This is a genomic window from Halocynthiibacter styelae (genome assembly GCF_016123485.1).
Classification (GTDB): Bacteria; Pseudomonadota; Alphaproteobacteria; order Rhodobacterales; family Rhodobacteraceae; genus Halocynthiibacter; species Halocynthiibacter styelae.
The window spans coordinates 1-54,846 of record NZ_JADCKQ010000016.1; the positions used below are offsets into that span (position 1 = coordinate 1).

A 54,846-nucleotide genomic window follows, 5' to 3' on the forward strand; every position below is an offset into this window, starting at 1 on the left:
CCAGATGTAGGATATGTCTCCAGCCCATTTCTGATTGGGTCCAGTGGCTGAGAAATCCTGATCCAGTAGATTAGGCGCAATATTGAAGCGGTGATTGCTGTCAGTCGTGACTTTATTCTTGCGGGTTGGGACGAGGCCTTGGCAGCTTTCGAGGAAGAATTGACCATGCGGGTGGTCCAGACGGCCTTAGAGATGGGGACCGGCAAGTGGGTCCAGTGTTTTGATCCTGAGACGGGTGAACCCGAGTTGGATGATGACTTCGAGCCGGTTTACCGCTTCGAGACGGCGCGCGTCGATCCCCGTGTCCTGAACAAGCTGCTATCCCTGCGGATGAGTTCTGTGGATGGACCTGCCCAGACCAATGTCCAAATCAACAATTCCACGAGCGTTCAAACCGCGTTGCCCGCCAAGCCCAAGCTGGTTCAGCCCGAAGGGGCTGTACAGAGACCCGTGGTGACCGAAGCGATCTCGGATAAACGACACGACATGATCGACGCCGTAGTCATCCAGGGGACGCCACAGGAGACCGGGGGAACATCTGATGACTGAGCATTCGTCGCAAATCACATTCGTTCGCCCTGGTGGCGTTGCTACCCAAGCCTTCGCCGATGGGGCCGCAACCATGCGCATCTGCTTGGGTTATCTGCATGACCCAGATGATGGGGTGCTTGCTGAAATGAAAGCAAAGCACGATCCTGTGCCATGGCAGTCTGCACAAGTGCGTGACGACGCTATCATGGCGGTTGAGACACGGGCGGACCTGAACCATGATACGCGCGCTCGGTTGCTCGAATGGATTGCTGCAACGCCCTATTTTGAAGACACCTGACGGCCAGAATTTTTACCGATTTCCTTTCCTAAACCGCCATTTTCCGCTATTGCCCAATGAATTGAGCAGATTGACGGATTTGGACGGATGGCTTCTATTTTTGGATCAGTTAGGGGTATCTCCGGTTATTCGGCTAGAGACGTAGAAGCGATGAGTTCTGAGGAACAAGTCGCAATGATGATAGATTGGTTTAACCGTCAATTCGAAGACCCACAGAACGAAACACCACGCGATAACGAAGAAGGTCGATATTTTTATCCCTGGGGCGGGCCCTTTGATGCCAGCGACCAAATCCAAGAAGAGTTCTCGGAAGCTGTAGACTTCGATACCATGATGCTTGCCGTCGATCGTATTCAAAACGATGGGACGTTTGAATGGGCCCCACATTCTGGCGGAGACTTCTACGAACACCCGGAAGACGATCCTGTTGAATTGGGCGAAATCGTCGACGGAGACGGAGAGTGGCCTCCCGCAATTGCGGAACCGGCCCCAGTCCCGCCAGAGCCAGAAGCCCGCGCCGACGTGATCCGCCGACTGAACGAATTGGAGGCAATAGTCCTACCGCTTCTGGATACGTTTGAAGCCGAGTCCCAAGCCCCTCCAATGATGGGTCACAACAATCCACCCGAAGAATTGGACCTCGTTCAGGCTATACCAAGAGAGGAGTGGCTTCGGATCAAAGCTGCGATAGATGAAATCCGTCAGCAAACGACAATTGCGCAACCTGATATTGAAAGCGTTGAACGTAGCAATAATCGCCTGTTTGAACGGAAGTATTTGTGCTGTCATGTCGTTTCTCCTCAATGGCTTGTCATGATTGAGTGTGACGCCGGAATGGGGTGGCGTTAACCGTCAGTTCGGAAGAATGGCTGGGAATCCGCCAGCATTTCGCTCAGGGCCAACGCAGACCGGTCACAATGAAGAGCGAGCACGTCCCAATTTGACACCGGTCTGCGTTGGCACCTCCGGAAAAATCGGTACTTAAGGCTGTGCTTGAAATGCGCCCATCAAGGAAAAATCATTTTAGAACCGAAGCTTATACACCAGACACCTATTGATTAAATATCAGTAGGTGTCTGAAAATACCTGATCGAAGTGACGGACCAAATCAATCTTGTCTCGTCATTAGGCCAAGGTCAAAGAAACGCCAAAGGGCTAGGCTAACGATACTTCTGTGAGGTGACCATGCCTCACTAAGGTAATATATTTTGTCCTCGTTTGAATGATCTATACCGTACAGTTTGGCTACTACCTTGTTTAATGTCACATCTCCTTTTGGGAACACGTCCTTTCGTTTGAGGTAAAACAGCAGGAATATTTCTGAACTCCACTCGCCAAAGCCTTTATTGGACCAAATTTCAGCTTTTGCAGCCTGCGTGTCCATCATGGCCAACTGTTCAAAATACCCGGGGTTGCTGTGCAGTCTTTGAGCCAGCAACTTAAGATACTCAGTCTTTCCCTTTGAGACACCACAAGATCGCAGCAATTCACTATCAGCTTCTAAAATGCGCTGAGCATTTAGATCAGGAATGCAATTTTCGATCCTACCAAAAATTGTATCTGCCGCTTTGCCTGAGAGCTGCTGGTTAACGATAATTCGGCATACACTGCGGTACTCTAGGCTCTGATTTGGTACCGAGATTGGTCCGACTGCATCAAAAAGGGCCTCTAGTCGAGGGTCTGTTTCTGATAGGGTTTTGACTGCATGAGCAATGGTTTCGGCGGTGATCAATAACTCAGTCATGTATTTTCCGAAGCGGATTTTTTAATTCGCCTGTCGCCTTTACACTGCCACCTTGCGAGAAAAATCTAAAGGCATTTGCTCTGCATCAATCTCAGGTAGGTCAGCAACCTGCAAAACGTCGATTGCAGTCATTGCAACCGCCTCAGCGAGACCACATGGAACCGCGTTCCCTATCTGCCGATAGATAGCAGATTTGCCCCCTGCGAAGTCATAGTCCAATGGGAATGAGTGCAGGATACGGGCCTCTTCCAAAGTCAGTCTGCGGATAAAATCTGGGGTGTCGTGCATCCCATACGACTCCCCGCCATCCATTAGATGGGCGTGATAGTCTTCGACCCAGCTCTGACCGTTTCCGAAGAATTGACGTTCATCGATGATGGGTGTTTTGTTTCCACCCATTGATGCGGGGAGTGTCGCACAAGGAACATCTGGGTTGAGCGGACGTCCAAGCCCGTTGAACATCATACCTGCGTACGGGCTTCGGCGCAAAACAGGTCTTTCCGCGATCGTCACCACAGCATTACAGGTCTTAGGGTTTTTCTCGGTCCCTTGAGGACCCAAGTGCCGAATTGCTTCCAAAGTAGACACTTCGGGGCGGAAATAGCGTTTCACCCTCATGTCAAAGTCGATTTTTTCCCCGCCGCGGAAACCTACAAAAAACACCCTATCTCTTGATTGAGGAACCCCAAAGTTTCTCGAATTGAAAATCAAAAGTTCAGTCTGATAGCCAAGCTTATCGGCATATGATCGCAATTCATCCCTGACTTGCTTAAATTTGGTCAATGTGCCGAGAGCTTTGACATTTTCCATAACAAAGCATCGCGGCTGAACCACCTCAACAGCGCGCATATATGATTTAACCAACTGACTGCGTGGATCATCAAGCGCCATTTTCCCAGCTACCGAAAAACCCTGGCAGGGTGGGCCACCGAACAGGCAGTCCACGCCTTTGAATTTCGACAATCCGTCAATGTATTCGTTCACATCGCCTAAAGTGATGTGGTCACCGATACTGCGTCGGTATGTTTCTACCGCAGCTTTATCGAAGTCATTTGCCCACTCGATTCTAAAACCAGCTTTACGAAAACCGACGTCCATTCCACCAGCACCAGAAAACAGCGAAACGGCGGAAAAGCTCTCTTGTGAACGGTCCGTCTGACCCTTAGCTTCCTTGATGTTGGTAATTGTATTCATTTCAGGGCTTTCGATGAACGTAAATGTGGATAGTGGGCGTGCGTCCCAGATATTGAAGGATGCGACCCTTGCGGTGCAAGATAGAGCATATCGTGTACCTCGGGATATGGAAACAAAGATTGAACAAATCATTGGCCATACCCACCTGACCTATAAGTACATCCTACTGACTGGTATGCTTGCCAAAGCCACAAATCCGGAGGCCAATCCGCTTGTGCTACAGGCTGGCGCTCCCTTGGAAGGTGCTTTTGATGCACGTTCGCTGTGTCATGGCGTGGTCGTGCCGTTCGAACAGACTGTTCTGGAAAAGAGGTTGGGCGGGTCAAATGAACCGTTTCTCAACAAGCCTGCGCGCTACACCCACCTCAGCCTAGAAAATGCCGTTCGTCGCGGCAAAGACCGACTAACGCTTGAGAGACTCATTGGTGTCTTTGAATTGGTCAATGAAAATTCCAACGGTGATCAAGCGTTGGTATGCGTGCTATCTTACATTCTGGCCATGGAAAGCCGCGTGGTCACCTTCGACGCAACGCGGGCAGAAAAGTTTGTGAGCAAGGCAAGGCTTCTGAATTTGGTCGGTAACCTTTTGTCTAAGTCCTGTGAAGGCGAAACTTTAGCTCTCAGCGTTGCCTTGCTGTTTGAACTGATGGCAAAGGGCGCAGCTGCGGGGTTAGAAGTCCTTTCGCATCCAGCCAACCAAAGTGGAGCCTCTTCAAAGGAGATAGCCGATGTCGATGTTTTTGAGGCTGACGGGAAAACGCCTCGTCACTGTGCAGAAGCCAAGGACAAGCCTTTCACAAGAGCTGATGTTGATCACGCTGCTGGCAAAGTAGCAGAAGCTGGGCATTCTGGTCTGATCTTTATCTATGGGCCAAACGCTAAGACTTCCGAAGACATGTTTGCTTTGGTGAAGGAATACGAGACAAAAGGCTTTGATCTAACGTTCGTGCAGGCTGACACCTTCGCGGATGGCATCGTAGCGCTGGCACCTAGCGTATCAGCCGCCGAAGTGGTTGAACTTTTGAACAAGCACATTGTTATGACCCGCGCAAAGGAGGTGACCATCAAGCACTGTAAGGAAGTCATTGAAAAGATGTGAGATTCGGCAAAGCGCAGCCTGAAAAGTATTTTCTGTATTTATACTGTACTCGACGAGCGCCACAAACCGAGCGGCCGGTCAATTGGCGTATAAGTTATTGTTTTTATTGGATGAAATGGTGCCCCCACACGGACTCGAACCGCGGACCTACTGATTACAAATCAGTTGCTCTACCAGCTGAGCTATAGGGGCACTGCGGTGCATTTACGGAATTTATCGGGTGGGTTCAAGTCACTTTTTGCAAAAAATGTGCTGATTAACAATTTTGGTATTTCGGTACGTGCGTAGCCTGAGTGGTGTTTCAGAAAGTGATGGTCACCGACAGGATATGCAGAGGGCTCGATACATTTCCTGGACTGAAGCGTTATAAGCCGGGCAAGGTATGCCCGGCTAATGTTTGTTGGTTGTTACTGCACAATCAGTTCCGGTCCCATGAGGGAGTTGGGCAGGTAGGTTGAAATCGCAGGCACATATGTGATCAGGATCAGGAAGACGAACAGCACCGCGAGGAACGGCAGAGCCGCCTTCACGACATTCATCATCGGCATGCCCGCCACGCCTGAGGTCACAAACAGGTTCAGGCCTACAGGCGGGGTGATCATCCCGATTTCCATGTTCACGACCATGATGATACCCAGGTGAATCGGATCAATGCCCAGCTCAATCGCAATCGGGAACACCAGGGGGGCCACGATCACGAGCAGGCCGGAAGGTTCCATAAACTGGCCGCCGATCAGCAGGATCACGTTTACAACCACCAGGAACATCACCGGGCCAAAGCCTGCGGACAACATGGCTTCTGCCACATGTTGCGGGATCTGTTCTTCTGTCAGCACATGTTTCAGGATCAGGGCATTGGCGATGACAAACAGCAGGGTCACGGTCAGTTTACCGGCCTCAAACAATGTCTGGCGTGTGTCTTTGTGGAACAGCGCCGTGATCAGTGCCTGTGGTTTCTTCAGAAGGCTTGATTTTGTGCGGCCCTCGCGTTCAGCCAGCGGCCCCATATCGCGGTAGACAAAACTTGCCACGACAAAGGCGTAGACCGAGGCCACGGCTGCTGCTTCGGTTGGGGTGAACCAGGCCTTTACGTAATACCAGCTGTCTGCATCGGCAGGGATGCCGTAGATACCAAACATGATGATGAAGATCAGGAAAAGGCCCCAGAAGGCGTCCCGAAAGCTTTCACCAATTTCACCCCAGCCTGCAAATTCTCCGGCAGGCATATTCTTGATGCGTGCCATCACATAGATCGCAATCATCAGCATAAGACCCGCAAGGATCCCCGGGAAGACACCGGCAAGGAACATCCGGCCCACCGAAACATCCACAGCAGCCGCATAGACCACCATCACAATGGAAGGCGGGATCAGGATGCCCAGCGTGCCTGCGTTACAGATCACGCCTGCGGCGAATTCTTTGGTGTAACCTGCCTGACGCATGGCTGCGATCACGATGGAACCGATGGCCACAACCGTTGCCGGGGAGGACCCGGACAGGGCGGCAAACATCATACAGGCAAACACACCGGCGATCGCAAGACCACCGCGCAGGTGCCCCACACAGGCGATGGAAAACCGGATGATCCGTTGCGCCACACCGCCCGTCGACATGAAGGTCGAAGCCAGGATGAAGAACGGGATCGCAAGCAGCGTGTAATGGCCCTCAAAGGCCTGAAATAGAGTCTGTGCGATGGAGGATAGGGAGCCTTCTGAAAAGAAGATAAGGAACAGGATGGAGGACATGCCAAGGGACACCGCGATTGGCACCCCGATCAGCATAAAGCCGATCACCATTACAAAAAGCAGAAGGACTTCCATTATTTCGCACTCCCTGCGTCTGTTTCGCCATCCATGGCGGCACCAAGGCGTTCGCGGACTTCTTCGATTTCATCTTCGACTTCATGGCTGGCCACCACGCGGTCAATTTTTCCGGCAAACATGGCCAGAGCGGACTGGATAAAGCGAAAAAGCAGCAGCGCCATGGAAGCAGGTAGCACCATATAGGGGATGAAGCGCGGCAGCTTGTCATAAGGATCGCCGTAGTTCATCGCGCCTTCAAGCCAGCCCAGGAACCAGGGATTGGGAACGTCATTCACGATATACCAGGACCGGTAATCCGTTGGCTTCATTTCCTGAAAACCTGTCGGGAAAACGCGGCCTGTGGTCTGCGGCAGGTTGGCAAAGTTTGCCCAGTAATCCCAGGCACCTTTCAACAGCAGAAAGCTGTAAATAATGCAGATCAGAACCGCCACAAGCCCAAGCGCGCGGCGCTTTTGGCCGTGAACCATATTCACCACCACATCAACACCCAGATGCGCGCCCTTCTTCACAGCGTATGAGGCGCCGATCAGTACAAGCCAGGCAAAGAGGAACACCAGCGTTTCCTTTGCCCAGAGGATATTTCCCCCGCTTTTGCGTACGATTACATTCACAAAGGCCAGCACAGTCATCAGACCCAGAATCAGCGCGATCACGCTTTCCTCGATCCGGTCCATGCGGCTTTCTCCTGGTTTCGGATGCATTTCTGCCCCTCCCGAAAATAAAAAGAAAACGGGCGCAGCCTGTGAAAGACTGCGCCCGCCGTCGTCACATTGAATTAGTTGGCAGCGTTGATGGCCTGTGCGGCATCAATGTTTTCCTGACCAACGTCACCAGCGAACTGGGCCCAGACCGGCATCATGACATCAACCCAGGCCTGACGCTGTTCTGCGGTCAGTTCGCGGATCTCACCGCCTGCATCCAGAACAGACTGGCGCGCTTGTTGGTTCACAGCAAAGGATTCAGCATTCCGTACGTCGGTGACTTCTGCCAGAATGGTCAGGAACTGTACACGAACTTCTGGTTCCAGGCTGTCGAGCCATTCGGTGGAAGTCACAACCAGGTAATCAATAATGCCGTGGTTGGTTTCGGTGATGCCGTCCTGAACCTCAAAGAACTTCTTGCCGAAGATGTTGGACCAGGTGTTTTCCTGACCATCCACAACGCCCTGTTGCAGTGCGCCATATACTTCAGAGAACGCCATTTTCTGCGGGGAACCACCGATGGCTTCCATCTGAGCGACCAGAACGTCAGAAGACTGAACGCGGAACTTCAGGCCGTCTGCATCAGTTGGTTCAATCAGCGGAACATTAGCAGACATCTGCTTCATACCATTGTGCCAGAACGCCAGGCCTTGCAGGCCACGGCGCTGCATGCTGTCCATCATGGACTGACCCGCGTCAGAAGCCTGGAATGCGTCTACGGCTTCGATATCTTCAAACATGAAAGGCAGATCAAAGATGCGGAACTGACGTGTGAAAGCTTCGAATTTGGACAGGGACGGTGCTGCAAGTTGCACATCACCCTGAAGCATGGCTTCGAGAACTTTGTTGTCATCATACAATGTGGAGTTCGGGAAGACCTCCATACAGGCAACACCGTTCATTTCCTCGTTCACGCGCTCTTCCAACAGGCTGGCGGCGATGCCTTTCGGGTGACGGTCAGTGTTGGTCACATGGGCGAACTTAATGACGATTTCGCCCTCGTCGCAGGACGCAAATGCACTTTGGCCTGTCACACTCAGCGCAAGCGCTATGGCTGCTGTAGTAAGGAATTTCATTTGGATCTCCTCCCTGGATATATCCGGTTTCTTCAGGACCGATCTGATTAGCCGGTCTTAATGACGATTGCCCACGCAAGGGCAGACCAAAACAGAATGAGGGGCGGGGGGCGGAAAGCAAGGAAAAGGAGGGTTGAGGTATTTTTCCGTCTTATTGAATTAAATCAGTGACTTGCATTTGCAAATCCCTCACGCCAATTTGTTGGTGGCGAGATTTCACACAGGTAAATGAAAATATGTGCGAAAATCCGCACATGTCTGCCGAAGTTTGTCAGGAAGATTCGATCCTGCGATAGTCTTCTGCCCGGATGTCATACCGCGACAGGCGATCATAGAATGTCTTGCGTGGCAACTTCAGCGCTTTTGCCGCCTCTGAAGCATGGCCGTTGTGCCGTTGCAATGCTTCACGCAATAAAGCGGCCTCTACACGCGCGAGCTGTTCATTTAATCCATCATCAGCTGATGGGCTGCTTTCTGCAACGCCCATCACAAAGCGCATCGCTTCATTCATCAGCGCGCGCGCATTTCCCGGCCAATCCTGGGCCATCAGGCGAGAGGTCATTTCGCTGGTAATTTCAGGTTCCGAAAGGTTGGCCTGCTCTGCAGCCTGGGCCACGTAATGTCGAAACAACACGGGAATATCGTCGGGTCGTTCTTTCAGGGATGGAATGCGCACACGCATCAGATCAAGGCGTAAGACAAGATCCGGGTGAAACCTGCCCTCAGCCACCAGAGCAGAAAGATCCTGATATGTCCCTGCGATCAAACAGGTCGTGCGATCTTGTTCCAGGTGATCCAGAAGCCAGAGCTGCAGATCAGGGGATAGTCCGGCTATTTCATCCAGAAACAAAGTGCCACCCTCTGCGGCGGTAAATGCAGTGCGGATCGTTTCGCGCGAAAGCCCGGCTGCGGCCCGTTTTTCAAACGGTGCCCGTGCGCCACGGGCCAGCAAATGGATTACCTCGGCGACTTTCGCCGTGCCCGAACCGGTTTCACCACAGACCAGCACCTGGGTTCCTGCAGCTGCGGCGACGCGCACTTTGTTGCGCAATGCATCTGCTTTGTCTGAGTGCCCAAACAGCATGCGTGCTGCAGCATCCCCCTGGCGCAGCTGTTGCTTCATCCTCCGGTTTTCCAGGACCATGTCACGGGCGCGTCCGGCCCGATCAATCGTGGTTTTAAGTGTCTCTGTTTCGCAGGGTTTTTCGAGAAATCCGAAGGCACCGCCAGACATGCCCCGCACGGCCATGGGGACATCGCCTTCGCCCGTCAAAAGGATGACCGGAAGGTCAGGATCCTGTTTTCGGGCGTATTCCAGCAGGTGAAAACCGTCTTTCCCCGGCATCCTTATATCGCTGATAACAACACCATCAAAAGACATGCTGATGTAATCTTTGGCAACGATAAAGCTGCCTGCCTGAATCACCTGATAACCCGCGATCTCCAGTGTTTGTGTCAAGGCTTCGCGCAGGGCGGAATCGTCGTCTACCAGCAGGACTGTTGTCATCACAGAGTGTCCTTAACCATGTTGTTGCGCCAGTATTCCAGGTCTACGGTCATCATCGCGCCCCGGATCTGATCGTTTCCTGTCGTGATATTTGCACCACGTATGGCACCACCGAAGCTCTGCACAATACCGTATGAAATAGAAAGGCCCAGTCCCATACCCTCATCGCCACTTTGTCCCACCTCTTTGGTTGAGTAAAACGGATCGAACATCTTTTCGGGTGCCGCAATTCCAGGTCCTGTGTCCCGAACGGTGACCGACAGCTTCCTGCCATTGTTCACCACAATTCGAAGATGGCGTAGTTCGCTTTGTGCCATGGCATCCACGGCATTGGTAATCAGATTCACAAAGACCTGAACCAGCCGCACCTCACCCGCGCAGGCAAGCACCTGATCAGGAGGGGGCTGCCATTGCAGTGTGACATCGTTCTGGCGCAGATGTGCGTCGGTCAGCTCAATCGCCGTTTCTATCGCGGCGGTGACATCCACCTGACGTACAGGTTCAATCTCCTGGCGGGCAAAGGCCCGAAGATTACGAATGATCCGGTCCATGCGTCCGGTCATATCCCCGATTCTGGTCAGGTTTGCGGCGGTTGCATCATGTTGTCCGCGTTCCAGAAAGACATTGGCATTTTCGGCAAAGTTCCTGATGGCCATCAGGGGCTGGTTTAGTTCGTGACTGATCCCGGCGGACATCTGACCCAGGGCGGAAAGCTTTGCTGCCTGAACCAGTTCTGCCTGGGCTTTTTGCAATCTTTCATTTGATTCTGTCAGTGCGCGGGTGCGCCGATCCACCCGGCCCTCCAGCCAGGAATTCGCCATGGCCAGGGCGCGGCGGCGTTCGGTGGCCAGAAATAACAGGGCACCGAACGCAAGGCACAGGGCCGCGGTCGCAAGCCCTTGCAGGATTGCCAGACGTTCGGCGGGGGTTGTGTCAATCAGGGCTTCGCCTGTCAGGCCGATCACGGGCAGGGGGCGGGTGACATAAAGAGCATGCCAGGGAAGATAGCGACCGGCATCCAGGATCCAGATTTCCTGGCCTGCAACTGAAAGGGAGTAACTGGCCGCGAAGTTGGTTGCCTGGTCTGGCTGCTGGGTTGCCAGGTGGGGGCGTTTGCGAAACAAAAGCTCTGATCTGTTTGAGACAAAAATCAGCCCGTTCCGATCAGAAAAGAAAATGGCTTCGGGTCCGCCACGCCAGTCACTTTCTTCCACGGCTTCCATGTCAATTCTGACAATAACGGTGCCGGTGACATTCTGATCAGAGAAGATCGGTGCGAAGAAAGAAAATGCCCTGTGCGGTTCTGCCTGCAAGGTGCTTGCAGGCAAGATTGCATGTTCCTGCCCTAATGCACCATGCAGCGCACGTTGAAAGGCCGATGAACCTGCGATCAGATTTCCGGCTTCACCGGGGTCTGATGAGACAATAATTTCTCCGGTTACATTGGCGTAGCTGATCGAAAGTGCCCCGCTTTGATCAGCAGTATGCTGCAGCAGATCCCGTATGTGCGTTGCGTCATTTTCCAGTCCGGACGGATTGCTTAAAGCCGGGTGATCCGCCAGTTGCACAGCCACCTGGCGATACCGGTGCAGTTGGCCAACCAGCCGCTCGGATGCGCTTTCCAGATCGGCATTGCCGCGTTCAGCCAGTGGGCCAAGAGCTGATACAAGCGCGAACCAGGCGACGGCCAGCGACAACACTGTGACAGCACAGAGAAAAAGGCAGATGATCAGAAGGCGTCGGGTCATTGCAGGCCAGAATTAAGGAGGCCTTATCCTGCACAGAGGGATGCGGAATGGCAAGAGAGCTCCCCCGGGTCTTCCCGATGGGTTTACAGCTTTCGGGCAAAGATTGGTTGTTCCTTAAACTCGGAAAATACCAATTCAGCATATATCTGCTCGGCAGGTTTTTTACCGTGGGGTGGCTGGTCCCTAAGTTGCGCAGGCAGGAATGCCCAGACGGATCAGTTCGGTGCCTCGAATTGAATAGTATCCGCCTTGTCGCAGCCGTCCTTCCCGCATGTACCAGGTTTTCAGAGGCTCCGGATAGTGACGCGCCACTTCTCTGGACCAGTATTCAAAATCTGAAGCTGCAAGGCGCTGCTGACCTTGCTGTGGTGCATGAAAGCCAAGCCGTGTGTTCTGCGTGACACATGTGTTTCGTAAGGCAAGATACATTGTACAGGCCGACAGGCATTCACCCTCAATCTGCACGCGCTGTCCGGTCCGTTCTAGATGCGCAATTTCATCGCTGCGTTCAGATATCAAACCACCGTGGTCATTTTGCACAATCAGAATCTGTTCCACATGTGCCTGCCCCCCGGAAGCTGCAATCAGCGCCAGGATCAGCAGAAGACAGATCAGCACGACACCCCGGATCTGAAACACACTATACCCGCGCCGCAGTCCGGGAATTTTTGTCACAGGACTTCCCATCGTTCACTCCATTTTGATTTTCACCCGTGGAGAGTTCAGCAAAACCTGCCTGCGATCCGGTTAACAGAACGGAGGTTTATCGGGGCTATTTGCGCGGCATTTTTACAAAATCTGCGCGAAAAGGCGCAAATCCTTGCTCTGCCGGCGCAGATTTATGTCTTCCCCCCTTGAAATGCACTGGAAAGGCGGTCATTTAACAGGCGCCCGCGTTGTGACGGGTGTTTAAGAATGGAGTCATCATGGCCAAGGAAGAACTGCTCGAATTTCCCGGTGTTGTAACGGAACTCCTGCCGAACGCGACATTCCGGGTCGAGCTTGAGAACGGCCATGAGATCATCGCGCATACGGCAGGTAAAATGCGCAAGAACCGCATCCGCGTTCTGGCAGGCGATAAGGTACAGGTCGAAATGACCCCTTATGACCTGACCAAGGGTCGCATTAACTACCGCTTCAAGTAAGCAGATGAAACTGATCCTCGGATCTGCAAGTCCGCGCCGCAGGGAACTGCTGGCGCAGATTGGCGTGGTGCCGGATGATATCCGCCCGGCCGATATTGACGAAACACCCCTGAAGGGTGAATTGCCCCGCCCCTATGCCCAACGCCTTGCGCGCGAGAAAGCCGAAGCGCTGGATCTTGCCGCAGATGAGGCCGTGCTTTCTGCTGATACGATCGTGGCGCTCGGCCGCCGTATCCTGGGTAAGCCTGCGGATGCGGATCAGGCGCGTGATTACCTGCGTATGCTGTCAGGCCGCCGTCATTCTGTGACCACGGCTGTTGCCCTGCGCACGAATGACCGGATCTGGCAAAAAGCCAGCACCACTGCCCTGCGCATGAAACGCCTGTCTGATGCTGATATCGAAGCCTATATCGCCACCGGTGAATGGGAAGGCAAAGCAGGTGCATATGGTATTCAGGGCTATGCGGGACAGTTTATCCCCTGGATCAACGGATCATATACCGGGGTGGTTGGTCTGCCCCTGACGGAAACTGCCGGGATGCTGACTGCGGCCGGATTGCTGGTAAAGGAAAAGGCATGAAGGGGCGTATCGCTGTTCTCGGGCATCTGAAAGATCAGACTGCAAGTGCATTGATCGAAGACGGGCAACTGGTGGATCTTCTCATCGATGCACCTGGCGAAGCCCCTGTGCCGGGTTCGATCTATCGTGCGATCACAGAACGGCCTGTCAAAGGCCAGGGCGGGATCTTTCTGCGTCTGCCAGGGGGCGAAAAGGCCTATCTGCGTCAGGCAAAAGGCCTTGCCCCCGGCGAAGCCCTGCTGGTGATGGTCACGGGATTTGGCGAGGATGGAAAAGCCACGCCCGTCACACCGAAAGTGCTGTTCAAAAGCAAATACGCCATTGTGACACCCGACGCCCCGGGTCTGAATATCTCACGGTCGATCCGTGACGACGATCTGCGCGACGAATTGATGGTTATTGCACATGAGGAAATGGAAGGCTCTGAAGCCGGGCTGATCCTGCGTTCCGCCTGTGCCACGGCCTCTGCCGTAGATATCGCAGAAGATATTGCCGCGATGCGTGCCCTTGCAGATCAGATCGCAACGGACGCAGAAGGGGCTGAACCTGAACTGTTGATGGAAGGTCCCAATGCCCACCATATGGCCTGGCGCGAATGGGATGTGGATGAAGTTGCGACTGATGACGCGGCCTTTGACAATCACCAGGTTCTGGATCTGATCGAAACATTCACGCGCGCTTATGCACCATTGCCGGGCGGCGGGCATCTGTTCATTGAACCCACCCGCGCCCTGATTGCAGTGGATGTGAACACCGGTAAAGATATGTCCCTTGCGGCAGGTCTGAAGGCGAACCTTGCTATGGCAAAAGACCTGCCCCGTCAGCTGCGCATTCGCGGCCTTGGTGGTCAGATCACATTGGATCTGGCCCCGATGCCGAAAAAAGATCGTAAGATGTTTGAGCAAAGCCTGCGGGCGCAATTGCGCAAAGATGCCGTGGATACAGTTCTGGCCGGCTGGACGCCGCTCGGCTGTTATGAACTACAGCGCAAGCGTGAACGTCTGCCTTTGAAGCTGCTTTTGCCCGCAGGTGTTCTGTAATGGCACAATCCTGCGCGATCTGTGAGAAAGATCAGGACGCGAAATACCGGCCTTTTTGTTCTAAGCGTTGCGCAGATATTGATCTGGGGCGCTGGTTTGACGGCACATATACCATGGCCGAAGACGAGACATCCGGGGATGATGTCAGCCTTGATGACACGCCAGGACCCGCAGAACATTAAGGCTTTGCGGTTGAGGGAACAGGGGGGCCAAAGCGTTCGATCAGTTTCGCACTGATCTGATCCCGTGCCTGCCTGTAGGATGCCAGCTTGGCCTCGCGTGTTTCGCCCAATCCTGTTGGATCGAGAATGGGCCAGTATTCGACCTCAAGGTGGAAAAAACGGGTCAGCTCCAGCGCGCGGCGCTGGCTGGCGGGCGACAGGGCAATCACCAGATCAAAGCCAGACAGATCATCACCCCATTGCTCCATCTCGTCAAAGCTGCGGGATTTATGGCGGGACAGTTCCACATCCATTTCCTGACAGACAGCGATGGAAAACCCGTCAATTTCCAGGTCGTTTTTCACACCTGCGGATTGCACATAGGTATCAAACCCATAGTACTTTTTCATCAATCCTTCCGCCATGGGGGAACGCACGGCGTTGTAATCGCAACAAAATAACACTGATCCCGGAAGGTCCTGCACCACGTATCAGCCTCCGAAATGCAGAACGCAGATCAGGGTGAACAGGCGGCGGGCGGTATCAAGGTCGATATCCGCTTTCCCTTCAAGGCGTTCCTGCAACACGCGGGCACCTTCATTGTGGATGCCGCGACGGGCCATATCGATGGCCTCAATCTTGCTGGGGGGCAGTTTCTTGACTGCGTCGAAATAGTTCTCACAGACCTGGAAGTAATCCTTTACCACTTGGCGGAATGGGCCAAGTGACAGGTGGAACGCGCCAACAGAAGTTTCGTCTTCCTGCGCGATTTCAAAGACCAGGCGGCGTTCACGGATGGCCAGAAGCATCCGGTACGGGCCAGCTGGCACGTCGCGGTCCTCGCGGTTCGGCAGGGTGAAGCTGTTGTCTTCAAGCAGGTCAAAAATAGCGACCTTGCGTTCCTGTTCGATCTCAGGTGTCGGCGCGGGCAGGCCTGCGTCGTCGATCTCAATGTGGCAGATTCGATTTGTCATAACTCAGTCACTGTTCAATTGTTTCAGGCGCAATGCAACAGAAAGCCCGTGGGCCTCAAGGCTTTCGCTGGTGGCAAGGGTGACGGCGGCAGGGCCGATGGCTTTCAGCGCGGCGGGCGACATTTTGGAAAGTGTCGTGCGTTTCATGAAGTCCAGCACTGAAAGGCCAGAGCTGAACCGGGCAGAACGCGCGGTGGGCAACACGTGGTTTGGCCCGCCGATATAATCGCCAATGGCTTCTGGTGTGAAACGGCCAAGGAAAATTGCACCGGCGTGGTTGATTTTTTCTGCCAGCGCATCGGGATCATCGACACAAAGTTCCAGATGTTCCGGGGCCACACGATCGGACAGGGCGGCGGCTTCATCCAGATCACGGACCACAATCACAGCCCCGTAGTCGTGCCAGCTTGGTGCGGCAATCTCACGGCGTTCCAGTGTTTCAAGGCGCTTATCCACGGCCTCAGACACGGCCTGACCAAAAGCGGCATCATCGGTGATCAGGATGGATTGTGCGCTTTCGTCATGTTCCGCCTGGCTCAGCAGATCTACAGCGATCCAATCCGGATCATTGTCTTTATCCGCGATCACCAGGATTTCACTGGGGCCTGCGATCATATCGATACCGACTTTGCCGAACACACGGCGCTTTGCGGCGGCAACAAAAGCATTGCCCGGGCCGGTAATCTTATCAACAGGCGTAATAGTATCGGTTCCATAAGCGAGCGCGGCAATGGCCTGCGCGCCACCAATACGGGCGATGTTGTCGACGCCAGACAGTTGCGCCGCAAGGATCACCAGAGGGTTCACAATGCCATTAGGTGTTGGCACGGTGATCGTCAGATTTTTCACGCCAGCGACTTTGGCCGGGATTGCGTTCATCAGAACCGATGATGGATAGCTTGCCAGTCCGCCGGGCACATAAAGCCCCGCAGAATCGACAGCCCCCCAGCGCCAGCCAAGGGTTGCACCCGTTTCGTCTGTCCAGCTTTCGTCTTGTGGCAGCTGACGCGCGTGATACGCGCGGATGCGTTCCGCTGCCAGTTCCAGTGCGGTACGATCAGTTTCATTCACCTTTGCGCATTCAGCTTTGATCTCGGTCTCGGAAAACAAGATCTGATCCGCCGTCAATTCCATCCGGTCAAACTTCGACGTCAGTTCCAGCACCGCCGCATCCCCGCGCGTACGCACGTTGGCAATAATATCGCGCACCACATCATCAACTTCTGGCGAATCTTCGCGCTTGGTGGTCAGGAAAGCGGCAAAGCGGCTTTCGAAATCAGGATCGGAGGAATTCAGAAAGATCGGCATAGCAGGTGTCCGCAAAGAAAGATTGCCTGTCCATAACGCGCGCGCGCCGTTGTCTCAAGGGGCAGGGGGCCGCAGCATATAAATACCCGGTGCATTGTCGGTGGCGCAGAAGCATTTTGCATCATCCGGCGCAGGGGCTGTGATGAAGCCAAGGCGTTCATAGGCGCGGATCGCCGGGGTGTTATCTGCGCGCACCAGAAGTTCGGCATGTTTGCCCGTGGGAATGCAATGTTCGATTAGTTTGTCTGCAATTCCCTGCCCGCGATGCGCAGGATGCACCCAGATACTGAAGAGGCGCAGAAAACCTGCTGGGCGTGGGGCGGCAACAGGGTGACAGGCGGCAATCGCAACGGGATTGTCTTTGTCAAAGGCTGCAAGGACTGTGTTGCGCTGCAGAGAGGCCTGCAAATCCGCATCATCGCGCTCGTCAAATTCTGCCAGCGGTTCGTCAAATTGCGCGGGTGCATCCACAAGGGCAGCCCGGCGCACGGCGCGCCAAAGCAAATGATCCGCCGTGGTCAGGCGGCGGATCGAATGATTATGCGTCATGTCCGGGCGCTTGTTTAGAAGGCGCGACATAGGGGCGGGTGACATCTTTGAGCGAGATATTCACCGCTTCGACATTCAGGGCAATTGCCCCGTCACCGGACAGGGTCAGCGTCAGGCGGCCCATGCCGTCTTCGCCTGCTTCAAATTCCACGGCCATCAGGGAATAGACCGTGTCTTCATCGCGCGACACGCCCTGGGTCTGTACGCCCAGCACGTCTTCCACCATCAGGACAGACTGCACCCGTTCAAAGTCACGACCACGACGTTCTGCGGCGGTCTTGTCTTCCCAGCGAAAGCGGTTCAATAGGATCGCAAAACGGCGTTCCCCCTTGAGGAATGACATCTCATTGCCCGGGAAAACCGCATCCTGCGTCAGGGCGGACATGACTTTCAGATCATCCGCATCCGCTGCCATCAGGCGCAGGGGTTGTTCTGCGCCATCTTCAAAACTTGCGTCCATCATTCGTCTTTGATCCTTTCAATCTGTGCGCCAACGCCAGAGAATTTACGCACAACCTGTTCATAACCGCGATCCAGATGGTACACACGGCTGACACGGGTTTCGCCTTCTGCAGCCAGACCTGCCAGGATCAGCGAAACTGACGCACGCAGATCTGTCGCCATCACAGGCGCACCTTTCAGACGGTTCACACCATGCACCGTAGCAGTACCACCGTTCACTTCGATATTTGCACCCATACGGATCAGTTCCGGGGCATGCATAAAGCGGTTCTCAAAGATTTTCTCTTCCAGAACGGATGTACCATCTGCTGTACAAAGCAGTGCCATCATCTGTGCTTGCAAATCGGTCGGGAAACCGGGGAAAGGTTCGGTCACCACATCAACGGCGGACAGGCGGCCATTTTTGCGCGCAACTTTCAGGCCGCGTTCTGTTTCGGTCACGGAAATCCCCGCCGCATCCAGCTTTTCACAGAAAGCTTCGATCAGATTGATACGGCCGCCCAGCAGTTCAACCTCACCACCGGCAATCGCCGGGGCCAGCATGTAGGTGCCAAGTTCGATCCGGTCGGTTACAACCGGATGTGTTGCGCCGTGCAGACGGTCCACGCCCTGAATGGTGATCGACGGGCTGCCATCGCCTTCAATCTGAGCACCCATTTTGCGCAGGCAATCGGCCAGGTCGACAATTTCAGGTTCACGGGCGGCGTTATTGATAACAGTTGTGCCTTTCGCCAGGGTCGCTGCCATCATGATGTTTTCTGTCGCGCCAACAGAGGCAAATGGGAAGTCAATCACAGCGCCCTTCAGGCCGCCCATTGGGGCTTTGGCGTGCAAGTAGCCGTCTTTCAGTTCAATCGTCGCACCCATGGCTTCCAGGCCGTTGGTGTGAATGTCCATCGGGCGTGCGCCAATTGCGCAACCGCCGGGCAGGGACACTACAGCCTGACCTTCACGCGCCAGCAGCGGACCAAGGACCAGGTTTGAGGCACGCATTTTGCGCACAATGTCATATTCTGCCACATGATTGATCGCACCGTGGCAGGACATAGCCTGAACCTGACCGTCCTGCATGGATGTCACTTCTGCGCCCAGTGATTCCAGCAGCTGGGTCATCGTTTTGATGTCTGACAGACGCGGGGCATTTGTCAGTGTCAGGGGCTCTTCACTCAGCAATGTTGCCGGCATCAGGGTCAGGCAGGCGTTTTTCGCACCCGCAATCGGAATCACCCCGGACAGTTCTTTGCCACCATTTACAATTATTGAATCCATATCACTGCCCGCCTGTCTTTAATTCATTGCTCATTTCGTATCGTCAGCCGTGTTTTCAGCGCTTGGTTCCGCCGCCACACGTGCCCGGGATTGCGCTTTGCGGCGCCCCATATTCGACTTCAATGCTGCTTTTAAACGTTCTTCACGTTGCTGGGCAGCGGTTTTTTTACTTTTCTGCCCAGTCTGGGCGGTATCTTTCTCATGTGCCATAGCCATTCGTACCCCGGAGCGCAAAAAACGTCCAGTTTGCGCTTGCGTCTGTCATGAATTGAGTTTAATCAGCCGCACATCGGACGAAAGTTCAGATGCTGTGGTAGCTCAGTGGTAGAGCGCGTCATTGGTAATGACGAGGTCGGGAGTTCAATCCTCCCTCACAGCACCATTAGCTTTTTCACCCCCTGAAAGCATACCTAAAGCCTTGAAAGGCAACGCTATTTGGGGTGTTCTAGCTCCATCAATTCGATGGTACGAAAATCCGCCAGAAAATCCCAATCTCAGGACAATTCTACGCAGGTTTGCGTCGCCGCTTTCCCATATTTTCCAAGGGCTTGAGAGGAACTTTAGGGAGAGTTCTAGATAATCCTCATACCTCTTCGGTTTTGACGCCTTTTCTGCAAGGTTCTCGGCCATTAGCACCTTCGATTTCTCCAGTTCTGTGATCTTGTTTTCATAGGCACCGATGACTGCATCGTTGCTGGCTTGCATGATACGCGAGAGCAACGCTTCGATTTGCGACTCGGCATCGGCGATCTGACGCTTGGTTGAACGCGCAGCATCTTTGGCTTGAGCCAATCGCGCATCCCATGCACGTCTGAACATTGTTTTTGCCAACACCAAGTACTTGGGACTCGGTTCGAGTGTTTTGACAACATCAGCAAACGCGCCTTCGATTTTATCGCGCGGGATCGACTTTCCATAGCTATCGCAGCCTTGGGATTGGCACAGATAATACGGATAGTATTTGGTCTTCCCCTTTGACCATGAAGACCGCAGGTTGGACCCACAGTCGCCACAGGTGGCAAAACCACGAAGTGAGAAGTCTTCGCCAATGTCGGCGCGGGCAGGTGCGTAGCCTGTGTCGTTGAGACGTGCCTGCACCTTTTCAAATGTCGCCATAGACACAAGCGACTCGTGTTGGCCTTTCAGCCAGTTCAGTTCGTACACCTCGCTACAGACATAGCCCACGTAAAGCGGATTGGTCAGCAAATCTGTGACACGCTTATCACGAACCTTACCGTTCTTGTTGTGCGGGTAATCTGGCTTGGATTCCAAAAATCGCTTCACTTCGGCCTGTGTTTGAAAGCGCCCAATTGCAAATCCCTCGATGGCCTCACGCACTGTACTGGCATGAGGTTCATCTGGCTTCAGCAATTTGCCATGCCCTTTGACGGTCTGATAGCGAAAGCCGACAGGCGCGTTGTGCACCCAGTACCCCAGTTGCATACACCTGGACACCCAGACTTTTAGGTGCCCCCCCCCATATGACAGGAGATAAATCGGTGCGGCCCCGTGCGCGTACCGTTCCATAAATTCAGTATTGTTGGGGTTCAGCGATGAACCTGCTAACGGTTCAGATATTTCAGTATCCGCATGGCAGTGTCTGGTGAGGTGTGGAAGCCTTCCAGTACCCGGAAAAATACATCTTCAGACATATCGGCTTGAGGCCGCAACTTGCCCTGTGAAATGCCTGATTGCAAATTGCTAGCCTTGCAAATTTCAGCCCTAGCATAGAACACATATGAACAATGCTGAACGAATGGGTGGTCGCCTCTATCCAGCAGGCAGGTATCATCACAGCCGTCATAAAATGAGCTGATATTCACCACCAGATTTGCCCCCATGCTGCACGTATCATTGCAGACAATAAACAGGTGGTCCGCTGACCCTGAGGGAATCAGGATTGTGCCTTTGCGATGGGCCAATTCAGAGCGATGCCAAAATGCTGTGGGCTTCGTTCAGGCTGGCGGCTTCCCGCGCTCTGATACTTGCGCTTTCAAGGCCTACTGCCTCCATCATGCGCCCAAGAGGTATGCGAGAGTGCGAACCGTTGGGGTCTTGCCACTCCGGTACGTTCTCAGGATCGTGCGTCCAATCCACAAGGTCAAAGTGGTTCATTGCCCCAAGCCGTGCCCACAGGTCGGTCAGAATTTCAATATCGCGGTGGCTCAGTTCGTCCAGATCGGTTACATCAAGGCCAGCATTAGAAAGGGCAACACCGTGGTTCGCCCTATCGCTCAAAAAGGCCTGCCAATCCTCGCGCCCTTCACGATAGGCACCATTCAGATAATCAAGCGTGGTAGAGTTCACCGGGCCATGCGGCAGCGAGAAACGCGGCTCATCCTGAATTGTATGCCCGCGCAGCTTCAGGCTTTCACGGTCTGCCAGATATACCAACTTCACCGCTTTAAGCACATTGATAGAGCCACCTTCGCGCATAGCAAAGTAAGCAATAGTCTGTGCAGCTTTTCGCGGGTTGTAGGGCATCGCCTCTTTTCCTAGTTACCTCATCTTACGTCGCAAATCGTTAACAAGCAACGTACGGTATAGTGCGGTACATATAGGTATCCTGTGGAATAAAGCAAATGGCAAGTCCGACCGAGCTACCTTATCCGCATTTTAATCGGTTATCAGGGGAGGGTAACTCGGCCACCGCCTCGCGCGCGCGTACTGCTCCGAAAAGTCCCTGAACTATGCGCATCAACACAGTTTAAGCCGTCCTTCTTTCCCTACTTCGATCCGTCCCCGCTCTATCAATCGATCAATCAGGGCGTGGGTGACTGTGTCGCCCATGATGCGCGCTCGGTTGCCCTTTGCCACCAGATTGCAGATTGCTTGCTCCCGGTGATTGAGGCCCGACAGATCGAGGGCGGGTGATGCGACATCGGCAGGCGGATTATTTTCTTCTTCCTCCACCATCAAACCACCGCAAACCATCATAAACCCGCGCTCAGGTTGTATCTCAGGGCTTTTTGATGGTTCTGGATGGTTTGATGGTTCCTCCATAGAATTAATATCTGGATTGCGGGCCAGTTCCAGCCAGCGGCTCATATCGCACCTGCAATACGTGGGTTTACAGTGTAGGATATTGAGGGACGTCCGCCACTATTGCCGCGCTCCTCCCGGATCCAATCGAAAGAGATTAGAACCTCCAGCGCCTGCTTTACCGCTTTTGTGGTTCCAAGGTGTTTGCGCCCCCGGTTTTGAATGTCGCGCACCTTGAACGCCCCGACGCCCTCACTCTCGATGATTTCCGCGATAGTTCGGGCACCCTGCATTTCAGGTGCGGGCTTGATTGAGCCATAGGCACGGTGTGCATGGCTGCGCAAATGCTCTCCGACATAGTGACAAGCCCTGCCGATGTGGCTGGCGCTTATTTCATGCGCCATACCGTCGCCAGCTATTGCAGCATCAAGGCAGGCCAGCACCAGAGAAACGCGCACGGCAAGGCCGGGCAGTTTTCCCACATGGCCTTTCATCAATCCGCTGGCCTCACCTTCCCACGCCCTGCATTGTTGCCGGAACTCTTGCAAAGCAACCTGCGCAGCTTCGTCCAGGTGGATAAAAACGGGCGCTTGGTTCCGCTTTCATCCGTTGCGGGCTGCAATGCCAGCAACTGCCTGAACGCCGCTATTGGTGTCGCCTCATCCAATTGGCAACTTGGCCGCGCCAACGGTACAGGATCGGGAAACACGGTTAGAAACCGGGCAAGCAACCCATCATCATCAGAATTCAGCAACAGGCTTTCCAGCTTATCCGGTTGGGTTCCTCCAAGGATCGCCACAGAGAGGTGTTCAACGGTCACAGGTTCAGGGTTAGCCTTGCGGTCTACCGTATAGCTGCGCCCCCCGTATGCCTCCAACCAGAATGGCCTGTCACCACCGCCAGAATAGCGATCCATTGAGCCAAGCCAGCCGGACAGTTCGTCACGCGATAGCAAAAGTCCGCGCCATGTACTTGCCAATAATTCAGCAACCTTTTCTGTGGTGGCATCTGTGATGCGTACACGCTTGCGAATGGGTGCCCTGCCAGCACTTGCGTCATGTGGCTTATCAGCAGGCTCACCCCCATCTGCAAGCGCCCGCTTTGCATCAGCTTTCCATTGCGAAAGGACAAGCCCGGCCACTTCATCCTTATCAAGCCATTCCTTGCGCTCCTGCTCATAGGCTTGTGTCAATTCGCGGTCGATTTCTTTCAGCGGATCGAGCACAGCATCAAGCGCGGGGCTTTTGCCTGCCGATGGATCGCCAATCAAAACACCCCATAAAACAGGCGGCTCCTTCCATCCATCCCAAGGCACTGCCCATCGTGTGTTCCCGATGATTGCACTGGCGGTTGTGAGCAATGCCAGAGCAACATAATCAACGTGGGTGCCTTTCACTTCTGCTGCTGATTTCAACCAGCTTGACCAGGCACCAAACACAAGCTGAAATTCATCATCCGACATTGTTGGGGCTGGTTTGCGGTCTGAATTGATTAAGCTTAAATCAGGCGCAGGCCACTGCATTGCTGGGTCATACTGAAATTCGTTCGGGTGTATCGTATTCATGCCTTGCCCCCTTTCATCAGCACATCATTCCAATCCATACCCTCAGGGGCAGGCAGAAGGCTGACACGCCAGCCCAGCGCGGCTGCCCGGTTTGCCAGAACCTTCCCCGCTTTATGGCCCGGAACATCCCCATCGGTGGCAATCGTCAGCCTGCCCGGTATGTCTGGCAGGGTCAGAGATTTAATCCCGCTGGTGGAAAGGGCCGCCCAGACGTCAGCAGGGCCACGCAGAAGCCCAGAGAGCAACGACAGCCCGGTTTCGATCCCTTCACGGACCACCAGATGCCCAGCGCCCTCAGAGAGCCTTACAGCGCCCCCGGCGCATGGCCCCAGCATCATTTTCGCACTCCTGGTCAAGCGGTTCCCCTGCTTGTCAAAGAAAGTTCGATGCACACCACCAGATGAAACATCGGCCACCATGGCCGCGCAGTGCTTCGCGCTCGGCATGTGGTAGATATCTGGCATGAAGCGCAAAGTGGCCGGCAGAGGTGCAGTAATCCCGCGCCCCCTCAGATATACCTCTGCCTTTGTTCCGCGGATCGGCTTTGCAGCATGCCAGAGGCTCCGGGCCTTAGACAGCTTTTCAGCGGCATATGCGGCTTGCTTGCGCTCATGCTCCCGCTGGGCCTCTGGATCGATCCGCACGGCATCACGGGGAAACTGCGCAGCCCTCGCAATATCGGCAAAGGCGCAGTTTGACTTGAAACAATGCAACAGGGCTTTCCCGTCCGCCTGTGTGAGGCTCAGGGCGTTCTGGTCCCGGCGGCGTTCCGGCTGACACACCGGGCAAGGCGCGTGGCCCTGCCCATTGCGCCAGTATCCGCCCAGCGCATGGGTGATTGCGTGAAGGTCCATTATTTACCCCCCGTTTTGATGTCGGATAAATCGGTGAAGCCCGGATTTTCCGACCTGCATTTGACCCCCGGTAAATCGGTGTGGCCGGGGATTTCACCCCCCCATTTGACCCCAGAAAAATCGGTGACAGGCCATGAAATAAGGGGATGCGTCATGCCACCTGCTTCCCTTCCAGAGTGACGCGACTTTTCAGGAAGTAGACCCCGAAATGTTCACACCTTTTTCCGGCTGGTAATACCGGGTTTCGATCTCAAGCCCGTATTCCTTCGCCAGAACGCGCTTGGCCTCTGAGATACGGCAGCGGCTGGCTGAACAGACCGGGCGATGTATGAGGGCCTCCAGCACCTGTCTGCGGCGTCCCTCAATCACCAAAGAATGGGATTTCCCGTCTGATGTGTGGTGGATGAAAACGGCACTGCCGAGTTCCGGGCCGAAGTCGCCCCAACGGTGTGCAAAAAGGGTGTTTGCGGGTGGTCTGCCTTGAATATAGGCCATGGTATATTCCTTTACCAAAGGCCGCAAAGCGGGTAGTCTTGCGCTGTAATTTGCTGTTGGTAAGCAATAGAAAACAGTCGCGCCGAATGCCCCGGTGCGGCTGTTTTGCTTTATGCGGCTTCCAGGTTTTCCAGCCACTCGTTCAGATCGGCTTCACGCCATGCAACCGCGCGTTTTCCAATGCGAACCGGACGCGGAAAACGCCCCTCGTGCATCAGGTCGTAAATGGTGGTGCGGCTCAGGCCTGTGAGGGCTTCAACCTCTGTGCGGCGAAATAGTTTTTGCGACATACTCAGCCCTTTCCGGCTTGTTTCGGTATGTCGTCAAGGTGAGGGTACAAAGCGGGAACGTCATTAAGTCAAAAATGTCTAAAATCACTACCGGCTTTATACTGGATTAATTCCGATTAAATGCTGGAATGACCCGATTTAATTCCGCTCTTTGTTCCGGGCATTCACCGCTTTCATGAGGGTTTCATGGTGTATAGGTGTCCTGGTTGCCTGCTCTATTTGCACAGCAACTTCGGCCCACTTCATGCCTGAGTGGCCGTTAGGGAATTGCGCATCGTATTCCTGGAGGGCCTCTTGAGCTTTGGAAGGTCTACCTCTGCTACGAACTTGACTGTCGTCGGCACTATCAAATTCTTCAGCCATCACCCTAGCCGCAATATTTTTCCAATATGGATTGAGGTTGGCTTTCGCACCCTCATTACAGCACAAGAATGCCCCCTCAAAAGGTAACAACATTTCAGCAACGTCATTTCGCAAGTTAACGTTGTCGCGAAGGCCATGCCGATCCTTTTTGTCGATTATAGCCTTGGCTTCCCGCCATAGTGACAAATCAATGCGCCAGTGTTTATTTACAAACAAGAATGGCTGCAGTCGTCCCCTTGAAGCCTGACAAACGACCTTCGCAGCTTCGAGATAACGATTGTAAATTTCACTTTCGTTGAAATTTTCTTTGCCTGGCGCTCCCTTAAAGCTTACCTCAAAGAGACCCATCATATGACGGTAACAGCTTTGCAACTCACTTCGTGGACCGTCTGGGCATCTAGCAAAATTAAAAGCATCTTGAGTTTTATGGGGTATATCGTCGACACATCCCCAAAAAGCATGGAAGTTATTTGTTGAGAAGTCGGCGCATTTTGTCACGCTGGAAAATAGGGTGCGTCTGCTTGCATCGATAGACAGCACACCTGAGGTGGGTGACCATATTTTCACATCACCGTCCAAAAAATTGATAAGCCAGTCTGCAATAATATCTTCGGACGAAAGTAGGGCTTCCATGGTCCCACCTAGTTGAATGTACTCTTCTGACTGATAGCTAAAATTACTGTCGACCCGAACCGCATCCCAAAACAGATTTAGAAGTGGTGTGTATCCCTCTGGTGCAAGCATCAGCCAAACCTCACTATTTCGCCACTCTTGGCTGTTACATAATCCGCCCAACGACACATAAGCGCCCGGCGTTGTTCTAAATGGTCAGTGCGGCGGTAAGCGCGTTCAACGCTGCCCCCGACAACATGGCCCAGCGCAGTCTCTGCGACTTCGTGGGGCGTATTGGTGGTTTCGGCCACCCAATCACGAAAGCTGGACCGGAACCCATGGGGGCGGGCTTCCATTTCTCGGCGCTCCATATAGCGGGACATGGTGGCGTCACTGATAACGCCCTTGCGAACACCGGGGAACAGATACCCGTCACGGGCGGATTTTGAGGCCTCTGAGATAACCTCTTGCGCCTCAGGTGATAGTGGCACTCGGAAGTCTGTTGCTGCATCTTTGCGCGATTTCATGTTCTCAGCCGGGATTGTCCAGGTGTCACCCTCGATTTGGTCAAGGTGTGCAAGGCGCACAGACTTGGACCGCATTGCAGTCAGGATAAGTAAGCGCATTGCCAAGTGTGTAAGGATCGGCTCGGATAAGCTGCGGTAGAAGGCTGGAACCTCTTTCCACGGCAGGGCGGGCAAATGTGTGATTTTGTGCCGTTGCTTTCCTAAAAGCGCCCGCGCCTTTTCTGTGGCGTTTAGGTCAACCTCAAGGCCCAGCGCAGCGGCGTGTTTCATGCAGATCGCCAACCGCCCCAGCGCCTTGTAAGCGGTGTCCGCCTTTTCGTGCCAGATCGGGGCCAGAGTGTTGCGTATGTCAATTTGATCTATTTCGGCAACGGGTACGCGGCCCAGCTTAGGTAGCACATGCAATTCTAAAGGGGTAAACCAGCGACCTGCTTTTCCATCCCCTTTAAGTTCTGCTTTGCGGGCCTCAAAGGCATCAAGGGCAATGTCTTTCAGCAGGTGCAGGTTGCGCTCTGCTTCCCGGCGTTCCTTCTGCCTAACCTTAATCGGGCTGCGGCCTTCCCGGACATGCTGGCGGGCTTCCGTTGCGGCTTCGCGGGCTTGCCTCAGGGAAACCTCCGGGTATGGCCCCAACCCCATTTCGGGGCGCTTGCCATGCAGAGAGAATTTGAAAATCCATTTCCCCGATGTTGCGGATCGCTTGTGCAGAGAGAGGCCGCCGCCATCGCCATGCTTGCCAGCGGGGGCGGATTTCACGAAAGCGGCAGATAGCTTGTTCAATTCTCTCATGTCTCAGCCCCTCAATTAGCCCCTCACTAAATCTTGTATATCCCGGAACATATCGGAACAGAACAAAATGGCAACACTGTTTGTTTACAGTGGGGTAAATTCTCTTGGGAACTCCCCGGAGCTACTAGGTATAGAGGTGCAGTGCCCCCTCACAGCACCAGTATATATATCACCTTTGATTTTTCCGAAATTTGCTTGATCGCAAGCGGTACCTTTTTGCTCAGAAATAGTACGAGCTGTGAGGTGAATTCAGGCGTTTTTCGGCTTCCTCAGGCGCATATTTCTATCTGAAAGAAAGCGTGAAAGCAGGTGCTGGCTGTTAAGTTTTCGGGGCTTACTGTGCCAAGTGATGGGCGATGCCGCGTGGTGTTTGTTTGGCCTATGAAAAAACGCCTTCCCAACGAGATTGGAAAGGCGTTTTTGTTTGTTTCTTATCTGAACTCTATCAGCGATTTGCGAGGCGGCGATTACCTTCGCGGATACAGACGTTGTTTGCTTCCCGAATAGTCATACCTTCAGGGGCCAGGATCGCTTCATCCCAGAGCACGCGGTTTTCAGTGTACAGCTGACAAACAACTGTACCTTTTTCAGTCTCAACCTGAACCGGAGTGGTTGCGTAGGATTGTTGATCGATACAGCCTGCAAGGGCAACGGTTGCGATAGTTGTAGCCATTATAGTGACTGTTTTCATAAGATAACTCCTGAACATTTATACCTGAGGTCAACACCGTTGATATACGCCAGTTTGTCAAAAAACAATTTACCGAAACAGACATAGGTTCAATAATTCGCATTATTCACACAGTTTTGCAGCTTTATGCGACATTATTGCAGGGGAATACACGCTTTGGGTGCATTTTGGGGTTCCTGTCGGGGGAATGATCTCGCTTTTCAGGAAACAATACTCATCACAAAGGGGATTGTGCCTGGTTCACGATGCGTCCGTGCCGCTGGATGAGGTGATTCCCAGTTCGTGAGATAACCGCAGGCTTGCGACGATTTCATTTTCATCCCGCGTTCGTTGTGCTTCCAGGCAGCCTGCGACGTAATCCATATGCACTTCACAGGCTTCACGTGCTTTTTGCGGATTCCTTACCTGAAGGGCATCGTTGATTGCCCGATGTTGTTCCAGCATTGTTGTTGCGGTTGTTTCCTGATCGAACATGGCCTGGCGATTGTAAAAGACACCGCGTTGCAGAAGCTCAAACATAGACCGCATCATATGTAGCATCACCACATTATGACTGGCTTCCATGATGGACAGGTGAAATTCTGCATCCAGCTGGGCTTCCAGCTGGTCATCGCCCGCAGCATGGGCCTTTTCCATCTTCTGAAAGATTGTGTCGATGACCTTCAGGTCGGTGTCAGATGCACAGGAGGCCGCACGCTGGGCGGCTAAACCTTCCATGTCGCGACGAAAGTTTACGTAGTCAGCAACCGCGCGGTCATGACTTGCAAAGAGCGTGACAAGCGCGTTGGAAAAAGCGGATCCAAGAACTTCGGTGACAAAAATTCCGGCGCCGGCACGTTTTTCAAGCAGCCCTTTGTCCTGCAGGCTGGAGATAGCTTCGCGCAGCGAGGGGCGCGAAACACCCAGGCGTTCTGCAAGATCACGCTCTGCGGGCAGACGTTCCCCGGGGCGCAGAATGCCCTGGAGGATAAGTTCCTCAATTTGATGATCCACAGCTTCGGCCAGCTTTTGTGGCTGAATTTTCTGAAAAGGCATGCGGGCTCCTGTTTGTTGGTCAGATTATATGACCACTGGCCCGGTAGGACAAATAAAAACGGCCAGGACATGCCTGGCCGTTGGTGTTCAAAATTTATCTGCCGGATCAGTTCGGGCGGATAATGATCTCAACCCGGCGGTTCTGTGCGCGGCCCTCGTGGGTCAGGTTTGTGGCGACGGGCTCGTTTTCACCACGGCCAAAGGCGCGGATGCGATGCGACGCTACACCAGAATTGCGCAGAACGGTTGCCACAGATGTCGCACGGCGGGAGGACAGATCCTGGTTATAACCGGCATCCCCTGTGTTGTCGGTGTGGCCGATGACTTCGACGGTGCTGTCAGGATACTGGTTCAGGCTGTGCGCCAGCGTGCGCAGATCATTTTGCAGAGAACCGGTCAAGCTTGCGCTGTCCACCGCAAAGAGAACATCCTGCGGCATGGTCACCACCAGGTGGTCGCCATTGTTGGTAACATCCACATCATTGCCGAGATCGCGGTTCAGCTCTTCTGCCTGTTGATCCAGGTAGCTGCCCACACCCGCGCCAAGGATGGCACCTACAGCTGCGCCCACAGCAGCATTCTTCAGGCGGTCACTGCCGCTTTCGCGCGTGCCGCCAATTACAGCCCCAAGACCAGCGCCGATCAGCGCACCGTTTTGCGTACGGGTGTTGCCGTTCTGTGGTTCAGGTGTAACGCAGCCCGCCAGGGCGATTGTACCTGCACAAAGAAGGACGACGGAAGATTTTGCACGGATCATAAGATGCCTCGTAATTTTGTCTGTTTCGTTGCTTTGACATATAGGCAGAAGGGCGCTGTTATTAAATATCAACGCTTTGTTATCCCATTTAACAGCATAAACCGGCTTGTTAGGGTGAGGCATGTCTGCCAGTGTTTCGACCGGATCGGAGTTCACATGAAGCAGATCGTATTTATTTTGGCACTACTGTTTTCAGCAGGTGCGTTGTCAGCGCAGCAGCATTCTTTTGAATTTGAAGCCGGCACTATAACGCTTGCGGATCTCCGCCAGGCATTTGATGAAATGTCGCCCTATTGGCCCGAAGTCCCCGATCTGATTGCGCGGGCGATGGTTGCGGCGGAAGACCCGAACTTTCATGACAGAGTTTCGATGAGTTCGCCCATTACGAGCAATCTTGCAGACGCGTTGATGTTCGATCAGGCACCGGGGCTGAAAACGCATGCGGCCAGGTTCAAGATGACGCTGCTGCTTGCGAATGCACTGACACATGATGAAATCCTCAACTGGTATTTGCAGGCGATCTATACAGGCCAGGGGTGCTACGGGACTGCAGCGACGGCCTGGGCCTATTTTGATGTTGGTCATGACGCACTTACAGCGGAGAAAGTGGCTTATGTTATTGCGCTGTCCAGATCTCCCCAGGGTTACCATCCACAGCGCGAACAGGAACGCGCGCTGCTGTCGCGAAACCGGGTGTTGGAGGAAATGCAGAAAGCCGGAACATTTCCAAAATCGCAGCTGGCGGTGCTTCAGGCACTGCCATTGGGCGTGATTGACCCGTTGGAACGCTGCGATCTGGGGTGATTAACCCGCGTCCGCCCGTGCCCCTTCCCAGGCCAGCATGGCACGTTTGACGGGCAGGCCCCAGTGATACCCGCCAAGTGCGCCGGATTTCCGCAGGGCGCGGTGGCAGGGGATCAGCCAGGAGACCGGGTTTCGCCCGACGGCAGTGCCTACAGCCCGCTGCGCGCGGGGGGCACCGATGGCGCTGGCGATTTCGGAATAGGTGGTGACATGACCTGAGGGGATCTGAAGAAGGGCCTCCCAGACTTTGATCTGCATGGGGGCGCCGATCAGCACGAGACTGGTTTCTTTGCCGCCTACCGCCCCGTCGATCCAGGGTTTCAGAAGGGGTTCATTCTGAACAAAATCAGCCCGGGGCCAGCGCGATTGCATGTCGGCCAGCGCCGTGTCGCGCCCGCATTCAGATGTGAAGGCGAGACCGCAAAGCCCCTTGTCTGTTCCCATGGCCAACATTTCACCAAAAGGCCCGTCAAACCAACCCTGGTAAATGGTCAGCCCTTCGCCTTTTGCAGCGTAGACGCCCGGGCTCATGGCTTCCCAGCGGACAAACATATCATGCAGACGCCCGCCGCCAGACAGTCCGGTGGCATGGGCGGTGTCGAGCACAGAAAACCGGTCGCGCAGCAGATCTTTGGCGTGGCCCAGTTGCAGATATTGCTGATAGCGCTTGGGCGAAACCCCGACCCAGCGCGAAAACACACGTTGGAAATGGGCCGGGGACATCTGCATTTTTGCCGCCAGATCATCCAGCGACATAGGCGCATCTGACGCGTCGATTTCATCCAGCGCGCGGCGGATCAGGGAAAAGTGATAGGCTTCATCCATCTGCATTTTGGTCTCCTTTGAAACAAAGGTGCATGTTTCAGCGCGCCTGATCGACCCGTTTTTTGCGCTTAATGTGCCTCTGCCCAGTTTGCGCCTTGTCCGGCGTCGACCACCAAAGGCACAGACAGTTTCACTGCGGGATCTGCAGCATTTTCCATGATGTGGCGCACGACGCCGACCACGTCATCGACGGCGTTTTGATCAACCTCAAAAATCAGTTCATCGTGCACCTGTAGCAGCATTTTTGCAGGCAGCCCCTGAATGGCGTCGGGCATGCGGATCATGGCGCGACGGATGACGTCGGCGGCGGTGCCCTGAATGGGTGCGTTGATCGCGGCGCGTTTGCCAAAGCCCGCGCGCGGGCCTTTTTCGGCGATGCCGGGTGTGTGGATCTTGCGGCCAAACAACGTTTGAACATAGCCGTGTTCCTTGGCGAATTCCACGGTCTGATCCATATAGGTGTGGATGCCGGGGAAGCGTTCAAAGTAGCGATCAATAAAGCCCTGGGCTTCTTTACGGGGGATGCGCAGGTTGCGGGCAAGGCCAAAGCCAGAGATGCCGTAGATGACGCCAAAGTTAATCGCCTTGGCCTGACGGCGGATCATAGGATCCATGCCTTCAAGCGGCACGTCGAACATCTCAGATGCTGTCATGGCGTGAATATCGTGGCCCTGACGGAAGGCGTCTTTCAGGGCATCAATGCCAGCGATGTCAGCGAGAATACGAAGTTCGATCTGACTGTAATCGAGGCTGACCAGAACCTTGCCTTCGGGGGCAATGAAAGCTTCGCGGATACGGCGACCTTCTTCGGATCGCACAGGAATGTTTTGCAGGTTTGGATCCGTTGAGGCCAGACGTCCGGTGCTTGCGCCTGCGATGGAATAGGAGGTGTGCACGCGGCCTGTGTCAGGATTGATGTGATCCTGCAGGGCGTCGGTGTAGGTTGATTTCAGTTTTGACAATTGCCGCCAATCGAGAACCAGCGCAGGCATTTCATGTTCCGTGGCCAGATCTTCGAGAATATCAGCACCGGTCGAATAAGCCCCTGTTTTGCCTTTCTTACCACCGGGCAATTCAAGATCGTCAAACAGGATTTCGCCCAGCTGTTTGGGGGAACCGACGTTGAAGGGGCGGCCTGCTTTTTCGTGAATTTCAGCTTCAAGCCCGGCCATTTTCTGGGCGAAGGTGTTGGACATGCGGGACAGGGCATCGCGATCGACTTCGATGCCGTGCATTTCCATTTCAGCCAGCACCGGCACAAGCGGACGTTCCAGTTTTTCGTAAACCTTTGTGACCTGTTTTTCGTGCAGTTGTGGCTTGAACATCTGCCACAGACGCAGGGTGATGTCGGCGTCTTCGGCGGCGTATTTCACGGCGTCAGCCACAGGGACTTTGTCAAAGGTGATCGCGGATTTTCCGGTGCCCAACAGGGATTTGATCGGGATCGGTTTGTGATCGAGATAGCGTTCGCTGAGGGTGTCCATACCGTGGTTGTGCAATCCGCCGTGCAGGGCGTAGGACAGCAGCATCGTGTCATCGATTGGGGCGACGCGGGCACCGTAACGGGCAAAAATCTTGGCGTCATATTTCATGTTCTGGCCGATTTTAACAATCGCCGGATCTTCCAGCATCGGGCGCAGCATGGTCAGGGCGTCTTCCAGATTTATCTGGTCTTCGGCCACGGCTTCGGTTGCAAAAAGATCATCGCCCCCATCGGCGATATGGGCCAGTGGGATGTAGCAGGCTTCGCCCGCCTCAACACAAAGGGAAATGCCCACAAGATCGACCAGCATTTCATTCAACCCGGTGGTTTCGGTGTCGACAGCGACCCAGCCACGGGCGTAGATTTTGTCGATCCAGGTCTGCAGGCCTGCGGCGTCTTTCACCCATTCATATGTGTCGGGATCAAAGCCCTTTGTTTCAGGCGCGGCGGAACTGACGGCGGGGGCATCGGGGATGGCCGGGGCTTCGAGGCCCAGTTTGTTTGCGATGCGCGTGGACAGCGTGCGGAGTTCCATATCCGCGAGGAAACCCAGTAGATCGTCGGCGACCGGGGCCTTCATTTCGAGGCTTTCGAGAGTGAAATCCAGATCCATATTCTGATCAAGTTCCACCAGACGTTTTGAGATCCGGATCAGGTCCGCGTTTTCAATCAGGCTTTGACGGCGCTTGGGTTGTTTGATTTCTTCAGCGCGTTCCAGCAGGCTTTCCAGATCGCCATATTCATTGATCAGAAGGGCCGCAGTTTTGATGCCGATGCCTGGCGCGCCCGGCACGTTATCCACACTATCACCAGCCAGTGCCTGAACATCGACTACACGATTGGGGCCAACACCGAATTTTTCTTCAACACCTTCAGAGTCGATGCGCTTGTTTTTCATCGGGTCGACCATTTCGACGCCGCCACCGATCAGTTGCATCAGGTCTTTGTCGGAACTGATGATCGACACACGGCCACCGGCTTCGCGGCCCTGACGGGCGAGGGTTGCGATGATGTCGTCGGCTTCGAACCCTTCGACCTCGATGCAGGCAAGGTTAAAGGCGCGGGTGGCGTCACGGGTTAGGGGGAATTGCGGGCGCAGATCCTCGGGGGCAGGGGGGCGGTTGGCCTTGTATTTGTCGTAAATATCATCGCGAAAGGTCTTACCTTTGTGGTCAAACACTACCGCCACGTGGGTGGGCGCGTCATGTCCTGCGCTTTCTTCGACCACTTTCATCAGCATGTTGCAGAAACCAGAAACAGCGCCAATGGGCAGCCCGTCAGATTTGCGCGTCAGCGGTGGCAGCGCGTGATAAGCCCGGAAGATAAAAGCCGATCCGTCGATCAGATGCAGGTGACAGCCTTCGCCAAATGACATGTTAACACTCCCGGTTTGCGCGTTTCTCTGTTCATGCCATGTTCCGCGCCCGGGGGCCAGCCCGCGTGCGGTGAGAGTTGCTATATTCCTGACAATTGCCTGTGTCTAAATACTGGTGCTACTGGCCTGACAGGTTTTGCGCCAACATCAGGGCATTGCCGTCAGGATCATAGATTGTGGCAAGTTTCACCATGCCTTCGATCACCTCAGTGTCGCCGTCGAATTTGACGCCTGCCGCTTCGAGTTTTGCCCGGTCATTGTCCAGATCGGTTGTGCCAAAAACCGGCACGCAATTGCCCGGCGCAGGTGCGCTGCGTTCCCCGAAGCCAAGAGTTACGCCAGGTGTATTGGTTTCCATTTCGGACCAGCCGACCTCATCCGCGTGATAACGCAGTTTAAAGCCAAGCATTTTTTCATACCAGGCCACGCTGGCGTGGCGATCAGTGACGGACATTGAAAGAGTGATCGTATTATCGGTTGTCACGAGAGACATGGGCTTTCCTTTTGTCTGAAAATATATTAAATATACTTTATGGACATAAATTCATTTGTCAATATGACCACGCGGGCCTGGAGCCTGCCCATTCTGTCAAAGCTGCATGACGGTGTTGCCGGGCGTCAGGCGCCTTTGCTGGCGGCGACCGGGGCGGGGCGGACGTCGTTTGGGCAAAGCCTTGAACATCTGATGGATCTGAACTTACTGGAACGAAATCCAGGTCATGGTCATCCGTTGCGCCCGGAATTTCGGCTGACAGATCCGGGAAAGGCGGCGGCAGAGCTGGCTTATCGGGTTTACAGCCGGACAGAGGCCGCGGATCAGGATCTTTTGCGCAAGTCCTGGACATTGCCAGTGCTGACAGCTTTGCATTCTACCGGGCAGTTTTCTGTGATCCGCCGGGGATTGCCGCGCATCACGGACCGGGCCCTGTCGCAATCTCTGAAATTGCTGGAAGACCGAAGCTGGGTGCGGCGCGCGGTTGATGAAAAATCCCGCCCTTTGCGACCAGTTTACAGGGCGGTCAATACGGGGGGGCTGGTCAGTGATATTGCCGGGGCCTCGGTTCGGTTTCAGATACCGTGATGTTCCCGCAGGGACAGGCCAAAGGACCAGATGGTCGGGGTCCAGACACCAAAACGTACGCCTGCGTTGCGCAGTTGGTCCCCAAGCCAGACATTGCAGGTGCGCAGGGCGCTGAAATGGCCATTGGCATGGAAGAAACGATCCGTATCGGTGAACCCCGGGTGATCCAGAACCTGCGCCTGGCCGAAATTGTCACGGGTGAAACTTTCGGTAAGTGAGGCCAGCAGCGTGTTATATTGTACATGCGTCAGAGACAGGCGTTGCACCGGTGCATTAAAGTGAAGCTGCCCCAGAACATCCACGCGCATGACGGCATCATCGCCGGTGATCGCCCGAAGAACGGCGGTGGCTTTTACGTCAGAATAACTGCCTGCTGAAGTGTAAAACTGTTTCGCACCCCAGCCTACCAGAAACCATTCCACCCCGGGATGATCAACAGGCACGCCGCCACTGGCAGTGAAACGCAGGGCGCTGCGGGTTTGCAGATTGGCAGGCAAAAGAATGTCATAGTGAATTTTCCCGCCAACAAGCAGCACATCGATGTTGCCCGGGGCGTGGGGGTTATCTTTGTTGGCTGGAATTAATCCGCCCAACATGCCGAAAAACAGCCATAGAAAGACGATCTTCAGCGCAAGGCGTGTGCCAAAAAGAGGAAAACGCAGCAGCCGCAGCATGCGAGTCAGGAAACTTTATCAGCCATGCTTTTGTGGATGAGTTTCTTGTCGCAATATCCACATTCGACAAAGCCTGTATCACGGGGAATCTGCAGCCAGACACGCGGGTGACCAAGCGCGCCTTCGCTGCCATCACATGAAACTTTCCAGCTGTCCACAATCTCGGTTTCGGGGGCTTTGGTATTCATCGGTGTGTTCCGCTTTGCCTGTGCAGTTTATGCAGTGATAGCAGCGCATCTCTGCGCCGCCAAGGGATTATGCTTTCGCCAGCATCCGCCCCAATGGGCGACCTGCCAGGATGTGAACATGCAGGTGTTCGACTTCCTGTACGCCATGTTCGCCGGAATTTGCGATGGTGCGATAGCCATCGCCTGCATCATCCGCGACGCCAAGAATCTTGCAGACTTCACCAATCGCGCGGGTGAAACCAACAATTTCTGCATCAGAGGCCGCGTTGGCGAAGTGATCATAGCAGACATAAGGCCCTTTGGGGATCACCAGCACATGATCTGGTGCCTGTGGGTAAAGATCCCGGAACGCCAGGGCATAATCGTTTTCAAACACGGTGTTGTTCGGAATGTCCCCGCGCAGGATCTTTGCGAAGATATTCTGATCATCGTAGCTGTAGGCCATGGGCTTTCCTTCGATTAATCCGCAAACAGATGCGGGGCATGGATGATGTTCGTTGCGGCGTCACGCGGACAGTGCAGGAATTCTGATACAGCAAGGATGTTTTCTTCATCCGTACCGCTTTCGCGCATGCGGAAAAGATCGCTCTGAATGCTGTCCCGGATTTCATCGCTTTCCTGCAAGACGTCCCGGCGGATTGTAGGCAGCAACCGCCGGATTGTATCTTCCGGGGTCATTTCACCGGCCAGACCAACGCGTTTCGCATGCCCTGCCAGGTAATCGTCAGAAAAACTGCATTCCAGTTCAATCACCCGGGTGTTGGAACGGTCGGCGTAAAAGTCCTGCATCAGGTCAAGGTTTTTAGGATCCAGGCAGATGACCAGCCTGTCAGTCTGATAATAGTCAAACAGCATTCTGGTCAGAGCCCGGCGGTGACGCGTGCGTTTTGCCAGAGATCCTTCGATGCCGCCCAGATCCGGAAGGGCGGTGTTTTCTTCATCGAAAAGATAGTCAATCGCCGGAAGATCTGTGTGTTGCCGGATGGCAGACACAAACCGTTTCGCGACGTGCCATTTTTTACAGGTGACGATGTATAATGTGCGTTCGCGACCAAGCGAGCTTTCGACTTCCCAGAAACGACGGGCAAATCGTCTGCCGATCCGGCCACGCCCGGCGAGAAATTTATACAGCCCGCGTCCTTCGCCTGAAATCTGGAATTCCTGATCGTCATTTGCCCAGAGGTCGCCAAGGCGTTGCTTCAGTTCTTTTGCACCTGGGCTGATCTTGCGTGCAAAGAGAAAATCCTGGCTCAACATCAGATCATAGTGGTCATTGTAGAAGGTCACAGGCATCCCGTAGTCAGAGAACATCAGGAAGGTCAGTGTCCGGCTGTCAATTTCCTCAGAAGGAATCAGGTGGCGCACAAGGGTCTGAAAGAAGGTTTCATCCGGAATCCATGTTGTCCGGAAAAATCGCAGGACTTCAGGGTGCTCACGGCAATATTTGAGGATGTTTTCGATTGTGTTGCGCCGCAGGCACCACCACTGGCTGCCGATCATGACCTGAAGGTCATTGGGAACGGTGCGGGTCAGTCCCAGTTTGCGTTGCAGGTTGAAGGATCCGTAAAACCGTTTTTTCTGGGTGCGCTCGTTAAAGAAGTGGCGATAGATCAGCCGTTCTTCTTTCATGCCGGTTTTGATCCAGTCACTTTTGAAATAGTCAAAGCTTTCGACATAGTCGCAATCACGATTGTCCAGGAAATTATGCGCGTATTTTGACGTTTTGATCGCCATACAGTCGCCGGACAACATGTAAAAATGCGTCGCGCGCGGGAAGGCTTCTACAGCGGCCTCAACGGCGTATAGTGTCGCCTGGACAAGTGACCATTCACCCCAGCCACATTTGATACGCTTCCTGGCGAATGTCACATCAGGATTGTCGGCCAGTTCCGTTTTGATTCTTTTATAATGCTCGGGATTCGCCCGGGCATCAAAGTGAATGGAAATGCAGTCGCCCGTGGCTGTAAGGCGCTCTGCCTGCTTGATGATAGATTCAGGGTCTTTGTGGCAGAGCAGAATAAAGGCAATCTTTGACATTTTAGCGACAGGTACCCCAGAGAACAGACATGAATTTACAGATACTCATGTCTGCCGTTGTATAAACCGATTTTTTTTGCTTTTTTATACAGTATTGCAGAATAAGAACAGTACGTATCTGCAGCGTTAATCAGGAGGCAAGTTAAGTATGGGTTTTCCCGGAACCTGGATGACCGAAAGCGAAAGCGTCGTTTATCGTGTTGTGCCAAAATGTGCCTGCTCGACCATTGGTCAGGTCATGTATTATTCTGACCACGGTGAATTTTTTGATGGCGATATTCATGATGCCAAAAGCCGCATGCATAAATGGTCGCTGGATGCGAGCCAGCCAAAGATTGAAAAGAATGTAAAAGCGCATAAATCCTACGCCTTTACCTGCGTGCGTAATCCTTACACCCGGATCCTCAGTTCGTTTTTTGACAAGATCTGTGGGATTCAGCGGAATGGTAAACGCTATCGGGGCAACCTTGTGCCGCTGCTGATCCAGAAATACGGCATTGAAGTGGGTGACCCGGAAACAGGGTTTGAGTTTGATCAGATCGAAAGCTTCCGCCGTTTTCTGTTGTTCACACGTGATACCATCCGCTGGCGTCGCCCGATGGACCCGGATATTCACTGGTCCGCTATGTCGGGCCATGTGTCGACTTTCATTGTGAACGGTGGCCGCTATGACAACATCTTCTTTACTGAAAAGTTCAACGAAGGTTTTCAAAGCGTCCTCGATAACATCGAAACGCCGCACAAAGTAGATCTGACACAGATCCCGCGTTTCAACGAATCTGAAGGCCACGGACCCAAACGCGCTCATCCGGTGGAGGATTACTTTGATGATCTTTCTATGCATCTGATCTGGGAAATTTATCACCGGGATTTCAAACTGTTCAAATACAGCTTTGATGATCCATCAAATAAATTCCCGATTGGTGAAGTTGATCTGGACGAAGTTCACGCCAAACTGGGCGAGTAAGTTTCGGGAAGATGCTGACCGGAATGCACGATGCACCCATCGATAATGACCTTGCGGAAGGCCCTGCCAATGGCAGGGCTTTCTGGTGTCTGGCAGAAGACGGCCTGCGCCTGCGGGTCGCGCACTGGCGACCAGCTGTGGATTGCCGGGGAACAATACTTTTGTTTTCCGGGCGCAGTGAGTGTGTCGAGAAATATGGGCGTACGGCGACAGAGCTTGTTGCGCATGGTTATGCGGTTCTTGTGATGGACTGGCGTGGGCAGGGGCTGTCCGATCGTCTGGTAAGTGACCGGATGCGCGGTCATGTGGATGCATTCTCGGATTATCAGAAAGATGTGGCCACGCTGATCCGGGCGGCCCGGGAACTTGACCTGCCTGATCCCTGGCACCTTCTGGGCCACTCGATGGGGGCATGTATTGGATTGCGGGCGCTGAACGATGGTTTGCCTGTTGTGTCGTGCGCATTTACGGCACCAATGTGGGGGATCACGATGTCACCACTACAGCGTGTGCTTGCCTGGCCGGTGTCATGGGGCGCGCGGTTGTCGGGCAAAGGTGGGAATTATCTCCCCGATAAAACCCGACAGAACCGGAAGTCATATGTTCTTACTGTCGGTTTTGAAGACAATCGTCTGACACAGGATGCCGATATGTTCGCATATCTTGTCCGACTGGCTGAGAATCTGCCTGACAGGTTGATTGGCGGTGCAACGTTTGGCTGGTTGAATGCTGCGTTGCGGGAGTGTCGGGCGCTCAGATCGAAAACATTACCTGACATTCCGGCCCTGGTGTTTTCGGCTGGGCAGGATGAAATTGTCGACAATCAGGTGACGGCTGAAAGGATGAAACACTGGTCCGGCGCGCGGTATGAAATGGTCTCAGATGCGAGGCATGACATTCTGTCAGAAAGGTCAGAGATCCGTGACCGTGTGATTTCAGAGATCTGTCATTTTTTCACGCGTCAGGCGGATGCCGAAAACAAAGCGGCCCCGCCCAAAGGCTGAGGCCGCATTGCAAATCTTGTAAGGAAGCTGACGGATCAGATCAGACCCTGTTTCTGGAACAAAGCTTTCATATCGCTTTTCGGGCGCGGGCCGATGTGACGGATGCATTCCGCTGCGGATGTGGTGCCCATCTTGCCGCAGGTTTCCAGATCCTGACCGGTCGCCAGGCCATACAGGAAACCGGCCGCGAACATATCACCAGCGCCTGTGGCATCCACAGGGGTGATGGTTTCTACAGGAATTTCGACCTTCTCATCACCACGGATAATCACCACCGGATCGCCGGAACGGGTGCAGACCACCAGATCACATTCCTTGCGCGCCATTTCCAGGGCATCCATGACGTTGTTCTGCTCGTACAGCGAACACCATTCTTCCTCATTACCCAGAACGTAATCCATTTCCTCTTTCACCAGACGGCGGAAATCATCGCGGTGACGATCCACGCAGAACGGATCAGACAGGGAAATACCGGTTTTGCCGCCTGTGGAACGGCAGGCTTTGGCCGCTGCTGTGAAGGCTTCTTTGCCTTCGGGTTTGTCGAACAGATACCCTTCGAGGAAGATATATTCCGCATCCGCTGCCACATCATCAGATACATCTGCCGGGCTGATATCTGCTGAAATACCAAGGTAGGTATTCATGGAACGCTCGCCATCCGGCGACACAAAGATCATGGAACGCGATGTTGGCAGGTCACTGTCGGCAACCGGCGGGTTCACAAAGGCTGTGCCGCCTGCTTCGGTGCTTTCCACATAAAACCGTCCCAGCGCATCATCGCGCACACGACCGATCAAGGCGGTATCAAGGCCAAGCGTACCAAGGGCGGCAAGCGTGTTGCAAACAGAACCACCAGGCGCCTGAACGCGGCTTTCCATGGCACCGTAAAGCGTTTCTGCACGGTCTTTTTCAACCAGCTGCATGATGCCTTTTTCAATCCCCATGTGGTCAAGGAAGGTATCATCACATTGGGTCAGCACATCGACAATCGCATTGCCGATACCCACAACTTTATACTTTTTGCTCATCCCAGACGCTCCGGCTTACAGGTTTTTATCTTCAAACAGGCAGAGATCACGTATCAGGCAATTGCTGCACATTGGTTTACGGGCCTTACAAACATAACGGCCATGCAGGATCAACCAGTGATGGGCGTGATGCTGAAATTCGGCCGGAATGTTGTCTTCAATCGCACGTTCCACCGCATCCACATCCTTGCCCGGACAAATGCCCGTGCGGTGGCCGATGCGGAAAATATGGGTGTCCACGGCCTGGGCCGGTTGTTTGAACCACATGTTCAGAACAACATTTGCGGTTTTGCGTCCGACACCGGGCAGGCTGACCAGGGCCGCGCGCGAAGAAGGCACTTCGCCGCCGTAATCATCGACAAGGATTTGCGCTGTCTTCATGACATTCTTTGCCTTCTGACGATAAAGCCCGATGGTTTTGATATGTTCGGTCAGTGCGTCGATCCCCAGATCCAGCATCTTCTGTGGAGTGTCAGCAACTTTAAACAGTTCTTTCGTGGCTTTATTCACGCCCACATCCGTCGCCTGGGCCGACAGCGCCACAGCAACCACAAGCGTATAGGCATTGGTGTGGTCCAGTTCCCCCTTGGGTTCTGGTTCCAAATCCCGAAAACGCGTGAAGATCTCCTTCAGCACAGGATAGGACATTTGCTTGGCGGGTTTGGCTGGCTTATCTGTCATGCCCGGTTTTATGCCCGGATGTGGGGGAAGGGTCCAGCCAGCATTTACGAAGGGCTTTTGTGTTGCTTAGCCAGGTCAAGGCTGAGCTTTGCTCCCTGATACTGTCCCTTGATGAGATGGCCGGGAGTGCGAACTTCGGGGAAGTCATTACTCCAGTCCTTGAATTGATCGTTCGTTACAATTGGGGCGCCAAAGTCGCGGGCGGCTTGTAAAATATACGGATCAGCCGGGGTACCTTTCGGCACAACCATGATCTGGTTTTTCGGCAATCCTAACAGTTTTCCCATTTTCCCGTCGTGAATATAGTGATCCGAAAGCAAATATCCCGCATTGGCATCGAACATAATGCCGACGGTGTAGCCCTGTCGCATGAGTAACCGAAGCACCTCCCGTACTGTATCCAGCTTTGGCGTATTGTTGCGCCAATACATCACATTTGATCCGTCAATGATGATCCACTTCGGGGGAGATCCGGTTTTTCGTTTTCGTATGACAGCTGCCAGAAGAAGCAAGGCGCTGGCAATTACGGCGGGAAGGCTCAGCAACAGCAGATCCGACCAGGCCGGGTAATATAGTGCTAGAAACGATGTGAGAAGTGACAGGCTCAGAAGAATGGCTGGGGGCAACATGGGACCGGCTGAATTGTTTTAGTGAAATCAGATGACAGAGTATCGGGTGCAACTGTGTTGGCAAGTGTCAGATTTACGCAGTCAGATCTTACACTCCCGTTCCATCTGCGCATAGAAGTCCACCAGTCGTTTGCCTCGCTCTTCCTTAAATCTCTCACCCTCCACCATATCCCGGATGCGGTCCAGGCGGAACATGCGGAAATCTTCGCGCAGCTCGCACCAGCCAACAATCGTCCAGACCTTGCCCCAGAACCACAGGCCCAGCGGGCGGATGATGCGGGTGGTCTCGGACCCTTCCGCATCGGCGTAGTCAAGGGACAGGCGCAGGCGCGTATCACAGGCTGCTTCGATCCGATCGATCTTTTCACGTACCGCATCGCTTAATTCCGGCGAGGAGACCGAATGCACCGGCACCGCTTCCGCATGCACCCGGTCCCGATCCGGCAGGACGGCGTTGATCTTCACCAGGGCCTCTTCCGCTGCCGCTGCCATTTCGGCCCCGCCCCAGGCTTTGATCAGGCGCGCTCCGGCGACGAGGGCGGTGATTTCCTTATGGGTGAACATCAGGGGCGGCAGATCATAACCGTCCCGCATCAGGTAACCGACCCCGGCCTCGCCATCAATGGGCACGCCAGAGCCGATCAGATCCGCAATATCACGGTAAATCGTGCGTTCCGACACTTCCAGACGATCAGCCAGCATACGCGCCGTGGTCAGGCGGCCACCCCGCAGATACTGCACAATCTGAAACAACCGGTCCGCACGCCGCATGGGTTAATTCCCTTCAAACAGCCCGATGGAATTTCCACAGGGGTCAATGCCATAAACAAAACGCCCCGCCGGGATCACCACCGGATCACCTTTCAGAACTTCGCCACCAGCAGCCTCAAAACGTTCTGCGGTTGCCTCAAGCGTATCAGGCACCACCAGATGCAGCGTCGCCCCGGACCCATCCTTCGCAGGCTTGCCTTCATAAAGGTTTCCGGCAACGCCTTCGCCATCGGCTGTCGGGATCATCGCAATCATATTCGGGCCCATATCCATCGTCTGCAGATCATAGTGAAAGACCGCATTGTAAAAGGCCACAGCTTTCTCAAGATTGCTGACAGGCAGTTCCGCCCAGATCAGGGCGTGTTGTGGTTTAAACGGGTTGTTGGTCATCATGTGTTCCTTTGTATCAGGATTTCACTATGACAGCCCCCTCCTGACAACATCCTGTCAGGAGGTTTCACATGATCTTGAAAAACTCAGAACCAGTCCAGCCCGTCTTTGGTTGCGCCCGCCGGATTATACTCGCCGCTGATCAGGCCGTCATATCCGGCTTTGTCGAGCGCGCGGAAGAATGCCGGGAAATCATAACCTGCCGCAGGTTCATGCCGGTCTGGGTGGGATGACACCTGAATGTGCTGCACAAGCGGCTGATACTTGCGGAACAGCTTCAGGGGATCATGACCCATATTCATCGCGTGGAATGTATCCAACATCAAGCCTGCATTCGGACGGTTCACCTTTTCCAGCACCTGCGCGGCTTGTTCAAAACTGTTCAGCCCATAGCCCGGCACAGCCTGCGCACTGATCGGCTCAATGATAAAGCTTTGCTCCGGTTCCAGATCACAGGCCTGGATCACGTTTTTAGCCAGGACATCTGACGCGCCCGCGCCTGCAATCCCGGCCATCACATGGATATGATGCACACCCAGAATATCCGCGATGTCGATGGTTTTCACAATCTGACTGAAGAACGCCATTTGCTGGCCATCCTGTGCCCCAATGCCCCAGGCCTCGCCACGCGGGGTGTCGATCAGGGCGAATTCCACGTCAGCCGCCTCTGCAAGACGTGCCAGTTCTTCGGGGCTTTCTTCGGCTTCATTGGGCCAGAGCAGCTCCACCGCCTGAAACCCGCCGTCCGCCGCCGCCTGAAAGCGATCTTTAAGGGGCAGTTCCTGAAGCAGCATTGTCAGGTTCGCACAAAACCGGGCCATCAGACGTCAAGCTCGGCTGAGGGAATGATCGGGAAGAACTGACCAGAGGACCAGACGCCAAACCAGCTTTCCCCTTCCACATCTTCATGCGCGCCGATTTCCACCAGGCGATAGAAGCTTTTGCGATCAATCAGGGCTTCAAGGTTCGCACGGATCAGAACGTAAGGCGATGGTTCCCCGGTTTCCGGATCCCGCACCACACGAATAGGGTTTTCCGGCCCGGCCACAGCTTCGTCATCGACATGGGTCACAAAGGTCATGACCTGATCCCGGCCCTCGCCCGTCGTTTCAAAATCAATCGCGACAAAGGGCGCATCATCTACGGTGATGCCGACTTTCTCAACCGGGGTAACCAGAAAGTAATCTTCACCATCTTTACGAATGATGGACGAAAACAGCTTTACCAGTTCTTTCCGGCCCATCGGCGTCCCAAGATACCACCAGGTTCCGTCCCGCGCGATGCGCATATCCAGGTCACCGCAGAAATCCGGGTTCCACAGATGTACCGGCGGCGGGCCTTTTTTGCTGGCCGCTTTGACAGCAGATGCGAGGTTTTCCGCCGATGGGGCAGCAGTTTTCTGGTCGTTTGAGGATTTTGTCATTTGTTCTTCGTACCAATCCGGCCTTTAATGCGACTATTGTAACACGAGAATAAGCCCAGCGGGAGAGTATCAATATGGCAGAAGCGGAAAATCTTGTCGCAGAGATCGAAAACCTCGGCGAAAAGCTGTCCCGTGCGAAGGCTGAAATCGCCGCGCGCTTTATCGGGCAGGAAGAGGTGGTTGATCTTGTACTGACGGCGCTTCTGTCCGGCGGGCACGGTCTGCTGATCGGTCAGCCGGGTCTGGGTAAGACATTGCTGGTGGAAACCCTGGCGACTGTCATGGGGCTGGATGGCAGTCGTATTCAGTTCACGCCGGATCTGATGCCTGCGGACATTCTTGGTTCTGAAGTGCTTGAAAAGAAGAAGGGCGGCGAACGGGAATTCCGTTTCATTGAAGGCCCTGTCTTCTGTCAACTGCTGATGGCGGATGAGATAAACCGCGCCTCACCACGTACACAATCTGCTCTGCTTCAGGCGATGCAGGAAAGAGAAGTCACGATTGCGGGGCAACACCGTGCGCTGGGCAAGCCGTTCCATGTGCTGGCCACGCAAAACCCGATTGAACAGGAAGGCACCTATCCGCTGCCCGAAGCGCAGCTTGACCGGTTCCTCCTGCAGATCGAAGTCACTTATCCGAAACGTAATGTGGAACGCGATATTCTGCTGGCGACCACAGGCGTTGAAGATGCGCAGGCGCAACAGGTGTTCAACGCAGATGACCTGATCGCAGCACAAACGCTTCTGCGTCGGATGCCGGTTGGCGAAAGCGTGGTCGAACTGATCCTTGATCTTGTGCGTTCCTTCCGTCCCGAAGATGAAAATGCCCCGGAAGTTGTGCGCAATGCCGTGTCCTGGGGGCCTGGCCCCCGTGCCGCGCAGGCCTTTATGCTGGCGGCGCGGGCGCGGGCATTGCTGGATGGCCGTCTGGCCCCATCCGCTGATGACGTTGCCCATCTCGCCCGCCCCGTTCTGATGCACCGTATGGCGTTGGGCTTTGCCGCGCGTGCCCAGGGGCAGGACGCAGGGGCGCTGATTGATCAGGTGACGTCTGATGTGATCCGCCGTGCACGAGCTGGCGAGGCCGCCGCGTGAACCAACCCACCGCCCTGACACTGCGCCGGGATGCCGCGCAATCGGCAGCAGGTCTGCCCGCGCTTCTGGCCGCGGCAGAACGCCTGGCACAGACGGTTATGCCGGGTGTGCATGGCCGGCGTCGCGCAGGGCAGGGGGATGAGTTCTGGCAATACCGCCCGGCGATGGATACAGATGCGCCCCGTCACATTGACTGGAGGCGGTCCGCAAAGTCGGATGGAAATTTTATCCGTCAGAAAGAATGGCAACTGGCGCAAAGCGTGATGTTCCTTGTCGATCCCGGGGCCTCCATGCGCTGGGCGAGCCATAAGAACCTGCCGCAGAAATCCCATCGTGCGGCAACGCTGGCGCTGGCCTGTTCCATGCTTTTGCAACGCGGTGGTGAACGTTTCGGTCTGATTGGGGCAGAGGCCATTCTGCCCCGCACGGGCGATGTGCAGATCATGCGTATGGCCCAGGCGCTCAGCAATGGGGAGGACACGGCACAGGATTTCACCGCACCCGATCTGTCTGCTCTGCGCCCCGATACGCAACTTGTAATGATTTCTGATTTTCTTGGCGATCCCGCCGCTTTCACCCGTGCCGCTGATCAGGCCGCAGGTCTTGGTGCGCGCGGGGTCTTCCTTCAGATCCTTGATCCGGCGGAAGAAGCCTTCCCCTGGCGCGGCCGTACGATTTTTCAAAGCGTCACAGGCCGTACAGAACATGAAACCCGCAAGGCCGATGATCTGCGCGACCGTTACCTTGAACGCCTGAACGCCCGCAAAGATACCCTGCAGGACCTCGCCCGGCGCACGGGCTGGCAATATCATTGTCACCACAGCGATGCGCCCGCCGCATCTGCCCTTCTCTGGCTTTATCAGGCACTGGAGCGTGCATCCCGATGATGATCTTTGGTTCACTTGGTTTTACTGCCCCATGGGTTCTTCTGGGTCTGTTTGCACTTCCGATCCTCTGGATCCTGCTGCGCGCCGTTCCCCCGGCCCCTGTGCGCCGTATTTTCCCGGCAGTGGGCCTGCTTCTGGGGCTGAAAGACCGGGACAATCAGGCAGATCGCACGCCCTGGTGGCTGTTGCTTCTGCGCATGGCTGCGCTGGCCTGTGTGATCCTGGGGTTTGCCGGTCCGGTGCTGAATCCGCAGGACACACGCGAAGGCAATGGCTCGCTTCTGGTGTTGCTGGATGGCAGCTGGGCTGCGGCCCGCGATTGGGACCGCCAACAGGAAAAACTCGCAACCCTTCTGGCAGAAGCGGGTCGGAATGGTCGCCCCGTTGCCCTGGCTTCGCTGACCGATCTGCCGCGCGAGGGTTTGACATTCACCAGTGCCGACAATCTGCGCAGCCAGCTTGCCGGGATCACACCCGCCCCCTTTGAACCATCCCCGGATAATATTTCAGAATGGGCTGCAGGTCTGGCGGATCAGGACTTTGATACGTTCTGGTTCTCTGATGGTCTGGCCTATGACCACCGCAACGCGCTTTACACTGCTCTTGCCGCACGCGGCGCGGTGACCATCTTTGAAACCGCACGTCCGCTTTATGGCCTGGAACCGGTTGTCACAGATCAGAACCTGATGCGGTTAACCCTGCGCCGCCTGGCCGCTGCCGGGGAAGAAGAACTGCATATCAGCGCAATCGGCCCTGATCCCTCGGGACGGGAAGTTGCACTGACAACCGTTACCGTAAGTTTTGAAACAGGTGCCGACACGGCCATCGCAGAATTTGCCCTGCAACCCGAACTGCGCAACCGCATCACCCGTTTTACCATTGCTGAACAGGCCACCGCTGGCGCTGTTACTCTTGTTGGGGACGGGTTGCGCCGACGCGAAGTTGCCCTGATCCGTGGTGCCGATCAGGAAGTGCCCGATTTGCTGGATCCGCTGCACTATCTTTATAACGCGCTGGAACCACAGACAGATATTCTCCTGGGGCCGGTGGATGATGTCCTGCCTGCAAACCCCGATGTCATGATCCTCGCTGACATCGCAGACCTTGCACCGCTTGATAAAACCGCAGTGACCGAATGGGTTGAGGCAGGCGGTTTGCTTTTGCGGTTTGCCGGGCCACGCCTCGCCGCCAGTGATCTGTCGCGTGACACAGAAGACACGCTTATGCCTGTGCGTCTGCGGTCCGGTGGACGATCCCTTGGTGGCACCATGTCCTGGGGGGAACCACGCAGACTTCTGCCCTTTGATGACAGTTCGCCCTTTTACGGGCTGACTGTGCCGGATGATGTGTCCGTGACATCACAGGTCGTGGCCCAACCCGGCCCGGAACTGGCCGACCGCGTGATTGCCGCGCTGGAAGATGGTACACCGCTTGTGACCCGGAAATACCTGGGGCAGGGGCAGGTTGTTCTCTTCCACACCACCGCCAATGCAGAATGGAGCGATCTCGCCCTTTCCGGCCTGTTCCTGTCAATGCTGGAACGTCTGTCTGTCGCGTCAGGTCGCGTGCAGGATCTGTCCGCTGTTGCCCTGCCAGGCACAACCTGGCACCCTGATCTGGTTCTTGATGGGTACGGGCGACCTGTGGCTGCAGATGGTTTCGCGGGTGTAGATGGCGCCGTTCTGGCAGAACCAACGCCCGCGTCCGATTTGCTTCCGGGGATCTGGCGCAATGGCGATCAGGTGATTGCATTGAACCTTCTGCAGGCGGATCACGTTTTGCGCCCTGCCGCCTGGCCCGTTTCTGCTCGCATCGAGAGCTATGAAAATGTTCAGGAAAACCCGCTGGCAGGCTGGTTCTTTGGTTTCGGGCTGATCCTGCTTGTGCTGGATGTTCTGGCCACTCTTGCGCTGACAGGGCGGGCTGGTTTGCGTGGGGTTGGTTCTGCCTCTGTGATCGTGGGTGGGATCGCTCTGATCCTTTCTCTGCCGTCCGGGGCAAACGCTCAGAACACTACAGATGACAGTGCCGCTATCATCGCCACATCCGACGTCACTTTCGCCTATGTCATCACGGGAGACCGCGGGGTGGATGAAATATCCGAAGCCGGGTTGCGAGGCTTGTCCCGCGTGCTGACCCTGCGGACCTCTGTTGAACCGGCCCTGCCTGTTGGTGTAGATCCGGAAACAGATGAACTTGCGTTCTATCCCTTCCTTTACTGGCCGATCACGTCGGAACAACCGGCGCTTTCCAATGAGTCCATCGCACGGCTCAATGCCTATATGCGCACCGGTGGCATGATCATGTTTGATACCCGCGATGCGGGGCTTGCGGGCAGCAATGGGCCGAACCAGCGCAAATTGCGCGACCTCGCCCGGGGCCTCGATATCCCGGCGCTGGAACCGGTGCCGGATGATCACGTGTTGACCCGGTCTTTCTACCTGCTTCAGGATTTCCCGGGCCGTCACCGCAGTGACAATATCTGGGTCGAAGCCGCGCCCCTTGGCGAGGAAGCCACAGAAGGCATGCCGTTTCGCAATCTCAATGATGGCGTGACACCGGTGATTATCGGCGGCAATGACTGGGCTGCGGCCTGGGCTGTGAATGCGCGCGGGCAATATATGTTGCCTGTGGGGCGTGGGAATGCCGGGCGCTTGCAACGGGAAATGGCTTTGCGCTTTGGCGTCAATCTGATCATGCATGTGCTGACCGGCAATTATAAATCCGATCAGGTGCATGTGCCTGAACTTCTGGAACGGCTGGGGAACTGATCCATGGTGCAAAGCATTCTCTTTGATCCTCTCCTGCCACTTCCCCTGGTTATTGCCCTTTCCGTGCTTGCAGGTCTGGCTTTCCTTGTGGCCCTCTGGCGTGGTCTGTCCGGCTGGCATCTGCGCGGCGTTTCACTTGCGTTGGTCCTCATTGCAATTCTGAACCCGTCTTTGCAAAGCGAAGAACGCAATCCGCTGAATGATATTGTCCTGGCAATCGTCGATGATACCGCCAGTCAGCACATCGGCGGGCGCGCAGACCAGACCCGGCAGGCGCTGGCGGAACTGACAGATCTGACAGCGCGTCGCCGGGCCACTGATCTGGAAGTCGTGACACTGCCTGACGCCGATGATGGCCGGGGCACATTGCTGGCGGCGACCCTGCGTACAGCCCTTGCAGAGATCCCTGAAAACCGCCTGGCCGGTGTTGTGGTGATTTCAGATGGGGTGGCGCATGACCTTTCCGCCGACTTACCCCCGTTGACAGATACGCCCCTGCATCTGCTGCAAACCGGAAAAACCACTGACCGGGACCGTCGCCTGACGATCAGAAACGCCCCGGGTTTTGCAATCCTGGGGGAAACTGTGGAACTGACCCTGCGGATTGATGATCTGTTTGCTTCAGAACCTTCACCCAATCGCGATGCCCTGGCCGAACTCACGATTTCTGTCGATGGCGACACGCCTCTGACGTTCAACATACCCGTCGGGCAGGACGTGACCCTGCCCATTACGTTGCCACATGGCGGCATGAACACCCTGCAGTTCGCAACACCTTTGCAGGACTGGGAACTGACCGATCGCAACAACGAAACAGTGCTGCGCATCAACGGTGTGCGGGATCGGCTGCGTGTTCTCCTGGTGTCCGGTGAACCCCATGCAGGCGAACGGGTCTGGCGCAACCTGTTGAAATCCGACACCTCCGTTGACCTTGTGCATTTCACCATCCTGCGCTCTGCCAACAAAAGCGACAATGTCCCGCCCGATGAACTTGCGCTGATCGCGTTTCCAACCCGGGATCTCTTCATCAACAAGATCAGTGAATTCGATCTGATCATCTTTGATCGCTACAAACGGCGGGGCATTCTGCCGGGCAGCTATTTCGATTCTGTACGCGATTACGTGTTGCAAGGCGGTGCTGTCCTTGTCTCTGCCGGGCCGGATTATGCCTCTGTCGACAGCCTCTGGTATTCGTCACTGTCCGATATTCTGCCGGGCGGGCCAACTGGCCAGGTGGTGGAACGTGGCTTTCATCCCGCAATAACTGACCTTGGCGCACGCCATCCAGTGACCCGCGATCTTGATGCGGGCATTCAGGACGACAGACCACCCTGGGGCCGCTGGCTGCGTCAGACGGAACTGACGGCGCGCAGCGATGTGCAGACCATCCTGACCGGCGCTGACGAGACCCCGCTTTTGCTGCTTGATCGCGCCGGGGAAGGCCGTGTGGCCCTGCTTGGATCTGACCAAAGCTGGCTTTGGGCGCGGGGCTATGAAGGTGGCGGCCCGCAGGCGGAACTTCTGCGTCGTCTTGCGCATTGGATGATGAAAGAACCGGAGCTGGAAGAAGAACGCCTCTACGCTATTCCCCGCGCGCAATCTATGCAGATCATCCATCAGACATTGTCGGATGAAGGGGCAGAGGTTGAGGTGACAACACCTGGCGGTGAGGTTATCAGCCTGCCGCTGGAAGAACGCAGTCCCGGGCATTTCGCAACGGATTGGACCGCGCCTGAACCGGGGCTTTATCGCCTGCGGTCCGGGAGTGCCGAAAGCGTTGTGGCGCTTGGCCCCGCCGCACCGCGCGAATTTGTCAATACCATTGCAACGGCAGAAATTCTGACGCCTCTTATCGCACCTGGCAAAGGCGCGGCCTTCCGTGTTGAAGATGGCCTGCCATCCCTGCGCACGATCCGCGAAGGACGCCCGGCATCTGGGCGTAACTGGATGGGATTTCTGCGCCGGGAGGCAAGTCAGACCACCGATATCATTCTGATGCCGCTTCTGCCTTTCTGGGCCTGGCTTCTGCTGATCGCAGGCTTCAGTTGCGGGGCCTGGCTGTATGAAGGGCGCAGAAACTAACCCCGGATCAGGTTTTCTGACCGGTAAGCCTTGACCTTCCTGTTACTGGAAGGTCTATGTGACGCCTGTAACCGCTGCTGAGGCCATCATGACCGATTCCGACCAGATCCACGTTCCAACCCCTGCCATCCTGGATGTTTCCGGGCTCTCCTGTGCAAGCTGTGTCGGGCGGGTGCAACGGGCGCTGGATGCGTCTGACCTTGTGCACTCTGCACGGGTGAACCTCGCAACCCACAGCGCAGTTGTTGACCTGGCCGAGGGCGCGGATGGCAAGGACGTCGCTGATCTGGTGACCGCTGCGGGCTATGCAGCCACCCTGCGCGAAGAAGGTGACAATGCCCCGGCACAGCAGAATGAAAGCGCCGCTTATCGCCGCAATTTCCTGATCGCGGCCATCCTGACCCTGCCGGTGTTTGTCCTGGAAATGGGGGCACATGCCTTCCCGCAGTTTCACCATTACCTGGGCGCAACCCTGGGCCATGACAACAGCCGATATATCCAGTTTGTCCTGACCGCCCTTGTGCTGATCTGGCCGGGGCGTGGGTTTTACCTGAAAGGCGTGCCTGCGCTGCTGGCGGGCCGGCCTGAGATGAACTCGCTTGTCAGTCTCGGTACATTTGCCGCCTTCAGCTATTCGGTTGTAGCCACTTTCGCCGCCTCTCTGCTACCCGCTGGTGCCGATAACGTCTATTTTGAGGCTGCCGCTGTGATCATCGTGCTGATCCTTCTGGGCCGTTGGCTGGAAGCCCGTGCCAAAGGCCAGGCGGGCGCGGCGATTGCCCGCCTGCTGGAACTGCAACCCGCCACGGCACGCATCGAAACTGAGGGGCAGATCAAGGACATTCCCACTGCCGCGATCCTGCCCGGTGACATCATCCATATCCGTCCCGGCGAACGCTTTGCTGTTGACGGTGTGGTTCTGCGCGGACGCGGCTTTGCCGATGAAAGTATGCTGACGGGCGAAGCCCTTCCCGTGGCCAAAGAAGAAGGCGCGCCAGTCACTTCCGGTACGCTGAATGGCGCGTCCGCCCTTGTCATGCAGGCGGAACGTGTCGGGCGCGATACGGTGTTGGCCGGGATCATCCGCCTGGTGGATGAAGCCCAGGCCACAAAACTGCCCATCGAAAACCTGGTCGATCGCATCACCCGCATCTTTGTGCCGGTGGTACTGGTCCTGGCTGTGATCGCCGGGCTGGCCTGGTTGTTCTTCGGGCCGGAACCGTCCCTGTCTCATGCGCTTGTTGCCATGGTGTCTGTCCTGATTATCGCCTGCCCCTGTGCCATGGGGCTTGCGGTGCCTGTGTCTATCATGGTCGCCAGCGGGCGCGGTGCGGAACTGGGCGTGCTTTTGCGCAAAGGGGATGCCTTGCAGCGCATGGAAAACATCCACACGGTCTGTTTTGACAAAACCGGCACGCTGACCATCGGGCGACCGGAACTCAGCGGGCTGGCGATTGCTGCTGGCTTTGAACATGACAAAGTGCTGCGCCTGATGGCCGGGGCTGAAGCCACGTCTGAACATCCGCTTGCCGGGGCTGTGCTGCGCGCTGCGGAAGAACGTGGGATTGAACCAGGCCTGAACCTTGATATGGAAGCCCTGCCGGGATCCGGTCTGCGCGCTCTTGTGGATGGCCGTCGGGTGCTGATCGGGAATGAAGCCCTGATGCAGGCGGAAGGCATCGACTTTACCCCCCTGCAACCCTCTGTAAAAGGTTTCGTGGCCGAGGCGCAATCCGTGATCTTTGTCGCCGTGGATGGCCTGGCCGCCGCCGTCAGCGCAATCGCGGATCAGATCCGCCCGGAAAGCTACAATGTCATCACAACTCTGAAAGCCAGAGGCATCCGCATCGCCATGGTCACGGGCGACGCAAAGCCCGCAGCGGACGCCGTGGCAAAACTGTTGCGTGTGGATCAGGTCTATGCACAAACCCTGCCCGGTGAAAAAGCGGATGTGGTGCAATCCCTGCAAGCCGACGGGCCTGTGGCCTTTGTTGGTGACGGGATCAATGATGCGCCAGCACTTGCCTCTGCTGACATTGGCATTGCCATGGGCGGCGGCAATAACGTCGCAACCGAAGCCGGTGACATCATCCTGGCAAGTGGTTCCCCTGCAGGGGTTGTCACCGCCTATGAACTGTCACGCAAAACTATGCGTAACATCCGTCAGAACCTGGTCTGGGCCTTTGGCTATAACGTGCTGCTGATCCCGGTCGCCATGGGCGCACTGTACCCGTTCACCGGCATGCTTCTGTCACCGGCACTTGGGGCAGGGGCCATGGCATTGTCCAGTGTGCTGGTGGTTAGCAACGCCCTGCGCCTGCGCCGGGTAGGATCCCCTGCACCAGCAACGCAAACTGCCTCCCCCGCACCACAGGTCACCACACCCAAAGCTCCTGAAAAACCAGCCTCCTGCTGTGGCGGGAAAACCGCATCATGAACATTCAGGGCGCATCAGAAAAGACGGGCCTGCCCGCGAAAACCATC

At 55.1% G+C, this 54,846-nt stretch carries 61 protein-coding genes, 2 tRNA genes and 1 pseudogene (1 of these 64 only partly in view); 19 read left to right on the forward strand and 45 right to left on the reverse strand.

The genetic code is table 11. The features are described 5' to 3' along the window. A pseudogene (locus H1D41_RS16235) lies at positions 1 to 132 on the reverse strand (IS3 family transposase); the annotation flags it as partial. A 6-nt stretch (positions 133 to 138) separates the two neighbouring features. Between H1D41_RS16235 and H1D41_RS16240 the strand changes: the two are divergent. The 3 genes from H1D41_RS16240 to H1D41_RS16250 all read left to right on the forward strand — a co-directional run bounded on the left by H1D41_RS16240 (position 139) and on the right by H1D41_RS16250 (position 1,678). Then, entirely contained in the window at positions 139 to 549 is a 411-nt protein-coding gene (locus H1D41_RS16240; RefSeq protein ID WP_228849908.1) for a hypothetical protein, read from the forward strand. Continuing rightward, complete coding sequence (locus H1D41_RS16245; RefSeq protein ID WP_228849909.1) at positions 542 to 829, forward strand: hypothetical protein; 288 nt, start codon at positions 542 to 544, stop codon at positions 827 to 829. Before H1D41_RS16240 ends, H1D41_RS16245 begins: the two co-directional genes overlap by 8 nt. An 87-nt stretch (positions 830 to 916) precedes the next feature. Continuing rightward, a complete protein-coding gene (locus tag H1D41_RS16250; protein WP_228849910.1) occupies positions 917 to 1,678 on the forward strand; it encodes a hypothetical protein in 762 nt (253 codons plus the stop codon). A 259-nt stretch (positions 1,679 to 1,937) separates the two neighbouring features. Here H1D41_RS16250 and H1D41_RS16255 read toward each other — a convergent pair whose 3' ends face one another. Then, positions 1,938 to 2,573 carry a DNA-3-methyladenine glycosylase family protein gene (locus H1D41_RS16255; RefSeq protein WP_228849911.1) on the reverse strand — a complete coding sequence of 212 codons (636 nt, stop codon included), beginning with the start codon at positions 2,571 to 2,573 and terminating at the stop codon, positions 1,938 to 1,940. A gap of 39 nt (positions 2,574 to 2,612) precedes the next feature. Then, entirely contained in the window at positions 2,613 to 3,767 is a 1,155-nt protein-coding gene (locus H1D41_RS16260) for a DNA cytosine methyltransferase (RefSeq protein WP_228849912.1), read from the reverse strand. A gap of 13 nt (positions 3,768 to 3,780) precedes the next feature. Between H1D41_RS16260 and H1D41_RS16265 the strand changes: the two genes are divergently transcribed. Beyond that, positions 3,781 to 4,866: a restriction endonuclease, SacI family gene (locus tag H1D41_RS16265; RefSeq protein ID WP_228849913.1), complete on the forward strand. Its 1,086-nt coding sequence runs from the start codon at positions 3,781 to 3,783 to the stop codon at positions 4,864 to 4,866. 116 nt (positions 4,867 to 4,982) lie between these two features. On the opposite strand, the gene H1D41_RS16270 is transcribed toward H1D41_RS16265, so the two are convergent. From H1D41_RS16270 to H1D41_RS16300, 7 genes are all read right to left on the reverse strand, one after another. Continuing rightward, positions 4,983 to 5,058: transfer RNA gene (locus tag H1D41_RS16270), tRNA-Thr, on the reverse strand. Positions 5,059 to 5,273: 215 nt separating this feature from the next. Next, positions 5,274 to 6,686 carry a TRAP transporter large permease gene (locus H1D41_RS16275; RefSeq protein ID WP_228849914.1) on the reverse strand — a complete coding sequence of 471 codons (1,413 nt, stop codon included), beginning with the start codon at positions 6,684 to 6,686 and terminating at the stop codon, positions 5,274 to 5,276. Further along, positions 6,686 to 7,363: a TRAP transporter small permease gene (locus H1D41_RS16280; protein WP_228849915.1), complete on the reverse strand. Its 678-nt coding sequence runs from the start codon at positions 7,361 to 7,363 to the stop codon at positions 6,686 to 6,688. Before H1D41_RS16280 ends, H1D41_RS16275 begins: the two co-directional genes overlap by 1 nt. 101 nt (positions 7,364 to 7,464) lie before the next feature. Beyond that, on the reverse strand, positions 7,465 to 8,466 hold the full coding sequence (locus H1D41_RS16285; RefSeq protein ID WP_228849916.1) for a DctP family TRAP transporter solute-binding subunit: 1,002 nt from the start codon (positions 8,464 to 8,466) through the stop codon (positions 7,465 to 7,467). 271 nt (positions 8,467 to 8,737) lie between these two features. After that, complete coding sequence (locus H1D41_RS16290) at positions 8,738 to 9,976, reverse strand: sigma-54-dependent transcriptional regulator (protein WP_228849917.1); 1,239 nt, start codon at positions 9,974 to 9,976, stop codon at positions 8,738 to 8,740. Continuing rightward, entirely contained in the window at positions 9,973 to 11,721 is a 1,749-nt protein-coding gene (locus tag H1D41_RS16295; RefSeq protein ID WP_228849918.1) for a sensor histidine kinase, read from the reverse strand. Before H1D41_RS16295 ends, H1D41_RS16290 begins: the two co-directional genes overlap by 4 nt. A 183-nt stretch (positions 11,722 to 11,904) precedes the next feature. Further along, the gene (locus tag H1D41_RS16300) at positions 11,905 to 12,396 is read right to left on the reverse strand and encodes a hypothetical protein (RefSeq protein WP_228849919.1); all 492 of its coding nucleotides are present in this window, start codon (positions 12,394 to 12,396) and stop codon (positions 11,905 to 11,907) included. A 251-nt stretch (positions 12,397 to 12,647) separates the two neighbouring features. Between H1D41_RS16300 and infA the strand changes: the two genes are divergently transcribed. Genes infA through H1D41_RS16320 form a run of 4 tightly spaced genes read left to right on the forward strand, consistent with a single transcriptional unit; the run spans position 12,648 to position 14,668 of the window. After that, a complete protein-coding gene (gene infA / locus H1D41_RS16305) occupies positions 12,648 to 12,866 on the forward strand; it encodes a translation initiation factor IF-1 (RefSeq protein WP_107495332.1) in 219 nt (72 codons plus the stop codon). 4 nt (positions 12,867 to 12,870) lie between these two features. Beyond that, entirely contained in the window at positions 12,871 to 13,446 is a 576-nt protein-coding gene (locus tag H1D41_RS16310; protein WP_228849920.1) for a Maf family protein, read from the forward strand. After that, complete coding sequence (locus H1D41_RS16315; RefSeq protein WP_228849921.1) at positions 13,443 to 14,486, forward strand: ribonuclease E/G; 1,044 nt, start codon at positions 13,443 to 13,445, stop codon at positions 14,484 to 14,486. Before H1D41_RS16310 ends, H1D41_RS16315 begins: the two co-directional genes overlap by 4 nt. Further along, on the forward strand, positions 14,486 to 14,668 hold the full coding sequence (locus H1D41_RS16320; protein ID WP_107495335.1) for a DNA gyrase inhibitor YacG: 183 nt from the start codon (positions 14,486 to 14,488) through the stop codon (positions 14,666 to 14,668). Before H1D41_RS16315 ends, H1D41_RS16320 begins: the two co-directional genes overlap by 1 nt. Here H1D41_RS16320 and H1D41_RS16325 read toward each other — a convergent pair. Genes H1D41_RS16325 through H1D41_RS16355 form a run of 7 tightly spaced genes read right to left on the reverse strand, consistent with a single transcriptional unit; the run spans position 14,665 to position 19,425 of the window. Then, a complete protein-coding gene (locus H1D41_RS16325) occupies positions 14,665 to 15,132 on the reverse strand; it encodes an arsenate-mycothiol transferase ArsC (RefSeq protein WP_228849972.1) in 468 nt (155 codons plus the stop codon). The genes H1D41_RS16320 and H1D41_RS16325 overlap by 4 nt on opposite strands. 6 nt (positions 15,133 to 15,138) lie before the next feature. Beyond that, positions 15,139 to 15,621, reverse strand: a complete 483-nt coding sequence (locus H1D41_RS16330) for a UPF0262 family protein (RefSeq protein ID WP_228849922.1) — start codon at positions 15,619 to 15,621, stop codon at positions 15,139 to 15,141. Positions 15,622 to 15,624: 3 nt separating this feature from the next. Continuing rightward, positions 15,625 to 16,929, reverse strand: coding sequence for a histidinol dehydrogenase (gene hisD / locus H1D41_RS16335; RefSeq protein WP_228849923.1), 1,305 nt, complete (start codon positions 16,927 to 16,929; stop codon positions 15,625 to 15,627). A 54-nt stretch (positions 16,930 to 16,983) separates the two neighbouring features. Continuing rightward, a complete protein-coding gene (locus H1D41_RS16340) occupies positions 16,984 to 17,478 on the reverse strand; it encodes a GNAT family N-acetyltransferase (RefSeq protein WP_228849924.1) in 495 nt (164 codons plus the stop codon). Next, positions 17,468 to 17,941 (reverse strand): DUF2948 family protein, encoded by a 474-nt coding sequence (locus tag H1D41_RS16345; protein WP_228849925.1) that lies wholly within the window; start codon positions 17,939 to 17,941, stop codon positions 17,468 to 17,470. The genes H1D41_RS16340 and H1D41_RS16345 overlap by 11 nt, the downstream gene beginning before the upstream one ends. Next, the gene (gene murA, locus H1D41_RS16350; RefSeq protein WP_228849926.1) at positions 17,938 to 19,209 is read right to left on the reverse strand and encodes a UDP-N-acetylglucosamine 1-carboxyvinyltransferase; all 1,272 of its coding nucleotides are present in this window, start codon (positions 19,207 to 19,209) and stop codon (positions 17,938 to 17,940) included. The genes H1D41_RS16345 and murA overlap by 4 nt, the downstream gene beginning before the upstream one ends. Before the next feature lie 30 nt (positions 19,210 to 19,239). Further along, positions 19,240 to 19,425, reverse strand: a complete 186-nt coding sequence (locus H1D41_RS16355) for a hypothetical protein (RefSeq protein WP_394355419.1) — start codon at positions 19,423 to 19,425, stop codon at positions 19,240 to 19,242. Between the two features lie 91 nt (positions 19,426 to 19,516). On the opposite strand from H1D41_RS16355, the gene H1D41_RS16360 reads away from it, so the two are divergent. Beyond that, positions 19,517 to 19,591: transfer RNA gene (locus H1D41_RS16360), tRNA-Thr, on the forward strand. Here H1D41_RS16360 and H1D41_RS16365 read toward each other — a convergent pair. The 14 genes from H1D41_RS16365 to H1D41_RS16430 form a co-directional block, all read right to left on the reverse strand. After that, entirely contained in the window at positions 19,570 to 20,652 is a 1,083-nt protein-coding gene (locus H1D41_RS16365) for a recombinase zinc beta ribbon domain-containing protein (protein ID WP_228849927.1), read from the reverse strand. The genes H1D41_RS16360 and H1D41_RS16365 overlap by 22 nt on opposite strands. A gap of 119 nt (positions 20,653 to 20,771) precedes the next feature. Then, entirely contained in the window at positions 20,772 to 21,050 is a 279-nt protein-coding gene (locus H1D41_RS16370; protein ID WP_228849928.1) for a hypothetical protein, read from the reverse strand. An 82-nt stretch (positions 21,051 to 21,132) separates the two neighbouring features. Then, positions 21,133 to 21,693, reverse strand: coding sequence for a Panacea domain-containing protein (locus H1D41_RS16375; protein WP_228849929.1), 561 nt, complete (start codon positions 21,691 to 21,693; stop codon positions 21,133 to 21,135). A gap of 213 nt (positions 21,694 to 21,906) precedes the next feature. Beyond that, complete coding sequence (locus H1D41_RS16380) at positions 21,907 to 22,257, reverse strand: hypothetical protein (RefSeq protein WP_228849930.1); 351 nt, start codon at positions 22,255 to 22,257, stop codon at positions 21,907 to 21,909. After that, positions 22,254 to 22,739 carry a DUF3987 domain-containing protein gene (locus H1D41_RS16385; protein WP_228849931.1) on the reverse strand — a complete coding sequence of 162 codons (486 nt, stop codon included), beginning with the start codon at positions 22,737 to 22,739 and terminating at the stop codon, positions 22,254 to 22,256. The genes H1D41_RS16380 and H1D41_RS16385 overlap by 4 nt, the downstream gene beginning before the upstream one ends. Continuing rightward, positions 22,685 to 23,755 (reverse strand): DUF3987 domain-containing protein, encoded by a 1,071-nt coding sequence (locus tag H1D41_RS16390; RefSeq protein WP_228849932.1) that lies wholly within the window; start codon positions 23,753 to 23,755, stop codon positions 22,685 to 22,687. Before H1D41_RS16390 ends, H1D41_RS16385 begins: the two co-directional genes overlap by 55 nt. After that, positions 23,752 to 24,609, reverse strand: coding sequence for a DUF7146 domain-containing protein (locus H1D41_RS16395; RefSeq protein ID WP_228849933.1), 858 nt, complete (start codon positions 24,607 to 24,609; stop codon positions 23,752 to 23,754). Before H1D41_RS16395 ends, H1D41_RS16390 begins: the two co-directional genes overlap by 4 nt. A gap of 189 nt (positions 24,610 to 24,798) precedes the next feature. After that, a complete protein-coding gene (locus H1D41_RS16400) occupies positions 24,799 to 25,104 on the reverse strand; it encodes a hypothetical protein (protein WP_228849934.1) in 306 nt (101 codons plus the stop codon). A 110-nt stretch (positions 25,105 to 25,214) separates the two neighbouring features. Further along, positions 25,215 to 25,394 carry a helix-turn-helix transcriptional regulator gene (locus tag H1D41_RS16405; RefSeq protein WP_228849935.1) on the reverse strand — a complete coding sequence of 60 codons (180 nt, stop codon included), beginning with the start codon at positions 25,392 to 25,394 and terminating at the stop codon, positions 25,215 to 25,217. Between the two features lie 138 nt (positions 25,395 to 25,532). Next, positions 25,533 to 26,501, reverse strand: coding sequence for a hypothetical protein (locus H1D41_RS16410; protein ID WP_228849936.1), 969 nt, complete (start codon positions 26,499 to 26,501; stop codon positions 25,533 to 25,535). Beyond that, the gene (locus H1D41_RS16415) at positions 26,501 to 27,685 is read right to left on the reverse strand and encodes a tyrosine-type recombinase/integrase (RefSeq protein ID WP_228849937.1); all 1,185 of its coding nucleotides are present in this window, start codon (positions 27,683 to 27,685) and stop codon (positions 26,501 to 26,503) included. The genes H1D41_RS16410 and H1D41_RS16415 overlap by 1 nt, the downstream gene beginning before the upstream one ends. Before the next feature lie 445 nt (positions 27,686 to 28,130). Then, complete coding sequence (locus H1D41_RS16420) at positions 28,131 to 28,376, reverse strand: hypothetical protein (RefSeq protein ID WP_157946784.1); 246 nt, start codon at positions 28,374 to 28,376, stop codon at positions 28,131 to 28,133. A gap of 240 nt (positions 28,377 to 28,616) precedes the next feature. Next, positions 28,617 to 29,411: a FadR/GntR family transcriptional regulator gene (locus tag H1D41_RS16425; protein WP_228849938.1), complete on the reverse strand. Its 795-nt coding sequence runs from the start codon at positions 29,409 to 29,411 to the stop codon at positions 28,617 to 28,619. Between the two features lie 106 nt (positions 29,412 to 29,517). After that, a complete protein-coding gene (locus tag H1D41_RS16430) occupies positions 29,518 to 30,168 on the reverse strand; it encodes an OmpA family protein (RefSeq protein ID WP_228849939.1) in 651 nt (216 codons plus the stop codon). A 156-nt stretch (positions 30,169 to 30,324) separates the two neighbouring features. Between H1D41_RS16430 and H1D41_RS16435 the strand changes: the two genes are divergently transcribed. Further along, on the forward strand, positions 30,325 to 30,972 hold the full coding sequence (locus H1D41_RS16435; RefSeq protein ID WP_228849940.1) for a transglycosylase domain-containing protein: 648 nt from the start codon (positions 30,325 to 30,327) through the stop codon (positions 30,970 to 30,972). On the opposite strand, the gene H1D41_RS16440 is transcribed toward H1D41_RS16435, so the two are convergent. The 3 genes from H1D41_RS16440 to H1D41_RS16450 form a co-directional block, all read right to left on the reverse strand. Continuing rightward, entirely contained in the window at positions 30,973 to 31,803 is an 831-nt protein-coding gene (locus tag H1D41_RS16440; RefSeq protein WP_228849941.1) for a bifunctional helix-turn-helix domain-containing protein/methylated-DNA--[protein]-cysteine S-methyltransferase, read from the reverse strand. It lies immediately after the preceding gene. A 62-nt stretch (positions 31,804 to 31,865) separates the two neighbouring features. Further along, positions 31,866 to 34,655: a DNA polymerase I gene (polA, locus tag H1D41_RS16445; RefSeq protein ID WP_228849942.1), complete on the reverse strand. Its 2,790-nt coding sequence runs from the start codon at positions 34,653 to 34,655 to the stop codon at positions 31,866 to 31,868. 118 nt (positions 34,656 to 34,773) lie between these two features. Next, on the reverse strand, positions 34,774 to 35,148 hold the full coding sequence (locus H1D41_RS16450) for a VOC family protein (protein WP_228849943.1): 375 nt from the start codon (positions 35,146 to 35,148) through the stop codon (positions 34,774 to 34,776). 39 nt (positions 35,149 to 35,187) lie between these two features. On the opposite strand from H1D41_RS16450, the gene H1D41_RS16455 reads away from it, so the two are divergent. Continuing rightward, the gene (locus tag H1D41_RS16455) at positions 35,188 to 35,736 is read left to right on the forward strand and encodes a winged helix-turn-helix transcriptional regulator (RefSeq protein ID WP_228849944.1); all 549 of its coding nucleotides are present in this window, start codon (positions 35,188 to 35,190) and stop codon (positions 35,734 to 35,736) included. On the opposite strand, the gene H1D41_RS16460 is transcribed toward H1D41_RS16455, so the two are convergent. The 4 genes from H1D41_RS16460 to H1D41_RS16475 all read right to left on the reverse strand — a co-directional run bounded on the left by H1D41_RS16460 (position 35,724) and on the right by H1D41_RS16475 (position 38,635). Further along, a complete protein-coding gene (locus H1D41_RS16460) occupies positions 35,724 to 36,410 on the reverse strand; it encodes a TIGR02117 family protein (protein ID WP_228849945.1) in 687 nt (228 codons plus the stop codon). The genes H1D41_RS16455 and H1D41_RS16460 overlap by 13 nt on opposite strands. 5 nt (positions 36,411 to 36,415) lie before the next feature. Continuing rightward, positions 36,416 to 36,598, reverse strand: coding sequence for a zinc-finger domain-containing protein (locus H1D41_RS16465; protein WP_228849946.1), 183 nt, complete (start codon positions 36,596 to 36,598; stop codon positions 36,416 to 36,418). A 67-nt stretch (positions 36,599 to 36,665) separates the two neighbouring features. Beyond that, positions 36,666 to 37,043 (reverse strand): HIT domain-containing protein, encoded by a 378-nt coding sequence (locus tag H1D41_RS16470; protein ID WP_228849947.1) that lies wholly within the window; start codon positions 37,041 to 37,043, stop codon positions 36,666 to 36,668. 14 nt (positions 37,044 to 37,057) lie between these two features. Beyond that, a complete protein-coding gene (locus H1D41_RS16475; RefSeq protein WP_228849948.1) occupies positions 37,058 to 38,635 on the reverse strand; it encodes a DUF5928 domain-containing protein in 1,578 nt (525 codons plus the stop codon). A 148-nt stretch (positions 38,636 to 38,783) separates the two neighbouring features. Here H1D41_RS16475 and H1D41_RS16480 point away from each other — a divergent pair, with 148 nt between their 5' ends. Together H1D41_RS16480 and H1D41_RS16485 are read left to right on the forward strand one after the other, a co-directional pair. Beyond that, a complete protein-coding gene (locus H1D41_RS16480) occupies positions 38,784 to 39,602 on the forward strand; it encodes a sulfotransferase family protein (protein WP_228849949.1) in 819 nt (272 codons plus the stop codon). Positions 39,603 to 39,625: 23 nt separating this feature from the next. Beyond that, the gene (locus H1D41_RS16485) at positions 39,626 to 40,606 is read left to right on the forward strand and encodes an alpha/beta hydrolase (RefSeq protein WP_228849950.1); all 981 of its coding nucleotides are present in this window, start codon (positions 39,626 to 39,628) and stop codon (positions 40,604 to 40,606) included. A gap of 35 nt (positions 40,607 to 40,641) precedes the next feature. Here the strand turns inward: H1D41_RS16485 and H1D41_RS16490 are convergent, their stop codons facing one another. From H1D41_RS16490 to H1D41_RS16520, 7 genes are all read right to left on the reverse strand, one after another. Further along, positions 40,642 to 41,634, reverse strand: coding sequence for an adenosine kinase (locus H1D41_RS16490; protein WP_107495356.1), 993 nt, complete (start codon positions 41,632 to 41,634; stop codon positions 40,642 to 40,644). Between the two features lie 15 nt (positions 41,635 to 41,649). Then, the gene (gene nth, locus H1D41_RS16495; RefSeq protein ID WP_228849951.1) at positions 41,650 to 42,315 is read right to left on the reverse strand and encodes an endonuclease III; all 666 of its coding nucleotides are present in this window, start codon (positions 42,313 to 42,315) and stop codon (positions 41,650 to 41,652) included. A 44-nt stretch (positions 42,316 to 42,359) separates the two neighbouring features. Continuing rightward, entirely contained in the window at positions 42,360 to 42,860 is a 501-nt protein-coding gene (locus tag H1D41_RS16500; RefSeq protein ID WP_228849952.1) for an NYN domain-containing protein, read from the reverse strand. Between the two features lie 165 nt (positions 42,861 to 43,025). Further along, positions 43,026 to 43,715 carry a helix-turn-helix transcriptional regulator gene (locus tag H1D41_RS16505; protein ID WP_228849953.1) on the reverse strand — a complete coding sequence of 230 codons (690 nt, stop codon included), beginning with the start codon at positions 43,713 to 43,715 and terminating at the stop codon, positions 43,026 to 43,028. Between the two features lie 3 nt (positions 43,716 to 43,718). Next, a complete protein-coding gene (locus H1D41_RS16510; protein ID WP_228849954.1) occupies positions 43,719 to 44,105 on the reverse strand; it encodes a VOC family protein in 387 nt (128 codons plus the stop codon). An 86-nt stretch (positions 44,106 to 44,191) separates the two neighbouring features. Beyond that, positions 44,192 to 44,926 carry a hydroxypyruvate isomerase family protein gene (locus tag H1D41_RS16515; RefSeq protein WP_228849955.1) on the reverse strand — a complete coding sequence of 245 codons (735 nt, stop codon included), beginning with the start codon at positions 44,924 to 44,926 and terminating at the stop codon, positions 44,192 to 44,194. Continuing rightward, positions 44,926 to 45,528, reverse strand: coding sequence for a DUF1285 domain-containing protein (locus H1D41_RS16520; RefSeq protein ID WP_228849956.1), 603 nt, complete (start codon positions 45,526 to 45,528; stop codon positions 44,926 to 44,928). Before H1D41_RS16520 ends, H1D41_RS16515 begins: the two co-directional genes overlap by 1 nt. A 74-nt stretch (positions 45,529 to 45,602) precedes the next feature. On the opposite strand from H1D41_RS16520, the gene H1D41_RS16525 reads away from it, so the two are divergent. From H1D41_RS16525 to cueR, 6 genes are all read left to right on the forward strand, one after another. Next, positions 45,603 to 46,622, forward strand: a complete 1,020-nt coding sequence (locus H1D41_RS16525; protein WP_228849957.1) for an AAA family ATPase — start codon at positions 45,603 to 45,605, stop codon at positions 46,620 to 46,622. Continuing rightward, on the forward strand, positions 46,619 to 47,509 hold the full coding sequence (locus tag H1D41_RS16530; RefSeq protein ID WP_228849958.1) for a DUF58 domain-containing protein: 891 nt from the start codon (positions 46,619 to 46,621) through the stop codon (positions 47,507 to 47,509). The genes H1D41_RS16525 and H1D41_RS16530 overlap by 4 nt, the downstream gene beginning before the upstream one ends. Then, positions 47,506 to 50,280, forward strand: a complete 2,775-nt coding sequence (locus tag H1D41_RS16535) for a DUF4159 domain-containing protein (RefSeq protein WP_228849959.1) — start codon at positions 47,506 to 47,508, stop codon at positions 50,278 to 50,280. The genes H1D41_RS16530 and H1D41_RS16535 overlap by 4 nt, the downstream gene beginning before the upstream one ends. 3 nt (positions 50,281 to 50,283) lie before the next feature. Next, positions 50,284 to 52,362, forward strand: a complete 2,079-nt coding sequence (locus tag H1D41_RS16540; RefSeq protein WP_228849960.1) for a hypothetical protein — start codon at positions 50,284 to 50,286, stop codon at positions 52,360 to 52,362. Between the two features lie 88 nt (positions 52,363 to 52,450). Beyond that, positions 52,451 to 54,799, forward strand: a complete 2,349-nt coding sequence (locus tag H1D41_RS16545; RefSeq protein ID WP_228849961.1) for a heavy metal translocating P-type ATPase — start codon at positions 52,451 to 52,453, stop codon at positions 54,797 to 54,799. Further along, positions 54,796 to 54,846, forward strand: the 5' end (the start) of a protein-coding gene (gene cueR, locus H1D41_RS16550) for a Cu(I)-responsive transcriptional regulator (protein WP_228849962.1). The gene runs 345 nt beyond the window's last position; 51 of the gene's 396 nt are visible here — the first part of the coding sequence; its start codon is at positions 54,796 to 54,798; the stop codon falls past the right edge of the window. Before H1D41_RS16545 ends, cueR begins: the two co-directional genes overlap by 4 nt.

Excerpts from the sequence above, each read along its gene's own strand:
- H1D41_RS16475 (WP_228849948.1), bottom strand. The coding sequence starts at position 38,635 with ATGTCAAAGATTGCCTTTATTCTGCTCTGCCACAAAGACCCTGAATCT.
- H1D41_RS16380 (WP_228849930.1), bottom strand. The coding sequence starts at position 22,257 with ATGAGCCGCTGGCTGGAACTGGCCCGCAATCCAGATATTAATTCTATG.
- H1D41_RS16370 (WP_228849928.1), bottom strand. The coding sequence starts at position 21,050 with ATGGGGGCAAATCTGGTGGTGAATATCAGCTCATTTTATGACGGCTGT.
- H1D41_RS16465 (WP_228849946.1), bottom strand. The coding sequence starts at position 36,598 with ATGAATACCAAAGCCCCCGAAACCGAGATTGTGGACAGCTGGAAAGTT.
- H1D41_RS16405 (WP_228849935.1), bottom strand. The coding sequence starts at position 25,394 with ATGTCGCAAAAACTATTTCGCCGCACAGAGGTTGAAGCCCTCACAGGC.
- H1D41_RS16455 (WP_228849944.1), top strand. The coding sequence starts at position 35,188 with ATGGACATAAATTCATTTGTCAATATGACCACGCGGGCCTGGAGCCTG.
- H1D41_RS16315 (WP_228849921.1), top strand. The coding sequence starts at position 13,443 with ATGAAGGGGCGTATCGCTGTTCTCGGGCATCTGAAAGATCAGACTGCA.
- H1D41_RS16410 (WP_228849936.1), bottom strand. The coding sequence starts at position 26,501 with ATGCTTGCACCAGAGGGATACACACCACTTCTAAATCTGTTTTGGGAT.
- H1D41_RS16430 (WP_228849939.1), bottom strand. The coding sequence starts at position 30,168 with ATGATCCGTGCAAAATCTTCCGTCGTCCTTCTTTGTGCAGGTACAATC.
- H1D41_RS16330 (WP_228849922.1), bottom strand. The coding sequence starts at position 15,621 with ATGACAAATCGAATCTGCCACATTGAGATCGACGACGCAGGCCTGCCC.
- H1D41_RS16545 (WP_228849961.1), top strand. The coding sequence starts at position 52,451 with ATGACCGATTCCGACCAGATCCACGTTCCAACCCCTGCCATCCTGGAT.
- H1D41_RS16490 (WP_107495356.1), bottom strand. The coding sequence starts at position 41,634 with ATGAGCAAAAAGTATAAAGTTGTGGGTATCGGCAATGCGATTGTCGAT.
- murA (WP_228849926.1), bottom strand. The coding sequence starts at position 19,209 with ATGGATTCAATAATTGTAAATGGTGGCAAAGAACTGTCCGGGGTGATT.
- H1D41_RS16320 (WP_107495335.1), top strand. The coding sequence starts at position 14,486 with ATGGCACAATCCTGCGCGATCTGTGAGAAAGATCAGGACGCGAAATAC.
- H1D41_RS16340 (WP_228849924.1), bottom strand. The coding sequence starts at position 17,478 with ATGACGCATAATCATTCGATCCGCCGCCTGACCACGGCGGATCATTTG.
- H1D41_RS16255 (WP_228849911.1), bottom strand. The coding sequence starts at position 2,573 with ATGACTGAGTTATTGATCACCGCCGAAACCATTGCTCATGCAGTCAAA.
- H1D41_RS16420 (WP_157946784.1), bottom strand. The coding sequence starts at position 28,376 with ATGAAAACAGTCACTATAATGGCTACAACTATCGCAACCGTTGCCCTT.
- H1D41_RS16540 (WP_228849960.1), top strand. The coding sequence starts at position 50,284 with ATGGTGCAAAGCATTCTCTTTGATCCTCTCCTGCCACTTCCCCTGGTT.
- H1D41_RS16415 (WP_228849937.1), bottom strand. The coding sequence starts at position 27,685 with ATGAGAGAATTGAACAAGCTATCTGCCGCTTTCGTGAAATCCGCCCCC.
- H1D41_RS16310 (WP_228849920.1), top strand. The coding sequence starts at position 12,871 with ATGAAACTGATCCTCGGATCTGCAAGTCCGCGCCGCAGGGAACTGCTG.
- H1D41_RS16510 (WP_228849954.1), bottom strand. The coding sequence starts at position 44,105 with ATGACCAACAACCCGTTTAAACCACAACACGCCCTGATCTGGGCGGAA.
- H1D41_RS16520 (WP_228849956.1), bottom strand. The coding sequence starts at position 45,528 with ATGACAAAATCCTCAAACGACCAGAAAACTGCTGCCCCATCGGCGGAA.
- H1D41_RS16425 (WP_228849938.1), bottom strand. The coding sequence starts at position 29,411 with ATGCCTTTTCAGAAAATTCAGCCACAAAAGCTGGCCGAAGCTGTGGAT.
- polA (WP_228849942.1), bottom strand. The coding sequence starts at position 34,655 with ATGTCATTTGGCGAAGGCTGTCACCTGCATCTGATCGACGGATCGGCT.
- H1D41_RS16280 (WP_228849915.1), bottom strand. The coding sequence starts at position 7,363 with ATGGACCGGATCGAGGAAAGCGTGATCGCGCTGATTCTGGGTCTGATG.
- H1D41_RS16395 (WP_228849933.1), bottom strand. The coding sequence starts at position 24,609 with ATGGACCTTCACGCAATCACCCATGCGCTGGGCGGATACTGGCGCAAT.
- H1D41_RS16355 (WP_394355419.1), bottom strand. The coding sequence starts at position 19,425 with ATGGCTATGGCACATGAGAAAGATACCGCCCAGACTGGGCAGAAAAGT.
- H1D41_RS16400 (WP_228849934.1), bottom strand. The coding sequence starts at position 25,104 with ATGGCCTATATTCAAGGCAGACCACCCGCAAACACCCTTTTTGCACAC.
- H1D41_RS16275 (WP_228849914.1), bottom strand. The coding sequence starts at position 6,686 with ATGGAAGTCCTTCTGCTTTTTGTAATGGTGATCGGCTTTATGCTGATC.
- H1D41_RS16375 (WP_228849929.1), bottom strand. The coding sequence starts at position 21,693 with ATGCCCTACAACCCGCGAAAAGCTGCACAGACTATTGCTTACTTTGCT.
- infA (WP_107495332.1), top strand. The coding sequence starts at position 12,648 with ATGGCCAAGGAAGAACTGCTCGAATTTCCCGGTGTTGTAACGGAACTC.
- H1D41_RS16440 (WP_228849941.1), bottom strand. The coding sequence starts at position 31,803 with ATGCAGATGGATGAAGCCTATCACTTTTCCCTGATCCGCCGCGCGCTG.
- H1D41_RS16470 (WP_228849947.1), bottom strand. The coding sequence starts at position 37,043 with ATGGCCTACAGCTACGATGATCAGAATATCTTCGCAAAGATCCTGCGC.
- H1D41_RS16435 (WP_228849940.1), top strand. The coding sequence starts at position 30,325 with ATGAAGCAGATCGTATTTATTTTGGCACTACTGTTTTCAGCAGGTGCG.
- H1D41_RS16260 (WP_228849912.1), bottom strand. The coding sequence starts at position 3,767 with ATGAATACAATTACCAACATCAAGGAAGCTAAGGGTCAGACGGACCGT.
- H1D41_RS16265 (WP_228849913.1), top strand. The coding sequence starts at position 3,781 with ATGAACGTAAATGTGGATAGTGGGCGTGCGTCCCAGATATTGAAGGAT.
- H1D41_RS16285 (WP_228849916.1), bottom strand. The coding sequence starts at position 8,466 with ATGAAATTCCTTACTACAGCAGCCATAGCGCTTGCGCTGAGTGTGACA.
- H1D41_RS16295 (WP_228849918.1), bottom strand. The coding sequence starts at position 11,721 with ATGACCCGACGCCTTCTGATCATCTGCCTTTTTCTCTGTGCTGTCACA.
- H1D41_RS16535 (WP_228849959.1), top strand. The coding sequence starts at position 47,506 with ATGATGATCTTTGGTTCACTTGGTTTTACTGCCCCATGGGTTCTTCTG.
- H1D41_RS16460 (WP_228849945.1), bottom strand. The coding sequence starts at position 36,410 with ATGCTGCGGCTGCTGCGTTTTCCTCTTTTTGGCACACGCCTTGCGCTG.
- H1D41_RS16390 (WP_228849932.1), bottom strand. The coding sequence starts at position 23,755 with ATGAATACGATACACCCGAACGAATTTCAGTATGACCCAGCAATGCAG.
- H1D41_RS16450 (WP_228849943.1), bottom strand. The coding sequence starts at position 35,148 with ATGTCTCTCGTGACAACCGATAATACGATCACTCTTTCAATGTCCGTC.
- H1D41_RS16505 (WP_228849953.1), bottom strand. The coding sequence starts at position 43,715 with ATGCGGCGTGCGGACCGGTTGTTTCAGATTGTGCAGTATCTGCGGGGT.
- hisD (WP_228849923.1), bottom strand. The coding sequence starts at position 16,929 with ATGCCGATCTTTCTGAATTCCTCCGATCCTGATTTCGAAAGCCGCTTT.
- H1D41_RS16365 (WP_228849927.1), bottom strand. The coding sequence starts at position 20,652 with ATGCAACTGGGGTACTGGGTGCACAACGCGCCTGTCGGCTTTCGCTAT.
- H1D41_RS16345 (WP_228849925.1), bottom strand. The coding sequence starts at position 17,941 with ATGATGGACGCAAGTTTTGAAGATGGCGCAGAACAACCCCTGCGCCTG.
- H1D41_RS16245 (WP_228849909.1), top strand. The coding sequence starts at position 542 with ATGACTGAGCATTCGTCGCAAATCACATTCGTTCGCCCTGGTGGCGTT.
- H1D41_RS16485 (WP_228849950.1), top strand. The coding sequence starts at position 39,626 with ATGCACGATGCACCCATCGATAATGACCTTGCGGAAGGCCCTGCCAAT.
- H1D41_RS16515 (WP_228849955.1), bottom strand. The coding sequence starts at position 44,926 with ATGGCCCGGTTTTGTGCGAACCTGACAATGCTGCTTCAGGAACTGCCC.
- H1D41_RS16250 (WP_228849910.1), top strand. The coding sequence starts at position 917 with ATGGCTTCTATTTTTGGATCAGTTAGGGGTATCTCCGGTTATTCGGCT.
- H1D41_RS16480 (WP_228849949.1), top strand. The coding sequence starts at position 38,784 with ATGGGTTTTCCCGGAACCTGGATGACCGAAAGCGAAAGCGTCGTTTAT.
- nth (WP_228849951.1), bottom strand. The coding sequence starts at position 42,315 with ATGACAGATAAGCCAGCCAAACCCGCCAAGCAAATGTCCTATCCTGTG.
- H1D41_RS16525 (WP_228849957.1), top strand. The coding sequence starts at position 45,603 with ATGGCAGAAGCGGAAAATCTTGTCGCAGAGATCGAAAACCTCGGCGAA.